This window comes from Streptomyces sp. JJ66 (assembly GCF_019303495.1).
Classification (GTDB): domain Bacteria; phylum Actinomycetota; class Actinomycetes; order Streptomycetales; family Streptomycetaceae; genus Streptomyces.
The window spans coordinates 1-56,308 of the sequence record NZ_JAEVFI010000025.1 but is presented as its reverse complement, the minus strand read 5'-3'; the positions used below and the strand labels follow the sequence as shown (position 1 = coordinate 56,308).

At 72.7% G+C, this 56,308-nt stretch carries 52 protein-coding genes and 1 pseudogene (1 of these 53 cut by a window edge); 33 read left to right on the top strand and 20 right to left on the bottom strand.

Annotation, left to right across the window (positions count from 1 at the left end):
- From JJV70_RS17485 to JJV70_RS17440, 10 genes are all read left to right on the top strand, one after another.
- Positions 1–2,136, top strand: partial view of a non-ribosomal peptide synthetase gene (locus tag JJV70_RS17485; protein WP_219048943.1) — the 3' portion only. 1,056 nt of this gene lie to the left of the window's left edge; 2,136 of the gene's 3,192 nt are visible here — the last part of the coding sequence; the start codon falls outside the window, past its left edge; it ends in the stop codon at positions 2,134–2,136.
- A gap of 76 nt (positions 2,137–2,212) precedes the next feature.
- A complete protein-coding gene (locus JJV70_RS17480; protein ID WP_219048942.1) occupies positions 2,213–5,446 on the top strand; it encodes a non-ribosomal peptide synthetase in 3,234 nt (1,077 codons plus the stop codon).
- Between the two features lie 8 nt (positions 5,447–5,454).
- Complete coding sequence (locus JJV70_RS17475; RefSeq protein WP_219048941.1) at positions 5,455–8,886, top strand: non-ribosomal peptide synthetase; 3,432 nt, start codon at positions 5,455–5,457, stop codon at positions 8,884–8,886.
- The gene (locus JJV70_RS17470; protein ID WP_219048940.1) at positions 8,883–9,638 is read left to right on the top strand and encodes an aspartyl/asparaginyl beta-hydroxylase domain-containing protein; all 756 of its coding nucleotides are present in this window, start codon (positions 8,883–8,885) and stop codon (positions 9,636–9,638) included. Before JJV70_RS17475 ends, JJV70_RS17470 begins: the two co-directional genes overlap by 4 nt.
- Positions 9,639–9,720: 82 nt before the next feature.
- Positions 9,721–10,950, top strand: coding sequence for a cytochrome P450 (locus JJV70_RS17465; protein WP_219048939.1), 1,230 nt, complete (start codon positions 9,721–9,723; stop codon positions 10,948–10,950).
- A 48-nt stretch (positions 10,951–10,998) separates the two neighbouring features.
- Positions 10,999–12,372 carry an MFS transporter gene (locus JJV70_RS17460; protein ID WP_219048938.1) on the top strand — a complete coding sequence of 458 codons (1,374 nt, stop codon included), beginning with the start codon at positions 10,999–11,001 and terminating at the stop codon, positions 12,370–12,372.
- Positions 12,373–12,640: 268 nt separating this feature from the next.
- Positions 12,641–12,856, top strand: coding sequence for an MbtH family protein (locus tag JJV70_RS17455; RefSeq protein WP_219048937.1), 216 nt, complete (start codon positions 12,641–12,643; stop codon positions 12,854–12,856).
- Positions 12,853–13,815, top strand: coding sequence for a fatty acid desaturase (locus tag JJV70_RS17450; RefSeq protein WP_219048936.1), 963 nt, complete (start codon positions 12,853–12,855; stop codon positions 13,813–13,815). Before JJV70_RS17455 ends, JJV70_RS17450 begins: the two co-directional genes overlap by 4 nt.
- A gap of 36 nt (positions 13,816–13,851) precedes the next feature.
- Positions 13,852–14,886 (top strand): thioesterase II family protein, encoded by a 1,035-nt coding sequence (locus JJV70_RS17445; RefSeq protein WP_374227311.1) that lies wholly within the window; start codon positions 13,852–13,854, stop codon positions 14,884–14,886.
- A 561-nt stretch (positions 14,887–15,447) separates the two neighbouring features.
- Positions 15,448–16,194 carry a cobalt-precorrin-6A reductase gene (locus tag JJV70_RS17440; RefSeq protein WP_308294873.1) on the top strand — a complete coding sequence of 249 codons (747 nt, stop codon included), beginning with the start codon at positions 15,448–15,450 and terminating at the stop codon, positions 16,192–16,194.
- A 242-nt stretch (positions 16,195–16,436) separates the two neighbouring features.
- Here the strand turns inward: JJV70_RS17440 and cobF are convergent, their stop codons facing one another.
- Positions 16,437–17,222: a precorrin-6A synthase (deacetylating) gene (cobF, locus tag JJV70_RS17435; protein ID WP_219048934.1), complete on the bottom strand. Its 786-nt coding sequence runs from the start codon at positions 17,220–17,222 to the stop codon at positions 16,437–16,439.
- Positions 17,223–17,432: 210 nt separating this feature from the next.
- Here cobF and JJV70_RS17430 point away from each other — a divergent pair, with 210 nt between their 5' ends.
- The 3 genes from JJV70_RS17430 to meaB are packed head-to-tail and all read left to right on the top strand — an operon-like array spanning position 17,433 to position 22,538.
- Positions 17,433–19,328 carry a methylmalonyl-CoA mutase family protein gene (locus JJV70_RS17430; RefSeq protein ID WP_219048933.1) on the top strand — a complete coding sequence of 632 codons (1,896 nt, stop codon included), beginning with the start codon at positions 17,433–17,435 and terminating at the stop codon, positions 19,326–19,328.
- Entirely contained in the window at positions 19,328–21,535 is a 2,208-nt protein-coding gene (scpA, locus tag JJV70_RS17425; protein WP_219048932.1) for a methylmalonyl-CoA mutase, read from the top strand. Before JJV70_RS17430 ends, scpA begins: the two co-directional genes overlap by 1 nt.
- A 16-nt stretch (positions 21,536–21,551) precedes the next feature.
- Positions 21,552–22,538, top strand: a complete 987-nt coding sequence (gene meaB / locus JJV70_RS17420) for a methylmalonyl Co-A mutase-associated GTPase MeaB (protein ID WP_219048931.1) — start codon at positions 21,552–21,554, stop codon at positions 22,536–22,538.
- Positions 22,539–22,634: 96 nt separating this feature from the next.
- On the opposite strand, the gene JJV70_RS17415 is transcribed toward meaB, so the two are convergent.
- Positions 22,635–23,234, bottom strand: coding sequence for an FMN-dependent NADH-azoreductase (locus tag JJV70_RS17415; protein WP_219048930.1), 600 nt, complete (start codon positions 23,232–23,234; stop codon positions 22,635–22,637).
- A gap of 120 nt (positions 23,235–23,354) precedes the next feature.
- Here JJV70_RS17415 and JJV70_RS17410 point away from each other — a divergent pair, with 120 nt between their 5' ends.
- From JJV70_RS17410 to JJV70_RS17400, 3 genes are all read left to right on the top strand, one after another.
- The gene (locus JJV70_RS17410) at positions 23,355–23,747 is read left to right on the top strand and encodes a helix-turn-helix domain-containing protein (protein WP_219048929.1); all 393 of its coding nucleotides are present in this window, start codon (positions 23,355–23,357) and stop codon (positions 23,745–23,747) included.
- A gap of 50 nt (positions 23,748–23,797) precedes the next feature.
- On the top strand, positions 23,798–24,607 hold the full coding sequence (locus tag JJV70_RS17405; RefSeq protein WP_219048928.1) for a hypothetical protein: 810 nt from the start codon (positions 23,798–23,800) through the stop codon (positions 24,605–24,607).
- Positions 24,608–24,695: 88 nt separating this feature from the next.
- On the top strand, positions 24,696–25,034 hold the full coding sequence (locus JJV70_RS17400; RefSeq protein ID WP_219048927.1) for a rhodanese-like domain-containing protein: 339 nt from the start codon (positions 24,696–24,698) through the stop codon (positions 25,032–25,034).
- A gap of 76 nt (positions 25,035–25,110) precedes the next feature.
- Here the strand turns inward: JJV70_RS17400 and JJV70_RS17395 are convergent, their stop codons facing one another.
- The 5 genes from JJV70_RS17395 to paaA all read right to left on the bottom strand — a co-directional run bounded on the left by JJV70_RS17395 (position 25,111) and on the right by paaA (position 28,965).
- Positions 25,111–26,163 carry a 2Fe-2S iron-sulfur cluster-binding protein gene (locus tag JJV70_RS17395; RefSeq protein ID WP_219048926.1) on the bottom strand — a complete coding sequence of 351 codons (1,053 nt, stop codon included), beginning with the start codon at positions 26,161–26,163 and terminating at the stop codon, positions 25,111–25,113.
- A complete protein-coding gene (paaD, locus tag JJV70_RS17390) occupies positions 26,164–26,646 on the bottom strand; it encodes a 1,2-phenylacetyl-CoA epoxidase subunit PaaD (RefSeq protein WP_257574123.1) in 483 nt (160 codons plus the stop codon).
- Between the two features lie 215 nt (positions 26,647–26,861).
- Positions 26,862–27,593 (bottom strand): 1,2-phenylacetyl-CoA epoxidase subunit PaaC, encoded by a 732-nt coding sequence (gene paaC / locus JJV70_RS17385; protein ID WP_308294871.1) that lies wholly within the window; start codon positions 27,591–27,593, stop codon positions 26,862–26,864.
- On the bottom strand, positions 27,590–27,883 hold the full coding sequence (gene paaB, locus JJV70_RS22890) for a 1,2-phenylacetyl-CoA epoxidase subunit PaaB (protein WP_308294870.1): 294 nt from the start codon (positions 27,881–27,883) through the stop codon (positions 27,590–27,592). Before paaB ends, paaC begins: the two co-directional genes overlap by 4 nt.
- A complete protein-coding gene (paaA, locus tag JJV70_RS17380) occupies positions 27,880–28,965 on the bottom strand; it encodes a 1,2-phenylacetyl-CoA epoxidase subunit PaaA (protein WP_219048923.1) in 1,086 nt (361 codons plus the stop codon). Before paaA ends, paaB begins: the two co-directional genes overlap by 4 nt.
- Before the next feature lie 485 nt (positions 28,966–29,450).
- Here paaA and JJV70_RS17375 point away from each other — a divergent pair, with 485 nt between their 5' ends.
- The 3 genes from JJV70_RS17375 (at position 29,451) to JJV70_RS17365 (ending at position 32,684) form a co-directional block, all read left to right on the top strand.
- Positions 29,451–30,299 (top strand): DUF5819 family protein, encoded by an 849-nt coding sequence (locus JJV70_RS17375; protein ID WP_308294869.1) that lies wholly within the window; start codon positions 29,451–29,453, stop codon positions 30,297–30,299.
- Positions 30,296–31,603: an HTTM domain-containing protein gene (locus JJV70_RS17370; protein WP_219048921.1), complete on the top strand. Its 1,308-nt coding sequence runs from the start codon at positions 30,296–30,298 to the stop codon at positions 31,601–31,603. The genes JJV70_RS17375 and JJV70_RS17370 overlap by 4 nt, the downstream gene beginning before the upstream one ends.
- Before the next feature lie 232 nt (positions 31,604–31,835).
- A complete protein-coding gene (locus JJV70_RS17365) occupies positions 31,836–32,684 on the top strand; it encodes a M23 family metallopeptidase (RefSeq protein WP_219048920.1) in 849 nt (282 codons plus the stop codon).
- 50 nt (positions 32,685–32,734) lie between these two features.
- On the opposite strand, the gene JJV70_RS17360 is transcribed toward JJV70_RS17365, so the two are convergent.
- Positions 32,735–33,166: a multidrug efflux SMR transporter gene (locus JJV70_RS17360; RefSeq protein ID WP_219048919.1), complete on the bottom strand. Its 432-nt coding sequence runs from the start codon at positions 33,164–33,166 to the stop codon at positions 32,735–32,737.
- A 46-nt stretch (positions 33,167–33,212) separates the two neighbouring features.
- Positions 33,213–33,533 carry a multidrug efflux SMR transporter gene (locus JJV70_RS17355; RefSeq protein ID WP_219048918.1) on the bottom strand — a complete coding sequence of 107 codons (321 nt, stop codon included), beginning with the start codon at positions 33,531–33,533 and terminating at the stop codon, positions 33,213–33,215.
- A gap of 235 nt (positions 33,534–33,768) precedes the next feature.
- On the opposite strand from JJV70_RS17355, the gene JJV70_RS17350 reads away from it, so the two are divergent.
- Entirely contained in the window at positions 33,769–34,215 is a 447-nt protein-coding gene (locus JJV70_RS17350; RefSeq protein ID WP_219048917.1) for a MarR family winged helix-turn-helix transcriptional regulator, read from the top strand.
- 136 nt (positions 34,216–34,351) lie between these two features.
- Here JJV70_RS17350 and JJV70_RS17345 read toward each other — a convergent pair whose 3' ends face one another.
- Genes JJV70_RS17345 through JJV70_RS17335 form a run of 3 tightly spaced genes read right to left on the bottom strand, consistent with a single transcriptional unit; the run spans position 34,352 to position 35,517 of the window.
- Positions 34,352–34,813, bottom strand: coding sequence for an NUDIX domain-containing protein (locus JJV70_RS17345; RefSeq protein ID WP_219048916.1), 462 nt, complete (start codon positions 34,811–34,813; stop codon positions 34,352–34,354).
- A gap of 9 nt (positions 34,814–34,822) precedes the next feature.
- Positions 34,823–35,281 (bottom strand): type II toxin-antitoxin system VapC family toxin, encoded by a 459-nt coding sequence (locus JJV70_RS17340; protein ID WP_219048915.1) that lies wholly within the window; start codon positions 35,279–35,281, stop codon positions 34,823–34,825.
- Positions 35,278–35,517, bottom strand: a complete 240-nt coding sequence (locus JJV70_RS17335; protein ID WP_219048914.1) for a ribbon-helix-helix protein, CopG family — start codon at positions 35,515–35,517, stop codon at positions 35,278–35,280. Before JJV70_RS17335 ends, JJV70_RS17340 begins: the two co-directional genes overlap by 4 nt.
- 76 nt (positions 35,518–35,593) lie before the next feature.
- On the opposite strand from JJV70_RS17335, the gene JJV70_RS17330 reads away from it, so the two are divergent.
- From JJV70_RS17330 to JJV70_RS17320, 3 genes are all read left to right on the top strand, one after another.
- Positions 35,594–36,352 (top strand): SDR family oxidoreductase, encoded by a 759-nt coding sequence (locus JJV70_RS17330; protein ID WP_219048913.1) that lies wholly within the window; start codon positions 35,594–35,596, stop codon positions 36,350–36,352.
- Positions 36,353–36,452: 100 nt separating this feature from the next.
- The gene (locus JJV70_RS17325) at positions 36,453–36,788 is read left to right on the top strand and encodes a helix-turn-helix transcriptional regulator (protein WP_219048912.1); all 336 of its coding nucleotides are present in this window, start codon (positions 36,453–36,455) and stop codon (positions 36,786–36,788) included.
- On the top strand, positions 36,788–37,492 hold the full coding sequence (locus JJV70_RS17320; RefSeq protein WP_219048911.1) for a cation transporter: 705 nt from the start codon (positions 36,788–36,790) through the stop codon (positions 37,490–37,492). The genes JJV70_RS17325 and JJV70_RS17320 overlap by 1 nt, the downstream gene beginning before the upstream one ends.
- A 22-nt stretch (positions 37,493–37,514) precedes the next feature.
- Here the strand turns inward: JJV70_RS17320 and JJV70_RS17315 are convergent, their stop codons facing one another.
- Positions 37,515–37,790: a DUF397 domain-containing protein gene (locus JJV70_RS17315; protein WP_219048910.1), complete on the bottom strand. Its 276-nt coding sequence runs from the start codon at positions 37,788–37,790 to the stop codon at positions 37,515–37,517.
- On the bottom strand, positions 37,787–38,614 hold the full coding sequence (locus JJV70_RS17310) for a helix-turn-helix transcriptional regulator (RefSeq protein WP_219048909.1): 828 nt from the start codon (positions 38,612–38,614) through the stop codon (positions 37,787–37,789). The genes JJV70_RS17315 and JJV70_RS17310 overlap by 4 nt, the downstream gene beginning before the upstream one ends.
- A gap of 111 nt (positions 38,615–38,725) precedes the next feature.
- Here JJV70_RS17310 and JJV70_RS17305 point away from each other — a divergent pair, with 111 nt between their 5' ends.
- Both JJV70_RS17305 and JJV70_RS17300 read left to right on the top strand, forming a co-directional pair.
- Complete coding sequence (locus tag JJV70_RS17305) at positions 38,726–38,959, top strand: hypothetical protein (protein ID WP_219048908.1); 234 nt, start codon at positions 38,726–38,728, stop codon at positions 38,957–38,959.
- Complete coding sequence (locus JJV70_RS17300; protein ID WP_219048907.1) at positions 38,956–39,177, top strand: hypothetical protein; 222 nt, start codon at positions 38,956–38,958, stop codon at positions 39,175–39,177. Before JJV70_RS17305 ends, JJV70_RS17300 begins: the two co-directional genes overlap by 4 nt.
- Positions 39,178–39,225: 48 nt before the next feature.
- On the opposite strand, the gene JJV70_RS17295 is transcribed toward JJV70_RS17300, so the two are convergent.
- Positions 39,226–39,822: a Type-2Aa cytolytic delta-endotoxin gene (locus JJV70_RS17295; protein ID WP_219048906.1), complete on the bottom strand. Its 597-nt coding sequence runs from the start codon at positions 39,820–39,822 to the stop codon at positions 39,226–39,228.
- 259 nt (positions 39,823–40,081) lie between these two features.
- Here JJV70_RS17295 and JJV70_RS17290 point away from each other — a divergent pair, with 259 nt between their 5' ends.
- Complete coding sequence (locus JJV70_RS17290; RefSeq protein WP_219048905.1) at positions 40,082–40,372, top strand: heavy-metal-associated domain-containing protein; 291 nt, start codon at positions 40,082–40,084, stop codon at positions 40,370–40,372.
- 54 nt (positions 40,373–40,426) lie between these two features.
- On the top strand, positions 40,427–42,706 hold the full coding sequence (locus JJV70_RS17285; protein ID WP_219048904.1) for a cation-translocating P-type ATPase: 2,280 nt from the start codon (positions 40,427–40,429) through the stop codon (positions 42,704–42,706).
- 183 nt (positions 42,707–42,889) lie between these two features.
- Here JJV70_RS17285 and JJV70_RS17280 read toward each other — a convergent pair whose 3' ends face one another.
- Positions 42,890–44,275, bottom strand: coding sequence for a hypothetical protein (locus JJV70_RS17280; protein WP_219048903.1), 1,386 nt, complete (start codon positions 44,273–44,275; stop codon positions 42,890–42,892).
- Positions 44,276–44,575: 300 nt separating this feature from the next.
- Between JJV70_RS17280 and JJV70_RS17275 the strand changes: the two genes are divergently transcribed.
- The 3 genes from JJV70_RS17275 to JJV70_RS17265 all read left to right on the top strand — a co-directional run bounded on the left by JJV70_RS17275 (position 44,576) and on the right by JJV70_RS17265 (position 47,670).
- Positions 44,576–45,829 (top strand): APC family permease, encoded by a 1,254-nt coding sequence (locus tag JJV70_RS17275; protein WP_308294868.1) that lies wholly within the window; start codon positions 44,576–44,578, stop codon positions 45,827–45,829.
- 88 nt (positions 45,830–45,917) lie between these two features.
- Complete coding sequence (locus tag JJV70_RS17270; RefSeq protein WP_306823481.1) at positions 45,918–47,069, top strand: ion channel; 1,152 nt, start codon at positions 45,918–45,920, stop codon at positions 47,067–47,069.
- Positions 47,070–47,259: 190 nt separating this feature from the next.
- On the top strand, positions 47,260–47,670 hold the full coding sequence (locus JJV70_RS17265) for a DoxX family membrane protein (RefSeq protein ID WP_219048901.1): 411 nt from the start codon (positions 47,260–47,262) through the stop codon (positions 47,668–47,670).
- Positions 47,671–47,702: 32 nt separating this feature from the next.
- Here JJV70_RS17265 and JJV70_RS17260 read toward each other — a convergent pair whose 3' ends face one another.
- Positions 47,703–48,797 carry an ABC transporter permease gene (locus tag JJV70_RS17260; RefSeq protein ID WP_257574113.1) on the bottom strand — a complete coding sequence of 365 codons (1,095 nt, stop codon included), beginning with the start codon at positions 48,795–48,797 and terminating at the stop codon, positions 47,703–47,705.
- Between the two features lie 188 nt (positions 48,798–48,985).
- The gene (locus JJV70_RS17255; protein ID WP_219048900.1) at positions 48,986–51,058 is read right to left on the bottom strand and encodes a PhoX family phosphatase; all 2,073 of its coding nucleotides are present in this window, start codon (positions 51,056–51,058) and stop codon (positions 48,986–48,988) included.
- A gap of 327 nt (positions 51,059–51,385) precedes the next feature.
- Between JJV70_RS17255 and metG the strand changes: the two genes are divergently transcribed.
- On the top strand, positions 51,386–53,098 hold the full coding sequence (gene metG, locus JJV70_RS17250; protein WP_219048899.1) for a methionine--tRNA ligase: 1,713 nt from the start codon (positions 51,386–51,388) through the stop codon (positions 53,096–53,098).
- A 206-nt stretch (positions 53,099–53,304) separates the two neighbouring features.
- On the opposite strand, the gene sigJ is transcribed toward metG, so the two are convergent.
- Positions 53,305–54,174, bottom strand: a complete 870-nt coding sequence (gene sigJ, locus JJV70_RS17245; RefSeq protein WP_219048898.1) for an RNA polymerase sigma factor SigJ — start codon at positions 54,172–54,174, stop codon at positions 53,305–53,307.
- 515 nt (positions 54,175–54,689) lie between these two features.
- Here sigJ and JJV70_RS17240 point away from each other — a divergent pair.
- Both JJV70_RS17240 and JJV70_RS23545 read left to right on the top strand, forming a co-directional pair.
- Positions 54,690–55,637, top strand: a complete 948-nt coding sequence (locus JJV70_RS17240; protein ID WP_219048897.1) for a hypothetical protein — start codon at positions 54,690–54,692, stop codon at positions 55,635–55,637.
- A gap of 9 nt (positions 55,638–55,646) precedes the next feature.
- Positions 55,647–55,937 (top strand): annotated as a pseudogene (locus tag JJV70_RS23545) (GNAT family N-acetyltransferase); the annotation flags it as partial.
- Positions 55,938–55,996: 59 nt separating this feature from the next.
- Here JJV70_RS23545 and JJV70_RS17235 read toward each other — a convergent pair.
- The coding region (locus JJV70_RS17235) for an amino acid--tRNA ligase-related protein (protein WP_306823480.1) at positions 55,997–56,308 on the bottom strand (312 nt) is incomplete at its 5' end.

Here is a 56,308-nt window from a genome sequence, read left to right as displayed (position 1 = left end):
CTGCACGCCGGCGAGCTGACCCTGGACCTGCCCGGCGTGGAGACCCGCGTCGAGCTGCTGAAGACGGCCGTCGCCAAGTTCGACCTGTCGTTCTCGCTGTGGGAGCGGACCTCCGCCGACGGCACCCCGGCCGGCTTCGCGGGCTCCCTCGAGTACGCCACCGAACTCTTCGACGAGGCCACCGCCGCCTCTCTGGTGGAGCGCTTCATCCGGTTCCTCGACGCGGTCGTCGCGGCCCCCGACCGGCCGCTCGCCGACATCGACGTCCTCGCCCCGCGCGAGCGCGAGCTGCTGACCGCCTGGACCGAGACCGGGCACGAGCTCCCCGAGAAGACCGTCACCACCCTCTTCGAGGAGCGGGCCGCCGCCACCCCCGACGCGACCGCCCTGGTGGCCGGTGCGACGAGCCTGACCTTCGCCGAGCTCAACACCCGGGTCAACCGGCTCGCCCACCACCTGATCGCGCTCGGCGTCCGCGCCGACCGGCTGGTGGCCGTCGCCTTGCCCCGCACCGCCGACGCCGTCGTGGCCTGGCTCGCGGTCGGCAAGGCCGGCGGCGTCTACACCCCCATCGACCCGCAGAACCCCGCCGAGCGGATCACCGGCATCCTCGCCGACGCCCGCCCCGCCGTCCTCGTCACCACCTACGAGACCGTCACCCGGCTCAGCAGCCCCGCCGGCCTCCCCGCCCTCGTCACCGACCTCGACCCGGCCGGGGTCCCGGACCACGACCCGACCGACACCGACCGGGCCGTCCCGCTCCTCCTCGACCACGCCGCCTACGTCATCTACACCTCGGGCTCCACCGGCCGCCCCAAGGGCGTCACCGTCCTGCACCGGGCGCTGACCAACCTGTGGACCTTCCACACCGGCGTCACCTTCCCCTCCCCCACCGGCGACGCGGACCGCCGCCGGGTCGCCCTCTCCGCCTCCCTCGCCTTCGACACCTCGTGGGAGGGCGTGCTGGCGATGATCGCCGGCCACGAGCTGCACCTGCTCGACGAGCACACCCGCCGCGACCCGGCCCACATGGTGGCCTACCTGCGCCGGCACCGCGTCGACCAGCTCGACGTCACCCCCAGCTACGCCCAGCAACTCCTCGCCGAGGGGCTGCTGACCGGCGAGCACGTCCCGACCACCCTGATGCTCGGCGGCGAGGCCGTACCGGAGCCGCTCTGGCAGGAGCTGCGCCGCGCGCCCAGCACCCGGGTCTTCAACTACTACGGCCCCAGCGAGTTCTGCGTCGAGGCGTCCGGCTGCGCCCTGCCCGAGCACGACACCTCCACCATCGGCCGGCCCGTCCACAACACCCGCGTCCACGTCCTCGACGAGCACCTCAACCCCGTCCCGCCCGGCGTCCTCGGCGAGCTGTACCTGGCCGGCGCCAACCTGGGCCGCGGCTACATCGGCCGCCCCGGCACCACCGCCTCCCGGTTCGTCGCCAGCCCCTTCGGCGCCCCCGGCGAACTCATGTACCGCAGCGGCGACCTGGCCCGCTGGACGCCCGAGGGCTTCCTGATCTTCTCCGGCCGCTCCGACGACCAGGTCAAACTGCGCGGCTTCCGGATCGAGCCCGCCGAGATCCAGACCGTGATCCGGGCCCGCGAGGAGATCGCCGACGCGGCCGTGATCGTCCGCGAGGACACCCCCGGCGACAAGCGCCTCGTCGCCTACGTCGTCCCCGCCAAGGGTGCCGGCCTCGACGTCACCGCCCTGCGGACCGCCCTCGGCGCGGTCCTGCCCGATTACATGGCCCCGGCCGCGTTCGTCCCCATGGAGAACCTGCCGCTGACCCGCAACGCCAAGCTGGACCGGCGCGCCCTGCCCGTCCCCGACTACGGCTCCGTCTCCACCGGCCGCGCCCCGCGCACGAAGCGGGAACGCGAGATCGCGGAACTCTTCGCCGAGACCCTCAAGATCGACACGGTCTCGCTCGACGACAACTTCTTCGAACTCGGCGGCCACTCCCTGCTCGCCACCCGCCTGGTCAACCGGATCCGGACGGTCCTCGGCGTCGAGGTCAACCTGCTGAAGCTGTTCGGCGACCCGACCGTGGCCGGCGTCGTCGCGAGCCTCCAGGAGCAGGGCCCGGCCGACGCCGCCGCCCGTCCCCGACTGGTCCGCCGGTCGTCCTGAACGTCCCGCGCGATGGCCGGTCCCGTCCGATCCGGCCGATCGCCGGTTGATCCCCGAAGAGAGTCGAGTGGTAGTGGTGAGCGAGAGCACGAGCGAATTCCCGGTGTCGTACGCCCAGCGCGGGCTGTGGTTCCTCAACCGGCTGGACCCCACGAGCGCCGCGTACAACGTGCCGGTGCTGGTCCGACTGGACGGGCCCCTGGACGCCCCCGCCCTGGAGGCGGCCCTCGCCGACGTACGGGAGCGGCACGAGCCGCTGCGCACCGTCCTCGGCGAGCGCGACGGCGAGCCCGTCCAGCGGGTGCTGTCCGTCCGCGGCAGCGGCTTCGTGCTCAAGCACCTCGAAACCGACCCGGAGCGGGCCGAGGCCCTGCTGCGGGAACTCGCCGAGCAGCCCTTCGACCTCGACGGGGACCTCCCGGTGCGCGCCTTCCTGGTGCGCACCGGGCCGGACGCCCACGTCCTGGCCCTCGTCATGCACCACATCGTGTGCGACGGCTGGTCCTTCGCCCCACTGCTGCGGGACCTCGCCGCCGCCTACGACGCCCGCCACGCCGGGTACGCCCCCGACTGGGAGCCGCTGCCCGTCCGCTACTCCGACTACACCCTCTGGCAGCGCGACCTCCTCGCCGACGGCGACGACCCGAACGGCCTGCTCGCCGGCCAACTCGGGTACTGGCGCGAGGCCCTCGCCGGCGCCCCCGAGGAGCTGGAGCTGCCCACCGACCGGGTCCGGCCCCCGGTGGCGAGCGGCCGCGGCGCCGTCGTCACCCGGACCATCGCCCCCGAACTCCACACCGGACTGCGGGCCATAGCCCGGCAGAGCCGCGGCACCCTCTTCACCGTCGCCCAGGCCGCCGTCGCCGCCCTGCTCTCCCGACTCGGCGCGGGCACCGACATCCCGCTCGGCACCGCCGTCGCCGGCCGCACCGACGAGGCCCTCGACGACCTCGTCGGCATGTTCGTCAACACCCAGGTGCTGCGTGCCGACCTCTCCGGCAACCCGTCCTTCCTCGACCTGGTCCAGCGGGTCACCGACGTCGGCTTCGGCGCCCTCGCCCACCAGGAACTGCCCTTCGACCGGATCGTCGAGGAGCTCAACCCCGTACGCTCCCGGGCCCGGCACCCCCTCTTCCAGGTCGCCGTCGAACTCCACGACGGCCACGAGTCCCCACTGCGCCTGACCGGCCTCACCGCCGCCGTCGACGTCCTCCAGACCCCCACCGCCAAATCCGACCTGGCCTGGGACTTCGTGGAGACGAGCGGCGCCGACGGCCGCCCCGCCTCCCTCACCCTCCACCTGAGCCACGCCACCGACCTCTTCGACCGGGAGACCGCCGAGGACCTCGCAACCCGCCTGGTCCGGCTGCTCGCCGCCGTCGTCGCCGACCCCGCCCGCCCGCTCTCCGACATCCCCCTCGTGGACGACGCCGAACGACGGGCCCTCCTCTCCGACTTCCGGCCCCCGCACCCTGACCTGGAGCACGGCATCGTCGAACGGGTCCGCGCGCACGCCGCCGCCCGCCCGGACGCCGTCGCCGTCGTCGACACCACCGGCCGCACCGACTACCGGACCCTCGTCGGCCGCGCGAGCCGGCTCACCCGCACCCTCGCCGACGTCGGCGTCACCGGCGGCACCATCGTGCCCGTCCTGGCCCACCGCGGCGCCCCCGTCATCGCCGGCTTCCTCGGCATCACCGCCGCCGGCGGCGTCTACCTGCCGCTCGACCCCAAGGCCCCGGCGGCCCGCACCCTCGCCCTGCTCGACGACGCCGACTGCCGGCACCTGCTGGCCGACGCGGCCCACGCCGACACCGCCCGCGCCCTGGCCGAGGCCGCCGACCGGCCGATCCGCGTCCTCGTCATCCGCGAGGAGGCCGACGCCCCGGACGACCTCGCCTCCGTCGCCGGCGGACCCAACGACCCCGCCTACGTCATCTTCACCTCCGGCTCCACCGGAAAGCCCAAGGGCGCCCTCGTACACCGCCGGGGCATGGTCAACAACCTGCTCTCCGAGGCCGAGGCCATGGGCATCGACGGCCCGCTGACCGTCACCTCCACCGCCCCCCTCACCTTCGACATCTCCGTCTGGCAGATGTTCGTCCCGCTGATCTTCGGCGGCACCGTCCGCGCCCTGCCCGACGAGACCGTCCGCGACCCCCGGGCCCTGTTTCGGCTCGTCGCCGACGAGCGCGTCGACGTCACCCAGGTCGTTCCCAGCCTGCTGCACGCGGCCCTCGACGAGTGGGACCACACCGGCGAGACCCCCGCCCTCGCGCTGCGCTGCCTGGCCGTGACCGGGGAGGCCCTCCCGGCCGACCTGTGCCGCCGCTGGGCCGCCCGCCACCCGGCGATCCCGCTGGTCAACTGCTACGGGCCCACCGAGTGCTCGGACGACGTCACCCAAGCCGTGATCACCGCCGACAGCCTGCCCGCCGGTTCCCGCACCCCCATCGGCCGGCCCGTCCGCGGCAGCCGCCTCCTCGTCCTCGACGACCGGCTCGCCTTGACGCCCACCGGCATCCCCGGCGAGCTGTGGATCGGCGGCGTCGTCGTCGGCGGCGGCTACCTTGGCGACCCCCGTCGCACCGCCGCCACGTTCGTCGCCGACCCGTGGGCGGAGGAGCCCGGCGCCCGGATGTACCGCACCGGCGACCTCGTCCGGCGCCGCCGCGACGGCCAACTCGAGTACCTCGGCCGCCGCGACCACCAGGTCAAGGTACGCGGCCACCGGATCGAACCCGGCGAGATCGAGCACGCCCTGCGGGCCCTGCCCGGTGTGCGCGCCGCCGCCGTGATCGTCCGCGAGGACACCCCGGGCGACAAGCGGCTGGTGGGCTACGTGGTCCCCACCGCCGATGGCTCCGCCCACCACCCGGCCCTCCGGGCGGAACTCGCCCGCACCCTGCCCGAGTACATGGTGCCCGCCGCGTTCGTCACCCTCGACGCCCTGCCGCTGACCCCCAACGGCAAACTCGACCGGCGGGGCCTGCCGGTGCCCGACCTCACCGCCCTCTCCACCGGCCGCCCCCCGGCCACCGACCGCGAGAGGACCGTCGCCGCCCTCTTCGCCGAACTCCTCGGCGTCCCCGAGGTCTCCCTTGACGACGACTTCTTCGCCTTCGGCGGCCACTCCCTGATGGCCACCCGGCTCGTCGTCCGGCTCCGCTCCGCCCTCGGCCTCGACGTGCCGATCCGCCTGGTCTTCGAGGCGCCGACCGTCGCCGGGCTGCTGGCCGCCCTCGACCGTGACGTGCCCGCGGCCGCCCCCGCCCGCCCCCGACTCGGCCGCCGCCGGCCCCAGGGGTGAACCCGCCGATGACCACCACGACCGCGACCGCGATCCCCGCCGAGGCCGCCGCCGGGATCCCCACTGGGACCCCCACCACGACCACCACCGCGATCCCCGCCGAGGCCGCCACCACGACCACCACCGCGATCCCGACCCAGACGGAGACGGCGGACACCCCGACCCAGGCCGAGACGGCGGAAACCTGCCCCGTCTCCTTCGCCCAACAGCGGCTCTGGTTCCTCAACCGGCTGGAGGGCCCCAACGCCTCCTACAACGTGCAGGTCCTGATCCGGCTGGACGGCGCCCTCGACGAAGCCGCTCTCGCCGCCGCCCTTCACGACCTCGTGGAGCGGCACGAGAGCCTGCGCACCGTACTCGGCGAGACCGACGGCATCCCCCACCAGCGGATCCTCACCACCGCCGGATCCGGCATCGCGCTCCGCCCGCTGCCCGCCGAAGAGCTGCGGGCCGAGTTCGAGCGGCCCTTCGACCTCGACACCGACGTACCGCTGCGCGCCTTCCTCGTCCGGGAGGCCGCCGACCGGCACCTGCTCGCCCTGGTCATGCACCACGTCGTCTGCGACGGCTGGTCGATGACCCCGCTGCTGCGGGACCTCGGCGCCGCCTACGACGCCCGCCACGCCGGCCGCGCCCCCGGCTGGGAACCGCTGCCCGTCCAGTACGCCGACTACGCGCTCTGGCAGCGGGACCTGCTCGGCTCCGAGGACGACCCCGACTCCCGCGCGAGCCAGCAGCTCGCCCACTGGCGCGAGACCCTCGTCGGACTCCCCGACGAACTGGCCCTGCCCTGCGACCGGGTCCGCCCGGCCGTCCCCGGACACGGCGGCGGCGTCCTCGACTTCACCATCCCCGCCGAGCTGCACGCGGGCCTCTCCGAGATCGCCCGCCGCACCGGCGCCTCCCTCTTCATGGTCCTCCAGGCAGCCGTCGCCGCCGTGCTCTCCCGCACCGGCGCCGGCACCGACATCCCGCTCGGCACCGCCGTCGCCGGCCGCACCGACGAGGCCCTCGACGACCTCGTCGGCATGTTCGTCAACACCCTGGTGCTGCGCGCCGACCTCTCCGGCGCCCCCACCTTCCTCGAACTCGTCGAACGCGTCCGCGTGACCAGCCTGGCCGCCTACGACCACCAGGACCTGCCCTTCGAGCGGCTCGTCGAGGCCCTCAACCCGCACCGGGTCCGCTCCCGGCACCCGCTCTTCCAGGTCATGGTCAAGCTGCACAACGGCGAGGAGACCGAGGCCGAGGTCCCCATGGCCGGGCTCACCACTACCCTCCTGCCCGTCGGCACCGACACCGCCCGCTTCGACCTGGCCTGGGACTTCGTGGAGACCGCCGCCCCCGAACGCGGCGGCACCCTCACCGCCCACCTCAGCCACGCCACCGACCTCTTCGACAGCGAGACCGCCGAACGGCTGCGGGACTGGCTGCTGCGGCTGCTGACCACAGCCGTCGAGCACCCGGAGATCCCCGTCGCCCGGATCCCGCTCGCCACCGACGAGGAACGGAACGCTCTCCTGGCCTGCTTCACCGACCCCGAGCCGACCCCGTACCCCACGGTGATCGAGGCCGTCCGCGCCCACGCCCTGACCCGCCCCGACGCCCCCGCCGTCGTCGACGACGTGGACGGCGCCACCGACTACGCCGGCCTGGTGGCCCGCGCCGACGCTGCCAGCCGCGCCCTCGCCGCCGCCGGCGCCGACCGCGGATGTGTCGTCGCCGTGCTCGCTGCCCGTGGCGCCGCCGTGATCTCCGGGATCCTCGGCATCACCGGCCTCGGCGCCGTATACCTGCCGCTCGACCCGGCCGCCCCGCACGAACGCAACCGGAACGTGCTCGCCGACGCCGGGGTCCGCTTCCTGCTGGCCGACGCGGCCCACGAGGAGGCCGCCCGCGCCCTCGCCGCCGACCACGCGGACCCGCCGGAGGTCTTGGTCGTCCCCGCCGCCCACGGGACCACCCCCGAGACCACCGCCGGGACCGCCGCCGAGACCACCGACCGGACCCCGCTGCCCGTCCGCACCGGCCCCGACGACCCCGCCTACGTACTGTTCACCTCCGGCTCCACCGGCCGCCCCAAGGGCGCCGTCGTGTACCACCGCGGCCTGCTCATCAACTGCCGCAACCAGGCCGAGGCGACCGGGATCGGCGTCGGCACCCTCGTGGCCCACAGCGCCCCGCTCACCTTCGACATCTCCCTGTGGCAGATGTTCGCCCCGCTGGTCTCCGGCGGCACCGTCCGCGCCGTCGCCGAGGACTGGGTCCGCGACCCCTGCGCCCTCTTCGAGCTGGCCGGCGCCGACCGCGTCGAGGTGATGCAGGTGGTGCCGAGCGTCCTGCAGACCGCCCTCGACGAATGGGACACCGGCGTCGCCGCCGCCCCCGAGCTCGCCCTGCGCCGGATCGCCACCGTCGGCGAGGCCCTCCCCGCCGACCTGTGCCGCCGCTGGGCCGCCCGCTACCCGCGGATCCCCCTCGTCAACTGCTACGGGCCCACCGAGTGCTCCGACATCGTGGCCCGTACCACGATCACCACCGACACCCTGCCCACCGACGCCCGCACCCCGATCGGCACCCCCGCCCCCGGCGCCCGCCTCTACGTCCTCGGTGACGACCTGGAATGGACGCCCACCGGCATCGCCGGCGAGCTGTGGATCGGCGGGATCGTCGTCGGCGCCGGCTACCTCGGCGACCCGGCCCGCACCGCCACCACGTTCGTCGCCGACCCCTGGGCCGCCGAGCCCGGCGCCCGGATGTACCGCACCGGCGACCTCGTCCGGCACCGCCGGGACGGCCGGCTCGAGTACCTGGGCCGCCTCGACCACCAGGTGAAGATCCGCGGCCGGCGCGTCGAACTCGGCGAGATCGAGCACGCCCTGCGCTCTGTCCCCGGCGTCCTCGGGGCGGTCGTCACCGCCGCCGCGGGCCCGGACGGGAACGTGCTGGTCGGCTACCACCTCGGCGGCACCGACCCCGACGCGATCCGCGCCGAACTCGCCCGCACGCTGCCCGAATCCATGATCCCCCGCACCCTGATCGCCCTGGACGCGTTCCCGCTCAACGCCAGCGGGAAGCTGGACCGCAAGGCGCTGCCCGCCCCCGTCTTCGGGGCCCGCGCCGGCGGCCGCCCCCCGGCCACCCGCCGCGAACGCTTCCTCTGCTCGCTCTACGAGGAGGTCCTCGGCGCTCCAGGGATCGGCCTCGACGACGACTTCTTCGCCCTTGGCGGCCACTCTCTGCTCGCCATCCCGCTGATCCGGCGCATCAACGCCGCCTTCGGGCTGGACATGGGCGTCTGCATGGTCTTCGAGTGCCCGACCGTCGACGAGATGAACGCGCTGCTCGACCGGGCCTTCGCGGAACGGGACATGGACCCCGACGCCTGGGAGCGCGCCGCCGCCCCGACCCCCTCGCACGTGACAGGAGACGCACGATGACCCCCGAGATCGACGACCATTTCGACCGGATCAAGGCCGAGCACGGCCGCGACGCCCTCGCCCGGGTCGAGGAGATGCTGGAGCCCCGCCGCCGCAGCGAGCAGCGCCACCCCCTCCAGCAGGCCGCGAAGTGGGTGCTGCCCGGCATCCCCCAGACCCCGTGGCACGACCCGTACGCCTACCCCGAACTGCTCCCGCTGGTCCGGGCCCTGGAGGAGAACCACCCGCGCATCAAGGCCGAGCAGGGGCAGGCGTGGGAGGAGCGCCGCGCGAGCTTCTCGGACTACGAGCACTACCTCGTACGGCAGCGGAACTGGCAGGCCCTCTACCTCTACCGGGACGGCGCCCTCGTCGAGGAGTCCGAGCCGGTCGCGCCGACCGCCTACCGCGTCCTCGCGGAGCACGCCGTCGACACCGGCGTGATCTGCCCGCTCCTGGAGTCACACTTCTCGACGCTGCTGCCCGGCGCGGCCATCAAGCCGCACTGCGACCTGTGGAACTTCAGCATCAACCTCCACCTCGCCATCGACATCCCCGAGGGCGCCGGGATCCGGGTCGCCGAGGAGACCCGCCGCTGGGAGGAGGGCCGGACCCTGCTCTTCGACTACTCCTTCGAGCACGAGGCGTGGAACGACGGGGACCGCACCCGCACCTGCCTGCTGGCCGACCTGTGGCACCCGGACACCACCCTGCCCGAGCGCGAGGCCCTCACCCTCCTGATGACCGAGATCCAGAAGATGATGGCCGGCTGACCGGGGGCGTCCCCACCACCCAACCCACCTTGCCGCTCCCGCCCGCCGCCCCTCCCGCGGGCCGCCCCCTCAGGAGACCCCCATGTCGGTCCTCAACCCGGCCCGATCCGTCCTCGACCACGTCGACCTCGCCGACCCGGCCTTCTACGCGACCTCCGGCTACGAGCGGGTCTTCCGACACCTGCGCGACCACGAGCCGCTGTGGTGGAACCCGGAGGGCACCGAGCCCGGCTTCTGGTCTGTGACCCGCTACGAGGACTGCATGGCGGTCCAGAAGGACAGCGTCACCTTCGCCTCCACCGGCACCAACACCCTCGGCCCGCAGCGCTGGACCGGCGACGACGGCTCCGGCCGGATGCTCACCCACACCGACGGGGCCCGCCACGGCGAACTCCGCCGCATGGTCAACAAGTCCTTCACCCCGCGCGCCATCGCCAAACTGGAGCCCTACCTCCGCTCGCTGATCACCGGCTCCCTCGACGAGGCCCTGGAGAAGGGCGAGGTCGACTTCGTCGACACCGTCGCACTGCTCCCCGTCGCCTCGATCGCCGCCCTGCTCGGCGTCCCCCAAGCGGACTGGTCGCTGCTGCTGGAGCTCACCACCGCCGCCTTCGGCTCCGCCGACCAGGACCTCCAGAAGGCCCCCAGCGCCCGCGCCAGCGCCGCTCTGGCCCACGCCCAACTCCTGCTGTACTGCCAGGACCTGATGGACCAGCGGCATACCTCGCCCCGCGACGACATCGTCACCCGCCTGGTGGAGGCCCAGAACGCCGGGAAGCTCACCGAGGAGGATGCGATGCTCTTCTTCGACCTGCTCCTGCTCGGAGGCAACGAGACCACCCGGCACGGCGCCGTCGGTGCGCTCCTCGCCTTCACCGACCACCCCGACCAGTGGCAGCGGCTGCGCGCCGACCGCTCCCTCCTCGACCCGGCGGTCGAGGAGGTGCTGCGCTACGTCTCGCCCAGCAAGCACGTGCTCCGCCGGGCCGAACGGGACGTCGAGCTCCACGGCCGGGTCATCAAGGCCGGCCAGGAGGTCGCGATCTGGCACTTCTCCGCCAACCGCGACGGCCGCGTCTTCGACGCCCCCGACACCTTCGACATCGGCCGCGCCCACAACCCCCACCTGGCGCTGGGCTCCGGCCCGCACTACTGCCTGGGCGCCGCCCTCGCCACGATGGAGCTGCGGCTCTTCCTCGACGAGCTCTGCGCGCGGGTCGGCTCCGCCGAGCTGATCGAGCCCCCGGCGCGCCTCGCCTCCACCGTCATCAGCGGCTTCAAGCACCTGCGGGTGCGGCTGGGCGCCGCGTGACCGTTCCGCTCCGCCCGAATCGATCCATCCGCTACGTAAGGTGATCCAGTGACACAACAACAGGTCCGTCCGGTGGAGACGGACGAGACCCCCGACGGGTCCGCACCCGAGAAGGGCGGCGGGCCCGCCCCGCTGTGGCGCAGCCGGAACTTCCTGCTGCTGTGGAGCGGCCAGAGCGTCGCCGAGCTGGGCTCCCGAATATCGAGCGTGGCGGTGCCGCTGCTTGCCGCGAGCGTCCTGCACGCGAGCGTCTTCCAGGTCTCGCTGCTGACCTTCCTCGCCTGGCTGCCCTACCTCATCTTCTCGCTGCCCGCCGGCCTCCTCGCCGACCGGTTCGACCAGCGCCGGCTGATGATCGGCTGCGACCTCGGCCGGATGGTGCTGATGGGCTCGCTTCCCGTCGTCGCCATGGTCTGGGACCTGCGCCTGTGGTACCTCTACACGGTCGTCGGCCTGTCCGGCGTACTCACCGTGCTCTTCAAGGTCGCCTACCAGGCGCAGCTGCCCCGCCTCGTCGACCCCGACCAACTCGTCGACGGCAACGCGAAACTGGTGATGAGCCAGGACGCCGCCGAGCTCGTCGGCCCCACCCTCAGCGGCCTGCTGATCGGCCTGATCGGCGCCACCAAGACCTTCTTCACCAACGCGACCGCCTTCCTGATAAGCGCCCTCACCCTGTGGCTGATCCGCGAGCAGCCGCGCCCGAAGGATGCCGACGAGAAGGAGAAGGAAGAGAAGCTGCCGCTCCGCGTCGAGACCGTCGAGGGCATCGCCTTCATCCGCCGGCAGCCCATCCTGCGGAAGATCCTCGCCTGCACCACCACCTCGAACTTCTTCGTGATGGCGAGCAGCTCCATCGAGGTCACGTTCCTGCTGCGCGAGTTGGGCGCCTCCTCCTGGATGGTCGGCTTGGTCTTCAGCATCAGCGCCCTGGGCGGCCTGGTGATCGGCGCGTTCACCAACCGGATCTCCCGCCGGATCGGCACCGCCCGGGTGATCTGGATGGCCATGGCCGTCCCGGGCCCGCTCTACCTGCTGATGCCGCTCGCCCCGACCGGCGCCTGGGGCATCCTGCTGTACGGCCTCGGCCTGGCCGCCTTCTCGGCCAACGCCGTCCTATACAACGTGGCCGCCACCTCCTACCAGCAGCGGATCACCCCGACCCAGATGATGGGGCGCGTCAACGCCGCGTTCCTGTGGATCTGTTACGGCGTCATCCCGCTGGGCGCGCTCACCGGCGGTCTGCTCGGCAGCCAGCTCGGCCTGCGGCCCGCCATGTGGATCTGTGTCCTGGGCACGTGGAGCGCCGCCCTGTGGGTGGTCTTCTCGCCGCTGCGGCGCATGCGCGACCTGCCGGAAGATTCCGCGGCCGCGGAATCCGACGGCGAGGATTCCGTTTCGAAGGATTCCGTTTCGGCGTAATCGGTCCATTCTTCAACGGGCGGTGGGCACGGGAATTCATTCCCGTGCCCACCGCCCGTTCCGTCTGCCCCGACCAGGGCATCCGCTGAGCTCGAGGCGGATACGAAACTGCCGTAGAAGTACCGCCGAGCTGCCCGTCGGCATGCCGCTCCCCGGAATTGGAGGCCACTAGTCTCCGAGGGAAAAGCCGCCCGGAATCGCGGAATCCCAGAACCCTGGAACCCCAGACCCCGAAATCCCCTTCCCGACTCCCGAAATGGAACCTGACATGGCGAACCCCTTCGACAACGAGAACGGCACCTTCCTGGTTCTCGTGAACGACGAGAACCAGCACTCCCTGTGGCCCGAGAACCGCGCCGTGCCGGCGGGCTGGACCATCACCTTCGGCCCGGACACCCGGCAGCACTGCCTCGACCACGTGGAGGCGAACTGGACGGACCTGCGCCCGGCGAGCCTGGTGCGGCACGAACTGGCGGCCCGATGAGCACCGAGACCGTCGCGGAACCGCGGCTGCTGTTCCAGCGGGATCGTGTCACCCCCCGCGACCAGGCCACCTTCCTGCTCAAGCTGGCCGTCGTCATGGTGCTGTTCGCCGCCGGCACCACCCTCGTCCTCACCGGCGCAGCGTGGGGCATCGCGGCGGGCGTCGTCGTCCTCGGCGCGCTGTACACGCACATGGTGGAGCTCCAGCACCAGTGCCTGCATCACTCGGCGTTCCTGAAGTCGAGCCGGCACCGGGCCGTCGGCGTGGTCCTCGGCACCCCGCTGTTCGTCTCGTACAGCCACTACCGGGCGCGCCACCTCCAGCACCACCGCTACCTCGGCACCGACCAGGACTCCGAGTTCTTCGGCTTCGACACCCGGCAGCCGCTGACCGTCAAGGTGCTACTGCGGGGCCTCTTCGACTACGGGCGCCTGGTGGGCGTCGCGGTGGACTGCTGGAAGAGCTGGCGCGGCACCTGGCAGTACGACGGCGGGCAGATATCGGAGCGGATCCGCAGGGACAGCATGAACGAGCACCGCTTCATCACCCTGGTCGTGCTGGCCGCCGTCGGCGCGGCCGTCGCCGGGTACGCGGAGCTGATGCTGTGGCTGTGGGTGGCGCCGCTGCTGCTGGTGGCCGTCCCGCTGCACTTCCTCGTCGAGCTGCCCGAGCACATCCGCTGCGACAACGACACCACCGACGTGCTGCGCAACACCCGCTCGATCAGCGGGAGCTGGTTCAGCACCTGGTACACCAACGGCAACAACCTGCACGTGGAGCACCACGCGGCCATGACCGTCCCCATCAACCGCCTGCACGAGCGCCACGACGAGGTGAAGCGGTTCGCCAAGTTCGTGGAGCACAGCTACTGGGCGTTCTACGGCCAGGTGTTCCGCGAGGTGCTGGACAGGGGCCAGTCGGGCGTCGAGATCGAGACGCCGGCCCACCGCGCCCGCTGACGCGTCAGGGGAGGAGACCGAGGAAGGAGACCGACGATGCCGTACACCGGTGACGTGACCCCCGGCGGCCCGGCGGCCGTGCTGGAGCTCACGGGCCTGACCGTGACCAAGGTGTCCGTGAACGAGGACACCGACAACAACGCCTGTTCGCCCGGCTGCCGGACGACACCCGGTTCCACCCCGGCCACGGGCGCGACGGCACCCTGGGTACGGAGCGGCCGGCCCTGCCGGCCTGGCGGGAACGGGGCTGGTGAGCGCGTGAGCAAGACGGCGAGCGGCGCGTCGGATGCGGAGCGGCGGGACCGTTGGGTCCGGCGCTTCCACCCGTCCCCAGGCGCGCGGCGCACTCTGATCTGCTTCCCGCACGCGGGCGGGTCCGCAGGCTACTGGTATCCGCTGTCGCAGGCCCTGGCCCCCGACGTGGAGGTCCTGGTGGTCCAGTACCCGGGGCGGGCGGATCGGTTGGGGGAGGAGGCACTGACCTCGATCGAGGAGCTGGCGGACGCAGCCCACGAGGCCCTGCGCCCCTGGCTGTCCGGCCGACCGGTGTTCTTCGGCCACAGCATGGGCGCCATCGTCGCGTTCGAGGTGGCCCGCCGGATGGAGCGGGAGACCGGGCGGTCCCCGAACCGGATCGTCGCCTCGGCGGCCGGTGCCCCCTCGGACCGGGTCGACGAAGGGATCCGCTTCCTCGACGACGAGGCCGTGCTGGCGGCCGTGATGGACCTCGGCGGCACCGACCGAGCCTTCGCCAACCAGGCGGAGCTGGTCGAGCTGCTGCTCCCGGCGATACGGGGCGACCTGGAGGCCATCGAGAGCTACCCGACCGGTCCGGGGACGGTGGTGGCCTGCCCGATCACCGTCTTCATCGGAGAGACGGACCCCAAGGTCCGCCCCGCGCACGCCGAAGCCTGGCGCCGCCACACCCTGGCGGCCTGCGACGTCCGGGTATTCGCGGGGGACCATTTCTACTTCACGGCGGAGCCGGAGCTCTTCGTCCACAGCCTGAGGGCAACGCTTGGGGTCCCATCCGACGCCCTGCCCCCGCGTCTCGCCGATCAAGGCTCCTGAGCCTGGATCCACCGGGCGGGTTCTGGTGAGCCGTTCTGGGTGATTCCGGCGACGCGGGTTTCCGCTGGTGGGTGCGGGTGATCGTCGGGTGGCCGTGTCGGTGCCGGTTCTCCGGAGTCCTTGGTCGTGGGTGGGCAGGGCAGCGAGAGGCGGGTCGGCAGGCAGCAGGCCGACGGCCGTCAACCACACCTCGAAGGCATCCTGCCAGGGCCGGCGTTCGGGCAGGTGGAAGGCCAGGGTGCCCGGGTAGCGGGTGAGGTGGTGGGGGTCGGCAGCCTCTGACCAGGGCGGTGGGAAATGATCTGGATCAGCGCGGGAAACGATCTCCGTACGTACCCACATAGACCATGGCCAGCGGGGTTCGTCGGTGCCCCACACCTGAGGTACCGATGGAAGGGCCTCCTCGCGGTGAGGAAACTCGCCGTGAGGAGGCCCTTTCTCGTGTTCTCGTGGTCTTGTGCCTCTCGTGGGCGCGGTGGGAGCTTCGGGGCTGTTCTCGGAGACCCGTGGGGGCTTGGAGGCGCGTCGTTCCCCGGGGTGGACGGCTGGGACAGTGGGGGTGTGCATGTACTCGTGCTGGGTGGGACGGCGGAAGGGCGGCGGCTGGCCGGGGAGCTGGCCGCGCTGCCCCGGGTGACGCGGGTGACGTCGTCGCTGGCTGGGCGGGTGGCGGACGGGGTGGCGTTGCCCGGGGAGGTGCGGGTCGGCGGGTTCGGCGGGGCAGACGGGCTCGCGGCGTGGCTGCGTGAGCACCGGGTGGACGCCGTCGTGGACGCCACGCACCCCTTCGCCGAACGGATCAGCGGTAACGCGGCGCGGGCGGCGCGGGCGGCCGGGGTGCCGCTGCTGGCGGTACGGCGGCCCGGGTGGGAGGCCGGACCCGGCGACCGCTGGGTGGACGTCGGCTCCGTGGCGGAGGCGGCCGCGGTGGTGCCGTCGCTGGGGAGACGGGTGTTCCTCAGCGTGGGGCGGCAGCAACTCGCCCCGTTCGCAGGCGTGGACCCGTGCTGGTTCCTGGTGCGGGCGGTGACCGCGCCGTCCCCGCCGCTGCCCCGGCACCGGGAGGTACTGCTCGCTCGCGGGCCCTTCACGGTGGCGGACGAACGGGCGCTGCTCACCCGGTGGGGCGTGGACGTGGTGGTCACCAAGGACAGCGGGGGGACGGCGACGGTGGCGAAGCTGACGGCCGCGCGGGAACTGGGGGTGCCGGTGCTGGTGGTGCGGCGGCCTGCGGCGCCCTGCGGGGTGCGTGCTGTGGCCGACGTCCCGGGGGCGGTGCGGTGGGTCGCTGGCCTGGGGCGCGCCTGACCATCCCGTGGCCTGCGGCCGGGGGGCTCCGGCGCACCGAACAGTGGGCGCTGCCCTCGGACTCCCCGCGGCCCGCCCGCCGCGTGGTGGCGCTGGCTGCGGCCCGTCGTCCGGCCACCGGCGTCCCGGCTACCGGCGCTCCAGCTACCGGCGTCCCGGCTACCGCTGGGAAGCGCCCCGGGACGGACGGACCCGTGCCCGCCCGGTCAGGGGAGGACCCTGCCGCTCGTCGCTCTGCGGGCTCACTCCGGCGCGGTGCGGCGCAGGAGGTAGGTGTCCATGATCCAGCCCTTGCGCGCGCGGGCCTCCTCGCGGAGCGCGGTGATGCGGGGCGCCGCTTCCGGGAGTGGGCCGGAGGCCAGGAGTTCGTCGGGGGTGCCGAGGTAGGCGCCCCAGTAGATGTGCAGGCTGGGGTCGTCGGCGAAGTCGGTGAAGGTCTGGTGCGCGTCGAGCATGACCACCACGTCGTCGGCTTCCGCCGGGAAGCCGGAGGCCAGGCGGCGCCCGGTGGTGATCTGGACCGCGCCGCCCACCCGGTTCAGCCCCGTGCGGTGGCGGGCGGCCAGCGAGGAGACGGCACTGATGCCGGGGATCACCTCGTGCTCGAAGGACACGGTGCCGCGCGCGAGGACGTCGGCGAGGATGCCGAGGGTGGAGTCGTACAGGGCCGGGTCGCCCCACACCAGGAAGGCGCCGCACTCGCCGTCCGCGAGCTCGTCGCGGATGAGGCGTTCGTAGATGTCGGCGCGGGCCTGCCGCCAGTCGTCCACGCCCTGGGTGTAGGCGCCGGTACGGTCGGAGGTGGGGGTGGTGCGGTCGCGGGTGGGGTCGCGGTCTTCGATGACGCGGTAGTCGGCGCGCGTCACGTGCTGGCGCAGGATCTCTTCGCGCAGGTCGATGAGGTCGCGTTTGGCGCGGCCCTTGTCGAGGAGGAAGAACGCGTCGGCTTCGTTGAGGGCGCGGACCGCCCGCAGGGTGAGCTGTTCGGGGTCGCCGGCTCCGATGCCGATCACCAGGATTCGTCGCACGGGGTGAGTCTGCCGCAGCGGCCGGGGCACGCGGGTAGGCGGGGTGCGCCGGGGGTGGGGTGCGTCGCGGGCGGATCGGGGCGTGCTGTGCGGGGGGCCGGGACGCCGCAAGGGTGGGCCGGAGCGGGGAGCGGGTGAAACTGACCGGAGAGTCCAAGGTCACAGCTGTGCTCCGCTGCGGAACGAGCGTTCACGCCCTAGCCTGCGGGCATGACGGTCCAGCCTGACGACGGGCTCTCCCTGGCCGCCGAGTTCCCCGCTGTCACGCGCGAGCAGTGGCAGCGCCTCGTTACGAACGTGCTGCGTAAGTCCGGCGCGGGTGAGGTCACCGGGACGGAAGCCGAGGAAGCGCTGTCCACCCCGCTCCAGGACGGGCTTCGTACCCGCCCGCTGTACACCGCCGAGGACGCCCCCGAGGGCGGCGCCGGGTGCGCCGACGTCCCCGGGTTCCCCGGGTTCGCGCCCTACGTGCGTGGCGCGACGCCGAAGGGCAACTCGCCCGCCGGCTGGGACGTGCGCCAGCAGCACCGCAGCGCGGACGTGGCCCGTACCAACGACGCCGTGCTGGCCGACCTGGAGAACGGGGTCAGCTCGGTGTGGCTGGTGCTGGGCCGCGCGGGCCTGCCGGTGTCCGCGCTCGGCGCCGCGCTGGACGGCGTCTACCTGGACCTGGCCCCGGTCGTGCTGGACGCGGGTGAGGAGTTCGACGCCGCCGCGAGTGAGTTGCTGCGGGTGCACGGCGAGCGCGAGGTGTCGCCGTCGGACGTGGCCGGGAACCTGGGCGCGGACCCGCTGGGCCTGCTGGCGCGCACCGGGGACGAGGGGCCGACGTCGCAGCTGCTGGAGACCGCCGCCCGCTGGGCGCGGCGCGTGTCCGGCACCCACCCGAGGCTGCGCACGCTGACCGTGGACGCGCTGCCCTACCACGAGGCGGGCGGCAGCCCGGCGCAGGAGCTGGGCTGCTCGCTGGCGACGGCGGTGGCCTACCTGCGCACGCTGACCGACGCGGGCCTGAGCCCCGAGGACGCCTGCCGCCAGCTGGAGTTCCGGTACGCGGCCAGCGCCGACCAGTTCACCACCATCGCCAAGCTGCGCGCGGCGCGGCGGCTGTGGGCCCGGGTCGCGCAGGCGTGCGGCGTCACCTCCGGCGCGGCGGCGCAGCGGCAGCACGCGGTCACCTCGCCGGTGATGATGACGCGCCGTGATCCGTGGGTGAACATGCTGCGCACCACGGTGGCCACGCTCGCCGCCGGGGTGGGCGGCGCGGACGCCGTCACCGTGCTGCCGTTCGACCACGCGGCGGGGCTGCCGGACGCGTTCGCGCGCCGCGTCGCCCGCAACACCTCCACGATCGTCATCGAGGAGGCGCACGTCGCCCGGGTGATCGACCCGGCGGGCGGCTCCTGGTACGTCGAGCGGCTGACGGACGAGCTGGCCCGCGCCGCGTGGGCGTGGTTCCAGGAGATCGAGCGGGCGGGCGGTCAGCTCGCGGCGCTGCGCGACGGCCTGGTGCGCGAGCGGCTGGCCGCGACGTGGGCACAGCGCACCGAGGAGCTGGCGCACCGGCGCGAACCGGTCACCGGCGTCAGCGAGTTCCCGCTGCTCGACGAGGAGCCGGTGCGCCGGGACGTGCCGCCCGAGCAGCCGGGCGGCGGCCTGCCCCGGGTGCGGCGCGACGAGGCGTACGAGGCGCTGCGCGCCCGCTCGGACGCGCACCTGGCGGACACCGGTGCGCGTCCCACGGTGCCGCTGCTGGCGCTCGGCAGCGCGGCGGCCTACACGACGCGGGTGACGTTCGCGTCGAACCTGTTCCAGGCGGGCGGCATCGCACCGCGGCTCACGCCGGTGGACGCCGAGACCGCCGCAGCGGCGGCCCGGGGCGCCGGTGTGGTGTGCCTGTGCTCCAGCGACGCGGTCTACGCCGAGCAGGCCGAGGCCGTGGCGCGGGCGGCGAAGGAAGCCGGGGTGCGGCGGGTGTTCCTCGCTGGCCGCCCGGGGGAGCTGCGCGGGAGCCTGGAGGCGGCGGGCGTGGACGGCTACGTCGCCGCGGGTGGTGACGCGGTGGCGCTGCTGAGCGGCGTCCTGGACGAGCTGGGAGTGCAGTGATGAGCCAGATTCCCGACTTCACCGGCGTCGAGCTGGGCACCGCGGCGCCGCAGGGGGACGCGTCCACCTGGCGCGCGGCCGTCGAGGCGCAGGCGGGCCAGGGTGTGGACGAGCTGGTGTGGGAGACGCCCGAGGGTATCGGCGTCAAGCCGCTCTACACCGCCGACGACCTCGCGGGCCTGGACCACCTGGCCACCTATCCGGGCGTCGCGCCCTACCTGCGCGGCCCGTACCCGACGATGTACGTCAACCAGCCGTGGACGGTGCGCCAGTACGCGGGGTTCTCCACGGCCGAGGAGTCCAACGCCTTCTACCGGCGTAACCTGGCGGCGGGGCAGAAGGGTTTGTCGGTCGCGTTCGACCTGCCCACGCACCGGGGCTACGACTCCGACCACCCGCGTGTGACCGGCGATGTCGGCATGGCGGGCGTGGCGATCGACTCGATCTACGACATGCGGCAGCTGTTCGACGGCATCCCGCTGGACCGCATGTCGGTGTCGATGACGATGAATGGCGCGGTGCTGCCGGTGCTGGCGCTGTACATCGTCGCCGCCGAGGAGCAGGGCGTGCCGCCCGAGAAGCTGGCCGGAACCATTCAGAACGACATTCTGAAGGAGTTCATGGTCCGCAACACCTACATCTACCCGCCGCAGCCGTCGATGCGGATCATCTCCGACATCTTCGCGTACACCTCGCAGAAGATGCCGCGCTACAACTCGATCTCCATCTCCGGCTACCACATCCAGGAGGCCGGGGCGACGGCCGACCTGGAGCTGGCCTACACCCTGGCCGACGGTGTGGAGTACCTGCGCGCGGGCCTGGGCGCCGGGCTGGACGTGGACGCCTTCGCGCCCCGGCTGTCGTTCTTCTGGGCGATCGGCATGAACTTCTTCATGGAGGTCGCCAAGCTGCGCGCGGCGCGGCTGCTGTGGGCGAAGCTGGTCAAGGGCTTCGACCCGCAGAACCCCAAGTCGCTGTCGCTGCGCACGCATTCGCAGACCTCGGGCTGGTCGCTGACGGCGCAGGACGTGTTCAACAACGTCACCCGTACGTGTGTGGAGGCGATGGCGGCGACGCAGGGCCACACCCAGTCGCTGCACACCAACGCGCTGGACGAGGCGCTCGCCCTGCCCACCGACTTCTCCGCCCGCATCGCCCGCAACACCCAGTTGATGCTCCAGCAGGAGTCGGGCACGTGCCGCGTCATCGACCCGTGGGGCGGCAGCGCGTACGTCGAGAAGCTGACGTACGACCTGGCGCGGCGGGCCTGGCAGCACATCCAGGAGGTCGAGCAGGCCGGGGGCATGGCCCGCGCGATCGACGCCGGTATCCCCAAGATGCGGGTGGAGGAGGCGGCCGCGCGCACCCAGGCGCGCATCGACTCCGGACGGCAGCCGGTCATCGGCGTCAACAAGTACCGCGTCGCCAGCGACGAGCAGATCGAGGTGCTGAAGGTTGACAACTCCTCGGTGCGCGCCCAGCAGATCGACAAGCTGCGGCGGCTGCGCGCCGAACGCGACGAGGCGGTGTGCCAGGACGCGCTGCGGGCGCTGACCCACGCCGCCGAGCAAGGTCACGTGGACGGCGGCTCGCTGGATGGCAACCTGTTGCACCTGGCCGTGAACGCCGCCCGCGCCAAGGCGACCGTCGGGGAGATCTCGGACGCGCTGGAGAAGGTGTACGGACGCCACGCGGGCCAGATCCGTACGATCTCGGGTGTGTACCGAGACGAGGCCGGGCAGTCCACCGCGCTGGAGGCGACGCGCACTCTGGTGAGCGACTTCGAGGCCGCCGAGGGCCGGCGCCCGCGCATCCTGGTCGCCAAGATGGGGCAGGACGGGCACGACCGGGGCCAGAAGGTCATCGCCACCGCCTTCGCCGACCTCGGCTTCGACGTCGATGTCGGCCCGCTGTTCCAGACGCCCGGGGAGGTCGCGCGGCAGGCCGTCGAGGCGGACGTGCACATCGTCGGCGTCTCCTCGCTGGCCGCCGGGCACCTCACGCTCGTCCCGGCGCTGCGCGAGGAGCTGGCCGCGCAGGGACGCGAGGACATCATGATCGTCGTCGGCGGGGTCATCCCGCCCGCCGACGTGCGGCCGCTGCGCGACATGGGCGCCGCGGCGGTGTTCCTGCCCGGCACGGTGATCCCGGAGGCCGCGCACGACCTGGTCCGCTCGCTGGCCGCCAGCCTCGGCCACACCCTGTAGGGCGGGCGCTGACGGCATGGCCGCACCGGATCTGGACACCTACGCACGCGGCGTGCGGGAGGGCAAGCGGGCGTGGATCGCGCGCGCCATCACGCTCGTGGAGTCCACCCGCCCCGACCACCGGGAGCTCGCGCAGCGACTCCTCGTGGAGCTGCTGCCGCACACCGGCTCGGCGCGCCGCATCGGCATCAGCGGCGTGCCGGGCGTGGGCAAATCGACGTTCATCGACGCCCTGGGGACGCTGCTGACCGGGCGCGGTCACCGCGTCGCCGTGCTCGCCGTGGACCCGTCCTCGGGGCGTACCGGCGGGTCCATTCTGGGCGACAAGACCCGCATGGCGCGGCTCGCGGTGGACCCGAACGCCTTCGTGCGGCCCTCGCCGAGCGCGGGCACGCTCGGCGGGGTGGCGCGGGCGACCCGCGAGTCGATGGTGGTGATGGAGGCCGCCGGGTACGACGTCGTGCTGGTGGAGACCGTCGGCGTCGGCCAGTCCGAGACGACGGTGGCCGCGATGACCGACACCTTCCTGCTGCTGTCCCTGGCCCGCACCGGGGACCAGCTGCAGGGCATCAAGAAGGGCGTGCTGGAGCTGGCCGACCTCGTGGCCGTCAACAAGGCGGACGGGCCGCACGCCCGCGAGGCGAAGTCGGCGGCGCGCGAGTTGTCCGGCGCGCTGCGGCTGCTGCAACCGCCGAACGCCGAGTGGACGCCACCGGTGCTGACCTGCTCGGCGGCCGAGGGCACCGGGCTGGAGGAGCTGTGGGAGCGGCTGGAGGCGCACCGCTCGCTGCTGGCGAGCACCGGGGCGCTGGCCGCGCGTCGGGCAGACCAGCAGGTGGAGTGGGTGTGGGCCATGGTCCGCGACCAGCTGCTGGACCGGCTGGCGCGGGACCCCGCGGTGCGGGCGCTGGCACCGGGCCTCGAAGCCGACGTCCGCGCGGGCACCCTGCCCGCGTCGCTGGCCGCCGAACGGCTGCTCGCCGCGTTCGGCGAGACGGGGTAGGCCCCTGACGCGGCACTGACCCCGGCCCCGGCCCCTGACCCGGCCCCGCCCCCGGCCTTTCGGCCGGGGGCTTTCTGCCTCCCCGAAGCCGGGGCCTCACCCCACCCGCGCGGCAGCGGACTTCGCGTGGGTCTCCGCCGCCACCAGCGCGTCCGCGCGGGAGCGCTCGAAGAGCGGAACCAGCTCGGCCATCGCCGGAACATGTGGCGCGAGGGTCAGCTCCGGGACGATGAAGGAGACGTCGAGCGCGAGCACCGTGCCGAGCACGTAGTGCAGGTAGTTCTGCACGAAGTCGTGGCCTTCCTGCGGCGTCCCCGGGCCGTAGGCCCCACCACGGCTGGCGACGACGGTCACCGGCGTGCCCGCGGCCGACGGCTGCGCGGTCAGCCCCGTGCGGCCCTTCACGATCACGTGGTCCAGCCATGCCTTGAGCGTGGAGGGGACCGCGTAGTTGTACATCGGGGCGCCGATCAGCACCGCGTCGGCGGACTCCAGCTCGCGGATCAGCGTCTCGCGCAGGTCTGAGGACAGGCCGTCGGCGTCCAGGTGCGGCACGGGGTCGGCGGCCAGGTCGCGGTAGACGACGTGGCCTCGCGGGTGCTCGCGCTCCCAGGCGGCGCGGAAGGCGGCGGTGACGGCGCGGGAGGCGGAGTGCGCGCCGTTGAGGGAGGTGTCGAGGTGCAGCAGCGTGGTCATGGGGTCCTCCGGAGCCTCTTCAAGAGAGAAGTAAGTTGGTGCATTGTGGTTCGTTACTAGTAATAGCACATGTTGCTTACTTTTTTAAAGTCCCTTGTGTCGGTGCAGTAGGCTAGTGGCATGGCCGAGCTACGTGACGCAGTCCACAGCGGATCAGGGAGCGGCTGCTCCCCACCCGAGTACGGCGTCACGCGCGTCTTCGCACTGCTGGGCAAGCGCTGGACGGGCATGGTCATCGCCGCGCTGATGAACGGCCCCGGGCACTTCGCCGAGCTACGGCGCGCCGTGCCGGGCATCAGCGAGCGCATGCTCTCGGACCGGCTGGCCGAGCTGGCGGGCCTGGGCCTGGTGCTGCGCACCGTCGATGAGGGGCCACCACTGCGGGTGAGCTACCGCCTGACCGACGCGGGGCTGGCCCTGCGCCCGGCCATGGTGGAGCTGACCCGCTGGGCGGATGCCCACCTGCCCGAGGGCGGCGCCGCCTGCCCGAACGCGTTCCAGCCCCAGAAATGACGCGGGCCCGTGCGGCCGTCGGCTGATCGGGTGGCGGTGGGGCGCGTAGGGTGGCCCGGGTGAGTACGCAGCACGAGCCCCAGCCCTCGACGGAGCGGCTGGAACAGGCGGTCCGCGCGGCGGAGACGGCGCTGATCGAATACGAGATCGCGGTAGAGACCTTCCGCATCGAGGTGGAGAACTTCTCCCGCCTGCACCAGCAGCGCCTGGGGCCGGTGTACCAGCGGCTGGACGAGCTGGACGCCGAGATCGCCGAGGCGGTCGCCGCCCGTACCGGCGATCCGGACGACGTGCGCAAAGCCCGCCAGGCCCGGGCCGCCGTCGCGCCGATGCCCGGCGTGGACGAGCTGCTGGGCGGCTGGCTGCAATCCGAGGGCATGTCGCCAGAGGCCCACGCCATGCTCACCGACGCGTCCGTGACACCGCCCCAGCGGGTGCGGCCCAGCGAGGAGGCCCGCCGCCGCTACCGCGAGCTGATGCGCAAGGCACACCCCGATCTGGTGACCGACGAGGCCGAGCGGGCCCGGCGCGAGGAGTTCGTCGTCCGGGTCAACCGGGCCTACGCCGACGGGGACGAGGACGCGCTCGCCGCGCTCGCCGAGGAGTGGGCGGCGGGGCCGCGCCCGGAGCCGGACCCGCTGACGCGCGGCGAGGAGCTGTACGCCCGCCTGGAGTGGCTGGCGGCACGCAAGGAGTGGCTGAGCCAGGTCGCCGCCGACCTGGAGAACAGTGCCATCGGCTCCATGCTCAAGCTGGCCGACGACGACCCGGACGGACTGCTGGCCCAGATCTCCGAGCAGCTCGCCACCCAGGTCCGCGAGCGCGAGGCGCGCCTGGCGGACCTGCGGGCTGGACGCTGACCGCGCCTGCCCCCGCCCCCGCCCCCGCCCCCGCCCCCGCTCACCACACCTCGCAGCACCGCAGCACCGTGAGAGGAAACCCCGCACGATGAACTTCGCCCCCATCCCGACCGTGGCCGCGTCCGACGTCCCGGCTGACGGCTTCCTGCTGGACGTGCGCGAGCCCGACGAGTGGGCCGCCGGGCACGCCGAGGGCGCGCTGCACATCCCGATCGGCGAGGTCGTCGCCCGCGCCGGTGAGGTGAGCGAGCAGGCAGGTGACGCGCGGGTGCACGTCGTCTGCCGGGTCGGTGGCCGCTCGGCGCAGGTGACGCAGTTCCTCGTCGCGCAGGGGGTGGACGCCGTCAACGTGGACGGCGGCATGCTCGACTGGGCCGCCGCGGGCCGCCCCCTGGTCTCCGACCGGGGCGAACCGTTCGTGCTGTAAACCCGGTTCCCTCGTCCCGGCCTTTGGCCTCCGCCCCCTTCGTCCCGCCTCCCGCGGGCGTCCGCCGCCGGGTTGGTCAGGTATCGAAGTCCACCGTCACCGTCGGCGTCACCGGGTGGGACTGACAGGCCAGGACGTAGCCGTCGGCCAGTTCGTCCGCCTCCAGCGCGTAGTTGGTGTCCATGCGCACCTCGCCGTCCAGCAGCCGGACGCGGCAGGTGCCGCAGACCCCGCCCTTGCAGGCGTAGGGGGCGTCGGCGCGGTGCCGCAGCACCGTGTCCAGCACGCTTTCCCCGGTCCGCGCGGGCCAGGTTCCGCCACGGCCGTCGAGCGTGGCCGTCACGCTGGCCGTCTCGGCGTCCGGCGCGGTGACGGCGACGGCCTGGGCGGGCGCGGCGGTGACGTGGAAGACCTCCTGGTGTATCCGGTTCCGGGGCACGTCCAGCGAGCGCAGCGCCGCTTCCGCACCCTGCACCAGGCCGAAGGGGCCGCACAGGAACCACCCGGCGATGTCGGGCACGGGGAGGAGGGCCGGGAGCAGGGTGGTCAGGCGGTCGGCGTCGAGCCGGCCGGAGGGCAGGCCCGTCTGCCGCTCCTCACGGGAGAGGGTGGGGACCAGGTGCAGCCGCTCGGGGAAGCGGTCTTTCAGCTCGGCCGTCTCTTCCAGGAACATCGCCGAGGCGGCGGTGCGGTCGCTGCGGACGAGGCAGAAGCGGGCGGCGGGCTCCTGCTCCAGCAGCGTCGCCGCGATGGACAGCACCGGGGTGATGCCGCTGCCGCCGACGATCCCCGCGAAGTAGCCGGGGCGCGGGTCGAGCACGAAGCGCCCGGTGGGCGGCATGACGTCCACCTCGTCCCCGACCGCCAGTTCCTTCAGCGCGTAGGAGGAGAACGCGCCCGCCTCCACGTGCCGGATACCGACCTTCAGCACCGGGTCAGCGCTCGCCGGGGTGCACAGGGAGTAGGTGCGCCGGACTTCGGCGCCGTCAATGACGCGGCGCAGTGTGATGTGCTGGCCAGCCCGGTGCCGGTAGGTCGCGCGCAGCTCGGGCGGGACGGCGAGGGTGACGGCCACGGCGTCCTCGGTCAGCGGCTCGATCCGCGCGACGCGGAGCGCATGGAAGTTCACCTAGAGCTCCTTGACGTGGTCGAACGGCTCCCGGCAGGTGACGCACCGGCGCAGCGCCTTGCACGCGGTGGACGAGAACCGGCTGAGCAGCGCGGTGTCGGTGGAGCCGCAGTGCGGGCAGCGGATGGCCAGATCGAGCGTCACCGGGCCATCGGCGGACGCCGTGGGGCGGGGCGGGGCGATGCCCGCCCCGGCCAGCTTGCGGCGGCCCTCGGCGGTGATGTCGTCGGTGGACCAGGGCGGGGAGAGCACGGTGCGCACCGCGACCTCCCGCACGCCGTCCCGCTCGCGCAGTACGCGTACCACGTCCTCGGCCATCGTTTCGACCGCCGGGCAGCCGGTGTACGTCGGCGTCAGCTCGACCTCGACGCGGCCCGGGCCGGTGAGGTGCACCGCGCGCAGTACGCCCAGCTCGGCCAGGCTGACCTGGGGCAGCTCCGGGTCGGGCACCGACCCGGCCAGCGCGCGCAGCTCGGCCTCCAGCGGCGTCTCGTCGGCGTACCCGGGGGCGGGGGCCTCGCGGGTGGTGGTGTCGGATACGCGGGTGGCGGCGTCGGCATCGGCTTCGCGGGGGGCGGCTTCGGCATCGGCTTCGGCTTCGCGGGGGGCGGCGTCGGCTCTCGTTGCGCCGCCGGGGTTGCCGGGGTGGTGCGGCCTGTCAGGGCTGCCCGCTCGCGCGGTGCTGGTGCCGTCGGGGCTCACCATGACGCACCCGGATGACTGCGGTGCAGGTGCTGCATCTCGGCCAGCAGCCGCCCGAAGGGCTCGGTGTGCACACCCTGCCGGCCGGCACCGGCCGCCCACGCCGACCCCTGCGGCCCCGTGGGCACGGTGAGCGTGGCCTGCGTGACGATGCCGGTGACGCTCGCCCGCCAGGTGGTCTCCAGCACCTCCCAGTCCACGTCCAGCCCCTCGACGGGCTGCCACAGCTCGCCGGTGTACCGCCACCGGGCCTCCAGTGCGCGCTGCATGCGGTGGTGGCTCTCCTCGGTGCCGTCCCCCAGGCGCAGCGTCCACTGCTCGGCGTGGTCCCGGTGGTACGCGCACTCCTTGACGGCCTTGGCCGCCAGCGCCGCGACCGGTTCCGTGCCGCCAGCGAGCTGGCCGTACAGCAGCTCCTGGTAGGTGGAGAAGTACAGCTGGCGCGCGACGGTGTGGGCGAAGTCCCCGTTCGGCTGCTCGACGAGCTGCACGTTGCGGAAGGCGCGTTCCTCGCGGCGGAACGCCAGCGCGTCCTCGTCCCCGCACAGCGACAGCAGGGTGCGGGCCTGGCCGAGCAGGTCGAGCGCGATGTTGGTGAGCGCGACGTCCTCCTCCAGCTCCGGCGCGTGCCCGGCCCACTCGCCGAGCCGCTGCGCCAGCACCAGCGCGTCGTCACCGAGGGCGAGGGCCGCCTGGTTTCCCGGGCTGCCCGGGCGGGCCCCGCTCACAGGTTCGGCACCCCCTCGGGGACCTCGTAGAACGTCGGGTGGCGGTAGGGCTTGTCGGCGGCTGGCTCGAAGAACGCGTCCTTCTCGTCCGGTGAGGAGGCGGTGATCTGCGCCGAGGGCACAACCCATACCGAGACGCCCTCATTGCGGCGGGTGTACAGGTCCCGTGCGTTGCGCAGCGCCATCTCGGCGTCAGGCGCGTGCAGGCTGCCCGCGTGGGTGTGGGACAGGCCACGGCGGCCGCGGACGAAGACCTCCCACAGCGGCCACTCGGTCTTGGCGTGCGTCACGCTGCTTCTCCTGTCTGTGCGCCGTCCGCCTGCGCCGGGCCGCCTTGCGCCGGGTCGCCGGTCTGGGCCGGGCCGCCCTGGGCCGGGCCGCCTGGCGGGGTGCGCTCGGCGGCACGCTTGGCGGCGTACGCGGCGGCCGCCTCCCGAACCCAGGCGCCGTCCTCGTGGGCGCGGCGCCGCTGCGTGATGCGCTGCTCGTTGCAGGGGCCGTTGCCCGCCAGCACCTGCCGGAACTCGGACCAGTCGATCGCGCCGAAGTCGTGGTGGCCGCGCTCGGCGTTCCAGCGCAACTCCGGGTCGGGCAGTGTCAGCCCCAGCGACTCGGCCTGGGGGACGCAGATGTCCACGAAGCGCTGGCGCAGCTCGTCGTTGGAGTGCCGCTTGATCTTCCACGCCATGGACTGCGCCGAGTGCGCCGACTCGTCGTCCGGCGGGCCGAACATCATCAGCGAGGGCCACCACCAGCGGTCCACCGCGTCCTGCGCCATCGCCCGCTGTGCCACGGTGCCGCGCGTCAGGGCGAGCAGCAGTTCGTAGCCCTGACGCTGGTGAAACGACTCCTCCTTGCAGATGCGGACCATCGCCCGCGCGTACGGCCCGTAGGAGCAGCGGCACAGCGGCACCTGGTTCGTGATCGCCGCCCCGTCCACCAGCCAGCCGATCGCGCCGACGTCCGCCCAGGTGAGCGTGGGGTAGTTGAAGATCGACGAATACTTCTGGCGGCCGGTGTGCAGCTTGTCCAGCAGTTCGTCACGGCTGACGCCGAGGGTTTCGGCGGCGCTGTAGAGGTACAGGCCGTGACCCGCCTCGTCCTGCACCTTGGCCAGCAGGATCGCCTTGCGGCGCAGTGAGGGCGCGCGGCTGATCCAGTTGGCCTCGGGCTGCATGCCGATGATCTCGGAGTGGGCGTGCTGGGCGATCTGGCGCACGAGGGTGGCGCGGTACGCGCCGGGCATCCAGTCCCGTGGCTCGATGCGCTCGTCCGCTGCCACGGCCGCGTCGAAGGCGGCTTCGCTGGCGGCTTCCTGGGCGGCGGCGTCCTGCTCCGGGAGCCCCGGCCGCTCCGATTGCGTGGTCGTCATCCGTGCACCCCTCCGTGGGAGTGGCGTGGGGTGCTTCCCGGCCGCTCCGCGCCACCCTACCGACCGATCGTTCGGTTCCATGGTGTCCGGACCGCCACCCGGTGTCAAGGTGGGGTGCTTGGCCCGCGCGGTGCGTCCCGGCGGGGCGCGCTCGGTCCGCCCGCCTCCGCTCTCCCACCACGCCGGGCCGGGCGAGCCGGGCAGGGCCTAATCTCTTGGGGAGCGACCGAGGGAACGGGGAAGCAATGCAGTCGAACGAACCGCCGACGGGGCGCGCGCCGTCGGCGTCGTCGCCGGGGGTGCCCGCGCAAGAGGGGCGGAAGGAACAGCCGTCGCGCTCGCCGGGCGGGGCGGAGCCCGCTACCGAGTCAGCTGCCGCGACGGGGGCGACTGCCGCGACGGGGGCGACTGCCGACACCGGGGCCGGTGTTCCCCGGTGGGCCGTCGCCTCCACTCGGGCCGACGCGGACGGGGAGCCCGGCACCGTGGCCGGGTCTGACTCCGTCAGGCAGTCCGGCGCCCCGGGGCAGCCTGGCGCCCCCGAGCGGCGCGACAGCCCCGCGCGGGTGCGGAACCCGGAGGGCGACGGCGTAGCGCGAACCGGCGGTCCGCTGGACGCCGATGCTGGGGCCGACGCCGACGCCGACGCCGACGCCGACGCCGACGCCGACGCCGACGCCGACGCTGGGGCCGCCCGCGTCCTCGCTCTGCCGGTCGGCGCGAAGGTCGCCCTCGTCGCGCTCGCCGCCGCCGTCGCCGTGGCTGCCGCCGCACACCTGGCCGTCGTCTTCCTGCACGTGGCGCCGTCCAACACCCTCAGCCGTCAGTACGACGAGCAGATAGACCGGTACATCTACCCGGAGTTCGAGCAGAACTGGAAGCTGTTCGCACCGAACCCGTTGCAGCAGAACATCGCCATCCACGTCCGCGTCCAGCTCCGCGACGAGGACGGCACCCTCCGGGAGACGGAGTGGGTGAACCTCACCGCGCTGGACGCCGAGCACATCCGCCACAACCCCTTCCCGAGCCACACCGCCCAGAACGAGATGCGCCGCGCCTGGGACTTCTACACCGGCTCGCACAACGACGAGGAGCAGCCCACCGGCAGCCGGGGTGAGCTGTCGGAGACCTACCTCAAGCGCATCGCCCTGCTGCGCCTGGCCCCCGGTCTGGACGCGGACGTCGAGCAGGTGACCCGCGTCCAGCTGCGCTCCGCCAGCCAGACCGTCGCGCCGCCGCCGTGGAGCAACGAGACCGTCGATACCGAGACCCGTTACCGCGTCCTGCCCTGGTGGCCGGTCGTCACCGCGGACATCCCGGAGGCCATCCGATGACGCCGACCCCCGTCACCCCGCCCCCGGCGGCGCCCGCGACGCCCACCGCGCGCCAGCTCTCCGCCCGCTTCGACCGGGCCCTCGTACGTGGCTTCCTGCGCGTCACCGGCTCCGCGCTCGGCCCGTACCAGACGGCCATCGTGCGCATCGGCTTCGCCGCGACCTGGCTGTTCTTCCTGCTCCGCGAGTTCCCGCACCGGCACGAGCTGTACGGCCCGGACTCCCCCTGGCACTTCACGCTCGCCGAGCGCCTGATCGACGGCAACGACGCGTTCACCGTGCTGCTGTGGTCCGACAGCGTGCTGTGGTTCGAACTCGTCTACGCCTTCGCCGTGCTCGCGAGCGTCGGCCTGCTGCTGGGCTGGCGGACGCGCACGCTGAGCGTGTTCTTCGCGATCGGCGTGCTGTCGCTGCAAAACCGCAGCGTGTTCATGGGGGACGGCGGCGACAACGTCATCCACCTGATGGCGCTCTACCTGATCCTCACCCGGTGCGGCCGGGTGTGGTCGCTGGACGCCCGCCGGGCCCGCCGCGTGGGCGAACACCCGGGCGCCGCACCGGGGGGTGAGCCGGGAGGCGACCCGGCCACCGACGTCACCGGCGTCGTCCTGGCCGCCGTCACCGGGGTCACGCTCGCCGTCACCGGCGCGCTCGGCCTGCTCTCGCCGGGCTGGTTCGCGTTCTTCACCGCCCTGTGGCTCGGCCACGCGGCGTGGTGGGCGGTGCGCCGCTACGCCGGGGCGTCCTGGCGGACCTCGTTTACCGCCGCCGGCAACCTGCTGCACAACGGCACGCTGCTGGTGATCATGGCCGAGGTCTGCCTGATCTACGCCACCGCGGGCTGGTACAAGGTGCAGGGTTCGCGCTGGCAGGACGGCACCGCCCTCTACTACCCGATGCACCTGGACTACTTCACACCCTGGCCCGCGCTGTCCGGTCTGCTGGTGAGCAGCGGCGCCGTCGTCATGGTGATCACCTACGCCACGGTGATCGCCCAGGTGGCGTTCCCGTTCACCGTCTTCAACCGCCGGGTGAAGAACGTGCTGCTGGTGGTGATGATCCTGGAGCACGCCTCCATCGCCGTCCTTCTCGGCCTGCCGGTCTTCTCGCTCGCCATGATCGCCGCCGACGCGGTGTTCCTTCCCACCGGGTTCCTGCTGTGGCTCGGCGCCCGTGCTTCCGGGCTGTCTGCCCGGCTCCGCCGCCGCGACCGGCGTCCCGCCCCGGAACCGCTCACCCTGCCGGAACCCCGCGAGCCCGAGACGTCCGTCCCGGCGGAGACCCCGGCTCCGGCCCGCCGCTGAGACCGGCGGGGGGTTACGCCGGGTACACCTCAACTCCCCTGCTTGGCACGAGAGTTCGCTTACCCCTCCGCCATGCCGGGAGTGAGGTGGTGGTTAGGGTGGAGCGAGATCAGGGGGGCCGGGATGAAGGGGAACGATCGTGATCAGGTGGCGGAACAGGCTCTTCTACGGGGGCACGTTCGGCATGGGGGTGTTCCTCCTGACACGGTCGTTGGCAGTCTGGGGGGCCGGGATGGCGCTGTTCGCGCTGGCCGGGGTGGGACACGTGCTGTTCCACCGGGCGCGGCGGCGGGCGCAGGCGGGGCTGGAGCCGAAGCGGGTGGCGGCGCCGGTGTCGGGTCGGTGGCGGGCGGTGAACAGCCCCGCCGACCGGGTGCCGAGCCACGGTACGAACATGTGCGCCCAGACGTACGCCATCGACCTCGTCCACGAGCCAGAACCTCTCACGCCGGAGTCCCGCAACCCGGAGTCCCGCAGGCCGGACACCCCCGGGCCGGAGACCTCGGGGCCGGTGTCCCCCGGCTCCGAGCCCCGCGAGCCCGGCACCGCCATGCCCGAGCCCCGGGGCGAGCGGCCCGCCTTCGGCTGGTGGCCGCTGGTGCGGCGGCCGTCGGCGTTCCCGGCGTTCGGCGCGCCGGTGCTGGCGCCGGATGACGGCGTCGTCGTACACGTCAGTGACGGGCAGCGGGACCACCTCAGCCGGAACTCGTGGCCCGCCGCCCTGCTGTACCTGTATCCCGAGGGGATGGTGCGGCAGGCGTTCGGCGCGCGCTTCCTTCTCGGCAACCACGTCGTCGTGGACCTCGGTGACGGGACGTACGCGCTCGCCGCGCACCTGCGCCGGGGTTCGGCCGCCGTGGCCGTGGGCGACCGGGTACGCACCGGCGAGCAGCTTGCCGAGTGCGGCAACTCCGGCAACTCCTCCGAGCCGCACGTCCACTTCCAGCTCATGACCGGGCCCAACCCCCGGCACGCCTTCGGTCACCCCTTCGAGTGGACCTACCACGCCGACGCCGCCTCCCGCACCGGAGTCCCCGCAGGCGGCGAGCTGTTCACCCCGGTCGGGAGCGGCGTCCGGTAGCCAGCGCCCTGGCGGTCGCGGCCAGGATCTGCCGTCAGCGGCCGGCGGCCTCAGTGGCCTACGGCCTGCGCGTCCCGGGGCGTGACGGCGCTTCCTCCGTTCCCCGGGGCACCACCGTGGTGCTCCGGTGCGCTGCGCGGGCGGTCGGCGAGCTTGAGCCAGACCACGCCGCCGATGATGACGGCCAGCCACAGGGCCTTGGCCGGGGTGAGCGTCTCCTCGAAGAAGACGGGGCCGAGCAGCGCGGCGCCGACCGCGCCGATCCCGGCCCACACGGCGTAGCCGATCCCGACCTCGATGGCGCGCAGGGCGACGCTCAGCGCGTAGAGCGTCAGCAGGAAGAACACGACCGCGACCAGAGACCACGACAGGCGGGTGAAGCCCTCGCTTCCGCCGACGGAGAGCGCGTAGACGACCTCGAACCCTCCGGCGAGGAGAAGCATGAGCCAGGCACGGGCTGCGGTGGGGTGGGTGTGGGGCATGTGCGGGAGTCCTTTCGACTCGTGAGGTGAACGTGGCGGGGAGTGCTCAGGCGGCGCCGCTGAGCTGGAGGCCGACGACTCCGGTGATGACGACGGCGATGCCAAGGCCCTTGCGCCAGTCCAGGCGCTGGCTGAAGAGCAGGGCGCCGAGCACGGTGATGCCGACGCCAGCGACGGACGTCCACAGGGCGTAGCCGACGCCCACGTCGAAGGTGAGCAGGGCCTTGCTGAGGAAGAACGTCGCGATGGCACCGCTGACCAGCGTGATGAGGGTCCACCGGCGGTTGGTGAAGCCCTCGGCCTTGCTGGCCGCGATGGCGACGGTGATCTCGAAGACGACGGCGACGGCGAGGTAGAGCAAGTGCACGGGTGGTCCTTTCCAGGAGGGGCGAAGGGGGTGAGGGGGCGGTCAGCCGTGAGGTCAGCCCGTCACGAGGGCGGGCCAGGGCGAGCGTTCGACGGGCCGGACAGAAACTGACACATTTGCTTGTGCGTGCAAATAAAAACCGGGAACACTCTTCCGGTGCCGCCTCGGCGTCCCAGGAGAAGAGATTGCATGGTCATGTATCTTGTTGTCAACCGAGCCCGCAAGGAGCCGCCCCGTGACCGACGACCTCTACGCGCCGTCTGCCTCGTCCGACCAAGCCCTGTGGACCCGGGTCCTCACGCTGCACGCACACGTCGAACGGCACCTGGCCCAGGCCCTCCAGCGGCGCCACGGCATCGGGCTCTCCGAGTACCGTGCCCTCGCCGACCTCGCCCAGGCCAGCGACGGCGAGCTGCGCATGCAGGTCCTGGCCGACCGGATCGGCCTGGGGCAGAGCTCGGTGACCCGCCTGGTGGGCCGCCTGGACACGGCGGGCTACGCCTACCGCGACCTGTGCCCCGACGACAAACGCGGCGTCTACGCCGTCATCACGGAGGAGGGACGGCAGCGCCTGGCCGCCGCCCGCTCCACGTACAGCGAAGTCCTCAGCGCCGCACTGAACACCGCGGCCAGCGACCCGGAACTGGAACCCGTGGTCCACGCCCTGCGCAAAGCCCCCTGAAACCGGCGTCCGGAGCGTCGTCCGCCAGCCACCCCGTGACCCGCCCGCCGCAGTGGCCAAGTCGCGTCTCTCACGCGTGGCGCTCACTCTGACCCCTGCCAGCACCCGTACCGGGGTTCTGCGGGCGGTGAGCAGTTCACCCCGGTGGCTGCTGGCGGTGGATGAGGGTGCGGTGGGCGGGCTGGAGGGTGTCGGGGAGGGCGTGTGGGGGAAACCAGCCGGCGTCCAGGATCTCGAACGGGTCCAGCCGCAGCGTTCCGCCGGTGAACTCCGCCTCGTAGGCCACCTCCAGCCGCAGCCGGAACCCGCTCCGCAGGTGGATCAGCTCGCCCACGCGGACGTCCAGGCCCGTCTCCTCCTTCACCTCGCGCACGACGGTGCCGCCGAACTCCTCCCCGCGCACGGCGAACCCGGACGGCAGCCCCCACTGCCGGTCGGCGGGCCACAGCCGGTGTTTGAGCAGCAGCACGTGCCCGTCCGCGTTCCGCACGACGCCGGTGACGCCGACCATGAACGTCGCGTTCGCCAGCCACAGCAGCCGCCACTGGGTCCGTCCGCGCAACGCGTGCCAGACGCGGGCCACGAGCCGTTTCAGCATGGCGCGCGGTCACTTCCCCGTGGTCGGGCGGGTGGGCAGGTCGTCGGGGAGCAGGACGAACGCGTGAGCGCCGGTCAGCGGAGTGATGGCGCGGAAGTCGCGTCGGTCCAGGGTGAGTACCGCCTCCGTTTCGTACGCCTCGGCGAGGACGACGGTGACCGCGTCCGACAGGTCGAGCCTCAACGCGGCGTAGCGGTTCCGCACCGTGCGCGCCTTACGCAGGGTCTCGGATGTCACGGGGGGCACCGCGATGCGGCCCACGCGTTCTTGCGCCAGCAGCCAGTCGTTCACGGCGAGTGCGCTGCGCCGGTCCACGTTGCGCGTGGTGAGGTGCTCGACTTCCTGGAACACCAGGGGAGAGACCACGGTGAGAGAGGCCCCGCGGAGGACCTGGCGAGCGCGGTCGTGCTCCGGGTCGGCGGTGTTCAGCGCCGCTACGAGCCCAGAGGGGTCGCCGACGACGATCATGCGCCGTCCGCCGTGGCGTCCCGCACCGTCTGGTGCGCCTCTTCGGCGCTCACTGGGTGCCCGAAGTCGAACGTCGGGATGTCCCAGTCTTCTGTCCAGCGCCGGGCCCGAACGGCGGCGAGGTGGAATGCCTCGCGGAAGTACTCGGACTCGGGCCGACCATCGCGTGCGGCGGCCTGCTTGATCTCGCGGAGATCATCTTCATCCACCATGACCGTCGTCTTCTTCAAAGCCATAAGGGTAAGGTACCACCACCATATAGATCGAAAATGTGTACGCTATCGGGGTAGGGATCATCGGGGAGGGATCAGGATGCGGATAGCAGTCGCGGGGGCTACGGGGAACATCGGGGCGCTGACCGTCGCCGCGCTGGAGCAGGATGGGCACGAGGTGGTGCGCATCAGCCGCTCGCTGGGTGTGGACCTGCTGAGCGGCGACGGGCTGGACGCCGCGCTGGCCGGGGTGCACGCCGTGGTGGACGCCACCAACTGCACCGCGACGGATCCGGCCGAGACGCTGGCGTACTTCGGCGCGACCACGCGGAACCTGCTCGACGCTGGCGCCCGGGCCGGAGTGCGGCACCACGTGCTGCTGTCGATCGCTGGGATGGACCGCGTGGAGGGCAACGCTCACTACGTCGGCAAGCGGGAGCAGGAACGGCTCGTCGCCGAGGGCCCGGTGCCGTGGACGATCGTCCCGGCCACCCAGTTCCACGACTTCGCGGAGATGGTTGCGGGCTGGACGGAGCACGACGGCACCGCGACGCTGCCGCCGCTGCTCGTCCAGCCGGTCGCCCCCGCCGACGTCGCCGCCGTCCTCGCCGAACTGGCCGTGGGCGAGCCGCGTGGCCGGTACGCCGACGTCGCCGGACCGGAGCCGCAGGACCTGGTGGACATGGCCCGCCGAACCCACGCCGCCCGGGGCCGCACGGTGCGGCTCGTCCCGGAGTGGGGCGTGGTCTTCGGCCCGGACGCGGCCGGAAATGCCCTGCTGGCCAGCCCGGATGCCCGGATCATGCCCACCACCTTCGACGCCTGGCTGAAGCAGCAGGGTCCACCTCCGTCTGCCTGAGCGCGCCGGGTTGGGGGTGTCGGGCGGTCGGGGGTGGTGGTCGCGCGGAGGGCTGCGATACATGACTTGCTGAATTCAGCATGTCGTGTATCGTGGTCTCGTGCTGACTCTTGCTGCTGACATTGACGTGCTGGCTCGGTTTGGGCGGGCGCTGGCCGATCCGACTCGCTGCCGCATCCTGCTCGCGCTGCGGCAGGCTCCCGCCTACCCCGCTGACCTCGCCGACGCGCTCGGCATCTCCCGCCCCCGGCTGTCCAACCACCTGGCGTGCCTGCGGGACTGCGGTCTGGTCGTCACCGCGCCCGACGGCCGCCGCACCCGCTACGAGCTGGCTGACGAACGCCTCGGCCACGCGCTCGACGACCTGCGCACCGCCGTCGTCGCCGTCGCCACGGACCAGCAGTGTGCGGCCGGTGCGGAGGAGGGCTGCTGCTGATGGTGACGACGCCGCTGAGCCCTGACCTCTCCCGTCAGGACGCGCTGACCCGCCGGATACGGCTGCTCGTCGCCGCGACGATCATCTACAACGTGATCGAGGCCGTCGTCGCCCTCACCGCGGGCACGCTGGCCAACTCCACCGCGCTGATCGGCTTCGGCCTGGACTCGCTCATCGAGGTCTCCTCAGCCACGGCCGTCGCCTGGCAGTTCTCCGCCGCCGACCACGCCGCCCGGCAGGCGCGCGAGAAGACCACCTTGCGCATCATCGCCGTCTCGTTCTTCGCGCTCGCCGCCTACGTCACCGTGGAAGCGGTGCGCGCCCTGGCTGGTACGGGGGAGGCCGACACCTCCGTCCCCGGCATCGTGCTCGCCGCCCTCTCGCTGGCGATCATGCCGCTGCTGTCCGCCGCGCAGCGCCGCGCGGGACGTGAACTCGCCTCCGCCAGTGCGGTCGCCGATTCCAAGCAGACTTTGCTGTGCGCCTACCTGTCGGCGGTCCTCCTGGTCGGCCTGCTCCTCAACGCCGTGCTGGGCTGGTCCTGGGCGGACCCGTTCGCCGCGCTCGTCATCGCCGCCGTCGCGGTCAAGGAAGGGCGCGACACGTGGCGGGGCAAGGGCTGCTGCGCGGCCCCCGCGTCGGCCACGACCCCGGCCACCGAGGACGCGAGCGCCCGCCCCGCCGGATGCGACTGCTGCGGCTAAACTGCCGCTCGGGTGACGCGGCCTACTTCACGCCCGCGACGAACGCGTCCCACGCGGACGCGGTGAACACCAGCACGCTGCCCCCCGGCCGCTTGCTGTCCCGCACGGGCACCACTCCGGTGACACCGGTGGCAACTTCAACACAGTCGCCACCGGTGTTATCGCTGTAGCTCGACTTGCGCCACTGGGCCGCGCCCGGGAAGTCCCGAGCCACCTCCACACAGTCGCCGCCTGTGTTGTTGCTGTAGCTGGACTTGCACCACACCGCAGCACTCAGGTCAGGCGTCCTGTGGCTCATGAATAGTGCTCCTTCATCGTGTCCCGGATCAGCAGTTCTGAAGCTGCTGGTGTGAGGGCGTGGACCTGCAACAGGTCGTAGGCATGAGCGTATCGGGTGACGCGTTCCGGCACCTCCACCAGCTCTCCACTGTCGTAGCCCTCCAGGTAGGCCACGTCCGGACCGTCTCTGAGGGAGAGGAGGGTGAGAGAACCGCCGGTGATCGGGTGCTGCTCCGCTTCAAAAGGCAGCACTTGAAGCGTTATGTGTGGGCGCTTGGCTACCTTCAACAGGTAGCTCAGCTGCTCATGCATGGTGATCTTTTCGCCTACGCGACGATGGAGGGCGTCTTGATCGAGGACGGTCCAGAGGAACGGAGGTTCCGCTCCCTCCAGCAAGACGCGGCGGCTGAGACGAGCATCGACCTGCCGGTCAAGTTCCTCGGCGCTGAGATGGGGAAGCCCCTCGCTGAGGGACGCCCGGGCGTACGCGGGAGTCTGGAGCAGGCCCGGAACGGACTGCGCTGTGTACTTCAGCATCTTGACCGCGCGGGCTTCCTTATCCATGAACTCGCGAGCCCAGTCCACGTACGTCTCGCGGGTCATGTGCCACCACAGGTCGGTGATCTCGCCGTCCGCTTCCAGCGCCAGGTCGATGGCCTCGGCCAGCGCCATGGTGGGTGGGTCCGTCGCCAGCTCGATCTGTGCGATGCGGTTGTGGGAGACGTGCACCAGGATGCCCAGCTGCTTCTGCGTCAAGCCAAGGGCCTCGCGAAGCTTGCGGACACGGGAGCCGAGGTAGGCCGCGAGTGAGGCGCGGGGGTCAAGTGGTTTGGTCGCAGGCATCGTTGCCTCTTTTCAGCCTTCTGGTTCTGAAGGGCTTGACACTCCCCATCGTAGGTTTCTTCCGCCACGCTGTGTGCCGAACGGGGATACCGAACGTGAAAGGCGAGACGGATGGTAACGACCGAGGGGCGAACGCTGGCACTTGAGCGCCTGCGTGACGCCGAAGAGGCGACAAATGATCTCCGCGACGAACTGGGCCATGCTGGAGTGGTGTTGCCGTCGCTGCGGATTGACCCCGTGTCGGCGGCCGGAAACGAACCGTCGCCGCTCGTCGATCTGGGGCGGTGCACCGTGGAGACCGCGCGTCAGCTCGTGGCGGTGTTGCGGCGCCGGGAGCAGTCGTGACGGGGGAGCCGCCCGCGCGCGGCGCCTGTGTCGTGGACGCCCGTACCGGCCGCGTCGGTGAGGTGATGGACCACGAGGGCCGGTACGTACAGCTGCGCCCGCTGTTGGGCGGGCGGGAATGGGACTGTCCGCCGGAGGACGTGCGTCCCGCGTCGCCGCAGGAGCGGTTGTCGGCCAAGCTGACGGAACTCAACCACCGCAGCCGCACCGGTACGTGACGCCAGCGTGGCGCTCCCGGTCCGGTGGGGCGGGAGCGCCACGGACGGTCAGGCGGTGGGCGGCGGGGTCTGCTGGATCGCTATCGCGTTGAGGCGGATGGTGAACGGGGCGGTGTCTTCGGTGGTCAGGGCGCGGGTCTGGGCGCCGCTGAGGGCCACGGACACGTTGATGCACAGGGCGACGGCGTGGATGGCGTCGCCGGTCTCCTCGTCCTGGAGGGCGAAGAGCACGTTGTAGTAGTAACTCGTGCGGTCCGCCGTGTCCTCGTAGAAGGACAGGTGGGTGCCCTCCTGTGTGTCGAGGCCGACGAAGGCGGCGGTGAGGGCCTGTTCGACCTTCGCCCAGAAGCGGGGGTTGGTGAACGGCTGCGGGAGTGCCTGGCGTACGGACTCCTTGAGCGACAGCATCATGACGCTGACGGGAGCGGTCTCCGTCAGGCCCCAGCCGCGCACGATCCGCGAGGTGGAACTGTCCGGGATGCGGCTGGCGGCCCGGCTGATCTCGCCGAAGTCGAAGTTCACGGTCGCCGGGGCGATGGCGTGCTGGAAGGTGTCCGCGATGCCCTGCGCGCGGTCCGTGGCAGCCGGCTCCACCTCGAAGACCGTCGTGAACGTCGTCTTCTCGGTGGCGGGCTGGTCGATCATGTCGGCTCCTTGGCGTTCGAAGTGATCGCGCCCAGTGGGGAGCAGTATGCCGCTCCGGTGGATCGGCTCGGTGGCAGGGCCTCGCCCGTGCTGGCCGAGCTGAGCAGAGGGGCCCACCGGCGCGTACCGACGAGGGGAGCACGCCGCCGCACACCGCGATCACTTGCATTACATACACCCCGGGGGTATACATGGACATCAGCGGTTGATACCCCCCAGGCGTATCATCGGATCGAGTGAGACCCCCACGGAGGAAGAGATGACGTCCTGCTGCACCCCAGAGGAAAGCCACCGGACCGGCTCGGCGGCACCGACGACGGCCACCGAGGGCACGGCCGCACGCGAGACGGTGTACGCGGTCGCGGGCATGAGCTGTGGTCACTGCGAGGCCACGCTGGTCAGGGAGCTGGGCGCGCTGGAGCACGTCGGCGCCGTGAAGGTGGACGTCGCGGCGGGCCGCGTGGCGGTGACCACCAGCGGTGAGCCGGACGACGCGCTCCTCGCCCGCGTCGTGGACGAGGCCGGTTACGAGCTGACCGGACGCGCCTGATCACCGCCTGCGGACGCGCGGCACCCGAACTACCCTTCACCGCAAGGAGCGGCAATGAGTACCACGGCACCCGGCACGGCTGAGGTCGAGCTCGCGATCGGCGGCATGACCTGCGCTTCGTGTGCCGCGCGCATCGAGAAGAAGCTGAACCGGATGGCGGGCGTCAGCGCGACGGTGAACTACGCCACCGAGAAGGCGAAGGTCACCTACGACGCTGACGGGCTCGGCGTCGGCGACCTCATCACGACGGTGGAGGCCACCGGCTACACCGCCACCGCGCCCCCGCCGCCGCAGCGGCGCGGCGTGGCCGAGGCGGTGCCCGGGCAGGCCGGTGCGGACGCTCCGGAGGCCGACGAGCTGGGGCCGCTGCGGCAGCGGCTGGTGGTGTCCGCGCTGCTGTCGCTGCCGGTGGTCGTGCTGGCGATGGTCCCGGCCTGGCAGTTCACCTACTGGCAGTGGCTGTCGCTGACGCTGGCCGCGCCCGTCGTGGTGTGGGGTGCGCTGCCCTTCCACCGGGCGGCGTTCACCAACGCCCGGCACGGCGCGGCCACGATGGACACCCTGATCTCGATCGGCACGCTCGCGGCGCTGCTGTGGTCGCTGTGGGCGCTGTTCTTCGGCACCGCGGGCCACCCCGGTATGACGCACCCCTTCGAGCTGTCCGTCACGCGGTCGGACGGCGCGGGCAACATCTACCTGGAGGCCGCGGCCGGGGTGACGACGTTCATCCTGGCCGGACGGTACTTCGAGGCCCGCTCCAAGCGGCGGGCCGGGGCCGCGCTGCGGGCCCTGCTGGAGCTGGGGGCCAAGGAGGTCACCGTGGTGCGCGAGGGCGGGCGCGAGGAGCGCGTACCCACCGAGCGGCTGGTGGTCGGCGACCGGTTCCTGGTCCGCCCGGGCGAGAAGATCGCCACCGACGGCGACGTGGTCGAAGGCTCCTCCGCCGTGGACGCCTCGATGCTGACCGGGGAATCGGTGCCGGTGGAGGTCGGCGTCGGGGACGCGGTGACCGGCGCGACGCTGAACGCCGGTGGCCGCCTGGTGGTCCGGGCCACCCGGGTCGGCGCCGACACCCAGCTGGCGCGGATGGCCAAGCTGGTGGAGGACGCGCAGAACGGCAAGGCCGCCGCGCAGCGCCTGGCGGACCGGATCTCGGCCGTCTTCGTCCCCCTGGTCATCGCCCTGGCGCTCGGCACCCTGGGGTTCTGGCTGGCCAGCGGCGCGGCGCTGACCACCGCGTTCACCGCCGCCGTCGCCGTGCTGATCATCGCCTGCCCCTGCGCGCTGGGGCTGGCCACGCCCACCGCGCTGATGGTCGGCACCGGGCGCGGCGCGCAGCTGGGCATCCTCATCAAGGGCCCCGAGGTGCTGGAGCACACCCGCAAGGCCGACACGATCGTGCTGGACAAGACCGGCACCGTCACCACCGGCACCATGACCCTGCTGGCCGTCCACACCGCCGACGACACCGGCGAGGCCGAGGTGCTGCGGCTGGCCGGGGCGCTGGAGAACGCCTCCGAGCACCCCATCGCCCGGGCCGTGGCCGCCGGTGCCGCGCGGCTGGCCGGGCCGCTGCCCACCCCGGAGGACTTCGCCAACCTCCCCGGGCTCGGCGTTCAGGGCGTGGTCGAGGGCCACGCGGTGCTGGTGGGCCGCGAAAAGCTCCTCACCGAGTGGGCCATGGAGCTGCCGCCCGGCCTGGCCCGCGCGCGGAGCGAGGCCGAGGCGCGGGGCCGCACCGCGATCGCGGTGGCCTGGGACGGGCAGGCCCGCGCCGTCCTGGAGGTCGCCGACGCCGTCAAGGACACCAGCGCCGAGGCCGTCCGCCGCCTGCGGGCCCTGGGGCTGACGCCGATCCTGCTCACCGGCGACAACGAGGCCGTCGCCCGCAGCGTCGCCGCCGAGGTCGGCATCGAGGAGGTCATCGCCGAGGTGCTGCCGCAGGACAAGGTGGAGGTCGTCAAGCGGCTCCAGGCGCAGGGCAGGTCGGTGGCCATGGTCGGGGACGGCGTCAACGACGCGGCGGCGCTGGCCCAGGCCGATCTCGGTCTGGCCATGGGCACCGGCACCGACGCCGCCATCGAGGCCGGAGACCTCACCCTGGTGCGCGGCGACCTGCGGGTGGCGGCCGACGCGATCCGGCTGGCCCGCAAGACGCTCGGCACCATCAGGTCCAACCTGGTGTGGGCCTTCGGCTACAACATCCTGGCTCTGCCGCTGGCCGCCGCCGGGTTCCTCAACCCGATGATCGCCGGGGCCGCCATGGCCTTCTCCTCCGTCTCCGTCGTCGCCAACAGCCTCCGCCTGCGCACCTTCCGCGCGGCCGACGGCTGAGCCCGCCGCCACCCACCGGAGCGCCCCGTGGGTGACGGCCCATCCGGGTGACCGCCCAGCTGCTCGCGTTGGTGGGGGTCAGCCAGGGGGCAGGTCCGCTTCTGTCGGTGGGGCGAAGGGGCCACCAGGCGGTGACCCCTGTGGGAGCCCACGGGCTCCCACAGGGGTCAGGGCCGGTGTGGGTCAGAAGCCGCCGAAGTCGCCGCCGCCGAAGCCTCCCCCGAAGCCCCCGCCGACGTCGCCGCCGGAGCCGAAGTCGCCGCCGAATCCCCCGGAGTCGAAGTCGGAGCCGGAGTAGTCGCCGCCCTCGGTCATGGCGGCGTCACCGCCGTAGGCATAGGCGCCGGGGGCCGTCATCATGCTGCCGAGCATGGTGCCCATGAGGATGCCGGGCAGGATGCCGCCGGCGAAGTAGCCGCCCGCCCAGGGGGCGTAGGCGGGTCCGGCGTTCCAGTACGGCTGGGGGCCGCGTTCGGTGGCCACGAGACGGGCGTCGGGGTCCTCGCCCGCCGCCAGCCGGTCGGCGTCGGACTGGCAGGCGGGCACGTCGCGTTCGGTGCCGCCGGGCGGAGCCCAGCGCACGTCGGTGACGGACGGTCCGTGCCGTGGGTCGAAGAAGCAGGGTGGGCGTGCCTCGGGCAGCGGCCGGTTCGCGCGCCGGGCGGCGAGCGTGGCGAGCGCGAAGCGGCCCTCGCCGAGCGTCTCGGTGACCGGGCGGACGTCCTGCGGCCGGGTAGCGGCGGCCATCTGCTGCTTGGCCGCGTCGTAGGAGTCCAGCGCGCGGGTGTAGTCCGCGCGCTGGGCGTCGGTGGTGGTGGGCGCGGTGAGGTCGAGGTCGTGGCGGTCGAGTTCCTCACCGAACGCGGTGATGTCCTCGTCCACGACGACGCGCAGCTTCTCCAGCTCCGCGCGCTCGCGTTCCCGCTGCCGGGCGGCGCTTCGGCGGCGGACCGCCAGGGCGGTGGCGCCACCGGCGGCGACGAGCCCGCCGAGGACGAGCAGTTCGGGCAGTCCGGTGTCGGTGGCCGCGCCGTCGCTCCAGGAGGTGGGCGCCCGGCCCCCGGCCTGCCCGAGCGCCTGGTCAACGAAGAGGCCGAGCTGGGCCTCGGCGTCGTCGCCCGCGGTGCGCTGGACGGCGCCGACGAGGTTGTCCACGGCGTCGGTCGCCAGCACGCCCGGGTCGGCGCCCGCGTCGAAGCGGTCGCCGAGCCGGATGGCGTAGACGCCGCTGAGACCGGTGAGCGCGCGCACGTCCCGGAGCACGGTGTCCTCGGGGAACGCCTCGGTGTCGGGCAGGACGGCGACGAAGACAGGCTTGTCGGCAGCCTCGATGCGGTCGGCGAGCGCGTCCGCTTCCGGGGTGGAGAGCTGGTCGCGTGCCTCGGGGTGGACGTAGACGGGGTCCTCGCGCAGGTTCTCGGCCACCTCGCCGATCCCGGCCTGCGCGGGGGCGGCCGCCTGCGCGGGTCCTGCCGGGAGCAGGGTGAGCGCGCCGAGGGCTCCGACCGCGACGAGAGCGGCCAGCAGCAGGACGCCGCGCACCGTGCGCTGGAGTGGAGATGCGGACATGGCAGCCTCCTCGGCGGACGGCGTCGGGCCCCGCGTGGTCGGCGACGCCCACGTCTCCCTCTCCACGGTAACCCCGGGCCGTAACCCGGACGGGCTACCGTGCGCCCGGGAGACGCGCGCCCGTGCCGCAACAGCCCGGGCGGCGCACGGGCGGCTCGGCGGCCACGGCCCCACCCGGCGGCCCCGGCGGTCCCGGCGCAACGGCCGACGGACCGGGCGCCCCACGCGGCGGCCCGGCGGGGCGGCCGGTGCGCGGCGGACCCGGCAGCCCCGGCAGGCTCGACGGAAGGGACAGCGCACGTGGACGACGCACGGCTCAGGCGGCAGCTCGGGGTAGGCGACGCGGTGTTCGTCGGACTCGGCGCGATGCTCGGCGCGGGCGTGTTCGCCGCGCTGGCGCCAGCGGCCCGGGCGGCCGGTTCGGCGCTGCTGCTGGGGCTGGGACTAGCCGCCGTCGTGGCGTACTGCAACGCGACCTCCTCGGCCCGCCTGGCCGTCCGCTACCCGTCCTCCGGCGGCACCTACGTCTACGGGCGGGAGCGGCTGGGCCCGTTCTGGGGCTACCTGGCCGGGTGGGGTTTCGTCGTGGGGAAGACGGCGTCCTGCGCGGCGATGGCACTGACCGTCGGCGCGTACGCGTGGCCGGGGCAGGCGCCCGCCGTGGCGGTGGCCGCGGTGGTGGTGATGACGGCGGTGAACTACGCGGGCGTACGGAAGTCGGCGTGGCTGACGCGGGTGATCGTGGCCGTCGTGCTGGCCGTGCTGGCGGCCGTGGTGGTCGCCACGGCCACCTCCCCGGCGGCGGACGCGGACCGGCTGGACGTCCTCGCCGCCCCCGCCGGTGCCGGGGGTGTCCTGCAAGCCGCCGGGCTGCTGTTCTTCGCCTTCGCCGGATACGCGCGCATCGCGACCCTGGCCGAGGAGGTGCACGACCCGGCCCGCACCATCCCGCGCGCCGTGCCGCTGGCGCTGGGCATCACGCTCGTCGTGTACGCCGCCGTCGCGCTGGCCGTGGTGAGCGTGCTGGGCGCCGACGGGCTGGGGCGGGCGACGGCGCCGCTGGCCGACGCCGTGCGCGCGGCCGGGGTGTCGTGGCTGGCGCCGGTGGTGCGGGCGGGCGCCACGGTGGCGGCGCTCGGCGCGCTGCTGGCGCTGATCCTCGGGGTCTCGCGCACCACGCTCGCCATGGCGCGCGACCGGCACCTGCCGCCCGCGCTGGCCGCCGTGCACCCCCGCTTCGGCGTTCCGCACCGCGCCGAGCTGGCGGTTGGCGCGGTCGTCGCGGTGCTGGCGGCCACGGTGGACCTGCGCGGGGCGATCGGCTTCTCCTCCTTCGGCGTGCTGATGTACTACGCCGTCACCAACGCCGCCGCGCTGACCCTGCGCGCCGACGAGGGCCGCCCGCCGCGCGCGCTGCCGCTGCTGGGGCTCGCCGGATGCCTGACGCTGGCGTTCGCCCTGCCGCTGTCCTCGGTGCTGGCCGGCGCCGCCGTCCTTACCGCCGGAGCCGCCGCCTACGCCCTCCGCTCCCGAGCCCGCCCCCACGCTCGCTAGCGCCGCGTCCGCCGGGGCCGGTCAGGGTGCCCACCGCCGGGGCCGGTCAGCGCGCGCCGTCGCGGTGCTCGGGTGCCCCGGGTGGGGCATGGCGGCGGTGGGTACGATGCGGGTCCTTGTGTGTCGTCTGTTCGGGAGTTGGCCCGTGCCCCTTGTTCTCGCCCGGTTCCTGCGCGTCGTGCGCGCGCGGTTGCGGGGGTGGCGGGTGGCGCTCGTCGTGGTGCTGGTGGTCTTCGGCACCAGCTGGCTGGCGATGTGGCTGGTGGAGCCCGAGTCCAACGGGATCACCGAGCCGGACACCTACTGGTGGTGGTTCCTGGTGACCTCCTCCACCGTGGGATACGGCGACTTCTACCCGCTGTCCCTGCCGGGCCGGATCGTCGGCGCCTACGTCGTCTTCGGCGGCATCGCCACCCTGACCATTTTGTTCACCGAGCTGGCGACGCACATCCAGGCGATCAAGGGGAAGCGTATGAAGGGCGCCGTCGCGCTCGACCTCAGCGACCACATCGTCATCCTGGGCTACTGCCCCGGCCGCACCGAGCGGATGGTGGGGGAGCTGCTGGCGGAGGGGCGGCCCGACATCGTGCTGGGCACCTGGGAGGACGTCGCCGAGCACCCGGTGCCCGAGCACGAGTCGGTGGCGTTCGTCCGGGGAGACCTGACCACCGTCGAGGTGCTGAAGCGGGCGTGCGTCCACCGCGCGGCGACGGTGGTGCTCGACGCGCGGGACGACAACGAGGCGCTCGCGCTGCTCGTCGCCGTCCACCATCTCGCGCCCGGCGCGCACACGGTCGCCGCCCTGCGCGACCTGGGCCGCGCCCAGCAGCTGCGCTACGTCAACCCGGACCTCCACTGCGTGCAGTGGCACATGCCCAGCCTGCTCACCGAGGAGGCGCTGGACCCGGGCATCACCGAGGTGTACACCGAGATGCTGGCCCCCACCGAGGCCGCGAACACCTACTCGACGACGCTGCCCCAGCAGTGGGCGGGGTCGTCGTTCGGCGAGTGCCAGACGTGGTTCGGGCGCGAGTTCAGCGCCACGATCATCGCCGTCCGGCAAGGCGGCGACATCGCCGTGGCCCCGCGCTGGGACCTGCCGCTGCACCCCGGCGCCGTCCTGTACTACCTCGGTCACCGTCGCCTGCACGACGCCACGCTGGCCGACGGCAAGGCCGCCGCGCCGGTGGGCCGGGCCGCCACCGGGCAGCCGGCGCCCGGCTCGGCGCCCATCGGCTAGCGCCGCACCGGCGGCCGCCCACGTCACACGGGGCACCCGTGCGGTCGCCCCGGCCGGGCGGGGTGGTGGGCCAGCGGATACCCGGGCGGCCGGGCTGGGGTGGAACAGGGGCTGGGGTGGAACAGGGGCGGGGCGGTGGGCGTTAACCCTAGTAGTCCACCGTGACGCAGGTCACATCCTGGAGGTCGTCATGGACGTGGTCATCCTCGTCGGACGCATCCTGTTCGTCATCCTCTTCCTCGGCTCGGCGCTCGGTCACCTCACCAAGACCAGTGACCTGGCCGCGTACGCCCGCTCCAAGGGCGTGCCCTCGCCCCGGGCGGCCACCCAGGCCAGCGGCGTGCTGATGCTGGTCGGCGCGCTGCTGCTGGTGCTCGGCATCTGGGCCGACCTCGGCGCCCTGCTGCTGTTCCTGTTCCTGCTGCCGACGGCGTTCCAGATGCACCCGTTCTGGACCGAGCGCAGCGCGGGCACGCGCGAGCAGGAGCGGGTGCACTTCCTGAAGGACCTGGCGCTGGCCGGTGCCGCGCTGATGCTGTTCGCCCTGTTCGCGTCGGAGGGCGAGGGCATCGGCCTGATGCTGACCGGGCCGCTGTTCTGACCACCCGTCTGAGAGCGCGTCCGGTGGCGCGCTCAGGGCGTGCCCGGCGTCACCACGTCTCTGGGGGGCCAGGGCGCGGCCCGGGTACGGCGGCGGTGCCGCAGGATCGCCGCCAGCACGGTGAGCGCCGTTCCGGCCACCGCCCAGGCGGCGAGGACGAGGAGCGAGCCCCCGATGTCCGCCCCGTCGAAGTAGGCGATGGAGCGGGTCGCCCAGGTGCCCGCGCCCGGGGGCAGGAACGGCCCGATGGCCTGCCAGAACGGCGGCAGCAACGGCCCCGGGTAGGCGCCGCCCGCGCTCGGGTTGCCCAGCACGACCACCAGCAGGATCGCCAGCCCGATCCCCACCACGCCCGCGAGGCCCTGCAAGGCCAGGGTGACCGCGCCCACCGCGAAGACGATCAGCGCACCCAGTGCCGCCAGGGACCACAGCCCGCCCGTCAGCGCCCCCAGCACCGGTTCCACGATGGCCGCACCGCCGATACCCGCCGCAACCGCGACGACGGCCAGGGCGGCCAGCCGCACCAGGGCGCGCAGCAGCCCCGCGGGCCGGGCCCCGTAGCTCATGGCGAGGATCGCCGCGCACAGGTAGCCGCCGACGCACCAGCCCACGACGAGGTAGAACGCGGTGAGTCCGCGCGCGTCCCCCGCGTCGGCGGGGACCACGTCCTCCACCGTCAGCGAGCGGTTCCGCTCCTGGGCGACGTTCTCAAAGACGCCGGTCAGCGCGTCCGCCAGCGCTCCGCCCGCCGCCGTGGCGACCAGCAGGGTGTCGGTGTCGCCGCGCGGGTCCGCGACGAAGGCCCCGTCCACGGTGCGGTCCTCCACCGCCTGCCGGGCCGCGCCCGCGTCGGCGGTGGAGACGGTGACGTCGAGCGGGCCGTCGGGCAGGGCGTCGAGGTCGTCGGTGAGCTGGGAGCGCACCTGGTCGGGCGCGGCCACCGCCACCGGTACGCCGTCGGGGCGGGGCTCGTGGAAGGCGCCCACGTAGGAGGCGATGAAGGCGAGCTGGAGCGCGAGCACGCCGAGCACCAGCAGCGCGGCGCGCGGGGTGACCGCGCCCCACACGGCACCGGCGAAGCCTCGTCGCTCCTTGGCGTGGACAGGGACGTGCGAGCGGGTTGCCATACGCCCACCCTCAGCCCCCCTCCCTCCCGCCGCACGCGTTCACAGCCCGAAAGGCTGACCCCGGCACCGTGCCCGCCCGGGTGTGACCCGTCCGGGCACGGGCACTGCGCGGGTGGGTGAGTCCACCCCGCGCGGACCGCCGGGCCGGTGCCGGATGCTGGGCATGCGGCACCCGCCCGGCGGTGGGGTCAGGAGCCGATGGCCCCGCCGTCCTGGCGCCAGACGGCGACGACGGAGGGACGGTTGAGCTGGCCGGGGCCGTGCGGCCAGTGGGACAGCGGGTTGTCGGCCGTCGCCCCGTCCAGCTCACCGGGGTGCTGGACGGCGACCACCACGCGCCGGTCCTGCACCAGCGGTCCGCAGGTCTCCGCGCCCTTGGGCACCGTGAGGAACTGCTTGACCTGGCCCTCTTCGCGTCCACGGGTGGTGACGCCGAACAGCCCGTCGTGGCTGCCCAGGGCGTTGCCGTCGGTGGAGATCCACAGGTTGCCGTAGCGGTCGAAGGTGACGTTGTCCGGGCAGGAGATCGGGCTGACCTGGTCTTTGGGGAAGCCGCCGAAGTACGTGCTCTCGTCCTGGGGGTCGCCGCAGACCAGGAACAGCCGCCAGCGGAAGCCCTCGGCCGCCGGGTGGTCGTAGTTCTCGGTGAGTTCCAGCACCTGGCCGTGCTTGTTGCGATTGCGCGGGTTGGCCTCGTCGGGGCCCGCCTTGCCTTCGGTGCCGCGCGCGGAGTTGTTCGTCAGCGCCACGTACACCTTGCCGGTGCGCGGGCTGGGCTCGACGTCCTCGGGGCGGTCCATCTTCGTCGCGCCCACCCGGTCGGCGGCCAGCCGGGTGAAGACGTAGACCTCCTCGGCGCTCATGCCCGCTACGTGGGAGCGGTCACCGCTGGCCAGCTTGATCCACCGGCCGCGCCCGTCGAACTCACCGTCGCGCGGGAGGGTGCCGCTGCCGTCGATCTCCCGCTCGGGGCTGTCGCCGTCCAGCCGGGCGACGTACAGCGTGCCCTCGTCCAGCAGCGTCAGGTTGTGCTCGCGCGCGGCCCGGCTCTCGCCGTACTGCATGCGGCGGCGGGAGACGAACTTGTACAGGTAGTCGAACCGCTCGTCGTCCCCCATGTAGACGACGGCACGGCCGTCGGCGGTGAGCGTGGCCTGGGCGCCCTCGTGCTTGAAGCGGCCCAGCGCGGTGCGCTTGCGCGGGGTGGAGTCCGGGTTGTACGGGTCCACTTCGACCACCCAGCCGAAACGATTCACCTCGTTGGGCTCCCGGCCGAGGTCGAAGCGCTCGTCGAACCGCTCCCACTTGCGGGAGGTGACGCCCTCGCGGACGCCGTAACGGGCCAGCCGCTCCCGCGTCTTCGGGCCGGGGACGTCCTGGGCGTTCGCGAAGTACTGGTTGAAGTTCTCCTCGCCGCTGAGCACCGTGCCCCACGGGGTGGTGCCGCCCGCGCAGTTGTTCAGCGTGCCGTAGACGGTACGGCCCTCGGGGTCGGCGGAGGTCTTCAGCAGGTCGCTGCCCGCCGCCGGGCCGGTCAGCTCGAACGCGGTGCCGGTGTGGAAGCGGCGGTTGAGGTGGTGGCGGGAGACGGCGGTCAGCTTGCCGGTACGGCGCTCCTCCCGCACGACGACGACGGACAGCCCGTGCGCGGCCCAGGCGATCTCCACCTGCTCACGGGTCGGGTTTCGCGCGTCGTAACCGGAGAACATCAACTCCTCGTTGGTGTACTCGTGGTTGGCGAAGAGCACCTGGCGGTCCCGCTCACCGGGCAGTGGCAGCAGGGCGAGGAAGTCGTTGTTGTAGCCGAACTGGCCCTGCTGGGCGCGGGCGCTCTGGCGGTCCGGGTCGAAGGCGGGCGCCCCGCGCAGGATCGGGTCGCCCCAGCGGATGACGGCGTTCTGGTCGTACCCCTCGGCGACGGTGACGGCGTCGCGGGTGTTCGGCGCGACGGGCTCGAACCGCAGCCCCTTGGCGCCGCGTCCCCCTTGGTGGGCAGGGTTACCGGCCCAGTCCGGGCGTCCGCTCGCGGCGGCCTCGGGGGCGGCGGCGAGCACCGCACTGCCCGCTGCGGCGGCGACGGTGGCGACGGCACCGGCGCGCAGCATGTTCCGCCGGGACATCCCGGCCACGATGTCCCCGAAGTAGGCGTTGTCGCTGGTGTTGGGCACCTCCTGGAAGCAGGCGTCACCGCAGCGGTAGTGGCAGGTCATGGCGGACCGGCCGCCAGGGTGGGTGGTGAGCAGCGGCAGTTGCTTGCGCATGAGGACCTCTCCGTCATCAGCCGTACGGCGCGAGAAACTAGAGCCTGAGACCTACCCGGGGGCTACACCCGCATGAACGCGCCGTGAATCACACGGCTGGCTGCCGTGCACCGGCGTTCCGGGGAAGCCCTGGGGCACCTGCGCACCAGGGAGCACGCTGGGGCCGCGAGCGCGTCCCCGCCGTCCTCCCGGGGCCGCGACCATGCCGGCCGGCCCGGGCGTCCACCGCGCGAAACTCCCGGCGGCGGCCCCGCCCTGCCGGGATACGATGTGCAGCGCCTCCCGGAGCAGACAGTCACGCACAGTAACGACCTTGGAGCAGCCGCAATGGCTCGACACCTCATCACCAGCGCCCTTCCCTACATCAACGGGATCAAGCACCTGGGCAACATGGTGGGGTCCATGCTCCCGGCCGACGTGTACGCCCGCTACCTGCGCCAGCGCGGGCACGACGTGCTCTACATCTGCGCCACCGACGAGCACGGCACCCCCGCCGAGCTGGCGGCGAAGGAGGCCGGACTGCCGGTCGCGGAGTTCTGCGCCCAGCAGCACGAGGCGCAGAAAGCGGTGTACGACGGCTTCCACCTCGCCTTCGACTACTTCGGCCGCAGCTCCTCCCCGCAGAACGTGGAGATCACCCAGCGCGTCGCGCGGGCCCTGCACGCCAACGGGTTCATCGAGGAGCGGGCGATCCGCCAGGTGTACTCGCTGGCCGACGGCCGCTTCCTGCCGGACCGCTACATCGTGGGCACCTGCCCGCACTGCGGCTACGACAAGGCCCGCGGCGACCAGTGCGAGAACTGCACCCGCGTGCTGGACCCGACGGACCTGATCGACGCCCGCTCGGCGATCAGCGGCAGCAGCGAGCTGGAGGTGCGCGAGACCAAGCACCTGTTCCTGCTCCAGTCCAAGCTGGCGCACGAGGTCGAGGCGTTCATCGACGAGGTGGGCGGCGCGTGGCCGACGCTGGCGTCCTCCATCGCCCGCAAGTGGCTCACCGAGGGGTTGCAGGACCGCGCCATCACCCGCGACCTGGAGTGGGGCGTGCCCGTCCCGGCCGACACCTGGCCGGAGCTGGCCGCCGAGGGAAAGGTGTTCTACGTCTGGTTCGACGCCCCGATCGAGTACATCGGCGCGACGAAGGAGTGGGCGGACCTCAGCCCGGCCGAGCGGGACTGGGAGTCCTGGTGGTACCGCGCCGAGGACGTGCGCTACACCGAGTTCATGGCCAAGGACAACGTGCCCTTCCACACGGTGATGTTCCCCGCCATCGAGCTCGGCACCCGCGAACCGTGGAAGCGCGTGGACTACGTCAAGGCGTTCAACTGGCTGACGTACTACGGCGGCAAGTTCTCCACCTCGCAAAAGCGCGGCGTGTTCACCGACGCCGCGCTGGAGCTGCTGCCCGCCGACTACTGGCGCTACTTCCTGATGGCGCACGCCCCGGAGTCGGACGACACGAGCTTCACCTGGGAGCTGTTCACCGCGACGGTCAACAAGGACCTGGCCGACACCCTGGGCAACTTCGTCAACCGCGTGCTGTCCTTCTCCCGCAAGCGGTTCGGGGACCAGGTGCCCGCGGGTGCCGCACCCGGGGAGGCCGAGCAGCGGCTGGGCACGGAGATCGCCGGGTTGCTGACCGAGTACCAGGAGCAGCTGGACGCACTGCAGTTCCGCAAGGCCGCGCAGGCGCTGCGCGCGCTGTGGAGCGCGGGCAACGTCTACCTGGAGGAGAAGGCGCCCTGGCTGGAGATCAAGTCCGACCAGGACGCCGCCGCCCTCACCCTGCGCACCGCGATGAACCTCATCCACCTGTACGCGGTGCTCTCCGAGCCGTTCATCCCGGCCTCGGCGCGCGCGATGCGCTCGGCGTTCACCCTGGACGGCGACACCGCCACCTGGGTCACCCCCGAGCAGGCCCGCGCGCTGGACACCGTTCCGGCCGGGACGCCGTTCACCGTGCCGCCGGTGCTGTTCGCCAAGATCAGCGACGACGACCTGGCCGCGTACCGCGACCGCTTCGGCGGCTCGGAGGACTAGCGGCGCCGGTGCCAAGGCGCCGCCCTGCGCGCGGGTGACACGCGGTGCGTCCGCGCGTCACCCGCGCCGTGGCCAGGCAGGCGCCGGGCCGCCGCTGAGCGGGGGCACAGCCCGCGCGAGGGTGGCCCGCTGTGCTCACGCGTCCTGTGCTCAGGCGCCCTGTGCTCACGCGGGCCACCCGCGCCGCGAACCGGCGGTCAGCGGGGTCAGGCGCCCCAGCTCACGTGTCCGAGCTTCTCCGGGTTCAGGACGCCGTCGATGCCGACGATCTTCCCGTCCCGCACGGTGAAGGCGTAGACGGCCGACCACCCCGAGTCCGGGTCGGCGAAGACGACGCCGGGCGCGCCGTTGACCTCCCGCACGGCGATCGTCACCCGCGACCAGTCGAACCGCTTACTGACGCCCTGCAGGAACTGCGCCGCCCGGTCCCGGCCCACCAGGAGCTTGCGGGCCGCAGTGACCTTGCCACCGCCGTCGGAGGTGAGTACCACGTCCGGGTCGAGCACGGACATCAGCGCGTCCAGGTCGCCCTCGGCGGCGGCGGCCAGAAAAGCATCCACCGCCCTGCGGTGCTCACCGCGGTCCACCGAGCGCCGGGGCGCCTCCGCCTGGACCCGCTTGCGGGCCCGGGAGGCGAGTTGCCGCACGGCGTCCGGGGTGCGGCCCACCACCTCGGCGATCTCCGGGAACGGCACGGAGAACACGTCGTGCAGCACGAACGCCGTCCGCTCGGCCGGGGTCAGCCGCTCCAGCACGGTGAGCAGCGCCATGCCGACCGACTCGTCCAGCGTCACCCGCTCGTCCGGACCGGCCTCGGTGACCACCGGCTCCGGCAGCCACGGCCCGACGTACTGCTCACGCCGGGCGTAGGCGGAACCGAGCTGGTCGTAGCAGATCCGGCTCACCACGGTCGTCAGGTAGGCGCGCGGCTCCCGCGCGGTGCCCTCCGGCACGGCCTGCCAGCGCAGCCACGCCTCCTGGACGGCGTCATCCGCGTCCGCGACCGACCCGGTGATGCGGTACGCCACCCCCCACAGCCGCTCCCGCTGCTCCTCGAACACCGCCAGCTCCGCCATGCCTCTCCCTTGCTCCTGTGTGCTCCGGAAAGCATGACGAAACCCACCCGGCGACTGTGACACCAGGGGTCACGAGCCAACGCGGGATGGCGGCGCGGCCTTGTCCATCTGGGCACCCCGGCATGCTGGCGGGCCACAGGGCCTCGGCGGGAACGCCAAGGCATACTTCCATGCCGTTGTCGCCATCTTCGTGACGCCCACCCGGTTCAACCGTCCCCGGCGGCACTCGCGGTGCGTAACGGCAGATCACGAGGGGGACCTCAGGCACTCGGAACGGCCTGGTCACTCCTGCGAATCAAGCTCTCGAAGCCTGATGGCTGTTGGCGTGATACCTCTGAAAAGAGGGCGCGGGGTGTGCTCCTCACGCGCATCGACGAGCGGGACGAGCAAGTCGAGCCGGGTACTGCTGCTTACCAGCCCTCGTCACCTGGCGAAGGAGCTGTTGTCAGCGTCGCGACATAGGTTGGCAGACCGCTGTGCCGATAGACGGCACAAGATCCTGGAAGGCCCTACCCGTGCTCAACATCAAAGAGCGCCTGCGCGCGCTGGAGATAGCTACACGGGTTAGAGGGCTGACGGTCAACCAGCAATTCCTCATCGCTGCCGGCCTCGGTTTCACGGTGCCCATGCTCATGTTCGCAGCCATCGCCACGGGCTCCAGGGTCTGGCTGATGGTTCAGCTCCCGGTCAGCGTGGCGCTCGCAATACCTGTCCCCTGGCTGCTCAAGCCCTGGTACGAGGGGCTGCCCAAGGAGAGCCAACGCCGATTCACCGCAGCTCCCCTGGCGTACTACCTCATCCTCGTGACTCTGTTCGCGTGGCTGGCTCTGGTGTCGGCACCGGACGACCGCGCAAAGGCTGCCGGGCTGCTGCTTCTGGTGTGGTGCCTTCAGTTCGTATACGGCACCGGCGTCGAGCCAAGCAACTTCGCGGTCGAACGCCTCCGAGGCAGGCTCGGCAGAGCTGCGCCGGTGCGAACTCTCGCCCTCTGGTGCGGGCTGATCGGCGTGCTGTGGTTCATGCAGTACACCCAGGATGATGAGCGGTTCCGGCCGGTTCTGCTGGGAGCGACGCTCACTCTGGGTGCGGCAGGAGCCGCCGTAACCCTGAAGGTCTTCGCCCGGGTGCGGAGGATCTGTACCACGCTGCATCTGCGGACCACGGAGATGATCAGATCTCTGGAAGAGCTCGGCCGCGCCGCAGACGTGGATCGGCAGGACAAACAGGCGGCTGCTCGGCGTGCCTGGGATCTCCTGGAGGTCACACTCCTCACTCGGGTAGACACCGGCTTTCACTTGGTTGGTTCCTTCGTGCTACCGACCGAATCCATCACGGAGCTGGGGCGCACACTGATCGCGGTCATCGACGCACCGCATCACGAGGAGACCAAGCAACAGCTGGCCGTTGCCGATCTTCAGGCAATCCGCGCGGCCTGCCGGGGCCGCATTGACGTTTTGGCGTAGCCACCCGTCATGCGTGGCCGTCAGACACCGGACTCACTGGAGAACCGCAACGAAGGATTCCAGCACCAGGCGCACAGCACCGACAACCAACTACGCTTCACCGTCTACGACATGACCACGACGCCTCTGACGCCCGTCGGCACCACGGCCGTACTCATCGACCACCACGTACGGACCGGCGAATTCGTGATCCAGCTCAGCCCAGACAGCAGGGGCAACGGCATGGGCACCGAAGCGACCCGGCTCACCCTGGACTACGCCTTCCACGTCACGAACCTGCGGTGCGTCCATCTGTCGGTGCTGTCCCCGAACANNNGCTGGTGCGGCACGCGGTACGCGGGCGTCCGTCGGGTGGGGTGCTACTTCGGCGGGGGCTTGCGCAGGGAGAGGTGCAGTTCCTTCAGCCGGGCCTCGTCCACCTCGCTGGGGGCGCCCATGAGCAGGTCCTGTGCGTTGCCGTTGAGCGGGAAGGCGATGGTCTCGCGGATGTTCGGCTCGTCGGCGATCAGCATGACGATGCGGTCGATGCCGGGTGCGATGCCGCCGTGCGGCGGGGCGCCGAAGGCGAAGGCCCGCAGCATGCCGCCGAACTCGCGCTCGACGTCCTCGCGCGAGTAGCCCGCGATCTCGAACGCCTCGTACATGATCTCCGGCTCGTGGTTCCGGATGGC

Bases quoted from the DNA above. Each gene is read 5' to 3' on its own strand.
- JJV70_RS17340 (WP_219048915.1), bottom strand. From the start codon at position 35,281: ATGATCGTCGTCGGCGACCCCTCTGGGCTCGTAGCGGCGCTGAACACC.
- JJV70_RS17365 (WP_219048920.1), top strand. From the start codon at position 31,836: ATGGCGCTGTTCGCGCTGGCCGGGGTGGGACACGTGCTGTTCCACCGG.
- JJV70_RS17320 (WP_219048911.1), top strand. From the start codon at position 36,788: ATGGTGACGACGCCGCTGAGCCCTGACCTCTCCCGTCAGGACGCGCTG.
- JJV70_RS17445 (WP_374227311.1), top strand. From the start codon at position 13,852: ATGCCGTACACCGGTGACGTGACCCCCGGCGGCCCGGCGGCCGTGCTG.
- meaB (WP_219048931.1), top strand. From the start codon at position 21,552: ATGGCCGCACCGGATCTGGACACCTACGCACGCGGCGTGCGGGAGGGC.
- JJV70_RS17345 (WP_219048916.1), bottom strand. From the start codon at position 34,813: ATGCTGAAACGGCTCGTGGCCCGCGTCTGGCACGCGTTGCGCGGACGG.
- JJV70_RS17270 (WP_306823481.1), top strand. From the start codon at position 45,918: ATGGCGGCGGTGGGTACGATGCGGGTCCTTGTGTGTCGTCTGTTCGGG.
- JJV70_RS17265 (WP_219048901.1), top strand. From the start codon at position 47,260: ATGGACGTGGTCATCCTCGTCGGACGCATCCTGTTCGTCATCCTCTTC.
- sigJ (WP_219048898.1), bottom strand. From the start codon at position 54,174: ATGGCGGAGCTGGCGGTGTTCGAGGAGCAGCGGGAGCGGCTGTGGGGG.
- JJV70_RS17295 (WP_219048906.1), bottom strand. From the start codon at position 39,822: ATGATCGACCAGCCCGCCACCGAGAAGACGACGTTCACGACGGTCTTC.
- JJV70_RS17470 (WP_219048940.1), top strand. From the start codon at position 8,883: ATGACCCCCGAGATCGACGACCATTTCGACCGGATCAAGGCCGAGCAC.
- JJV70_RS17310 (WP_219048909.1), bottom strand. From the start codon at position 38,614: ATGCCTGCGACCAAACCACTTGACCCCCGCGCCTCACTCGCGGCCTAC.
- JJV70_RS17370 (WP_219048921.1), top strand. From the start codon at position 30,296: ATGACGCCGACCCCCGTCACCCCGCCCCCGGCGGCGCCCGCGACGCCC.
- JJV70_RS17475 (WP_219048941.1), top strand. From the start codon at position 5,455: ATGACCACCACGACCGCGACCGCGATCCCCGCCGAGGCCGCCGCCGGG.
- JJV70_RS17280 (WP_219048903.1), bottom strand. From the start codon at position 44,275: ATGTCCGCATCTCCACTCCAGCGCACGGTGCGCGGCGTCCTGCTGCTG.
- JJV70_RS17255 (WP_219048900.1), bottom strand. From the start codon at position 51,058: ATGCGCAAGCAACTGCCGCTGCTCACCACCCACCCTGGCGGCCGGTCC.
- metG (WP_219048899.1), top strand. From the start codon at position 51,386: ATGGCTCGACACCTCATCACCAGCGCCCTTCCCTACATCAACGGGATC.
- JJV70_RS17330 (WP_219048913.1), top strand. From the start codon at position 35,594: ATGCGGATAGCAGTCGCGGGGGCTACGGGGAACATCGGGGCGCTGACC.
- JJV70_RS17430 (WP_219048933.1), top strand. From the start codon at position 17,433: ATGACGGTCCAGCCTGACGACGGGCTCTCCCTGGCCGCCGAGTTCCCC.
- scpA (WP_219048932.1), top strand. From the start codon at position 19,328: ATGAGCCAGATTCCCGACTTCACCGGCGTCGAGCTGGGCACCGCGGCG.
- JJV70_RS17335 (WP_219048914.1), bottom strand. From the start codon at position 35,517: ATGGCTTTGAAGAAGACGACGGTCATGGTGGATGAAGATGATCTCCGC.
- JJV70_RS17450 (WP_219048936.1), top strand. From the start codon at position 12,853: ATGAGCACCGAGACCGTCGCGGAACCGCGGCTGCTGTTCCAGCGGGAT.
- paaA (WP_219048923.1), bottom strand. From the start codon at position 28,965: ATGACGACCACGCAATCGGAGCGGCCGGGGCTCCCGGAGCAGGACGCC.
- JJV70_RS17305 (WP_219048908.1), top strand. From the start codon at position 38,726: ATGGTAACGACCGAGGGGCGAACGCTGGCACTTGAGCGCCTGCGTGAC.
- JJV70_RS17285 (WP_219048904.1), top strand. From the start codon at position 40,427: ATGAGTACCACGGCACCCGGCACGGCTGAGGTCGAGCTCGCGATCGGC.
- JJV70_RS17260 (WP_257574113.1), bottom strand. From the start codon at position 48,797: ATGGCAACCCGCTCGCACGTCCCTGTCCACGCCAAGGAGCGACGAGGC.
- JJV70_RS17315 (WP_219048910.1), bottom strand. From the start codon at position 37,790: ATGAGCCACAGGACGCCTGACCTGAGTGCTGCGGTGTGGTGCAAGTCC.
- JJV70_RS17360 (WP_219048919.1), bottom strand. From the start codon at position 33,166: ATGCCCCACACCCACCCCACCGCAGCCCGTGCCTGGCTCATGCTTCTC.
- JJV70_RS17410 (WP_219048929.1), top strand. From the start codon at position 23,355: ATGGCCGAGCTACGTGACGCAGTCCACAGCGGATCAGGGAGCGGCTGC.
- JJV70_RS17465 (WP_219048939.1), top strand. From the start codon at position 9,721: ATGTCGGTCCTCAACCCGGCCCGATCCGTCCTCGACCACGTCGACCTC.
- JJV70_RS17455 (WP_219048937.1), top strand. From the start codon at position 12,641: ATGGCGAACCCCTTCGACAACGAGAACGGCACCTTCCTGGTTCTCGTG.
- JJV70_RS17415 (WP_219048930.1), bottom strand. From the start codon at position 23,234: ATGACCACGCTGCTGCACCTCGACACCTCCCTCAACGGCGCGCACTCC.
- JJV70_RS17400 (WP_219048927.1), top strand. From the start codon at position 24,696: ATGAACTTCGCCCCCATCCCGACCGTGGCCGCGTCCGACGTCCCGGCT.
- JJV70_RS17290 (WP_219048905.1), top strand. From the start codon at position 40,082: ATGACGTCCTGCTGCACCCCAGAGGAAAGCCACCGGACCGGCTCGGCG.